This window comes from Streptomyces sp. SID12501, assembly GCF_010550245.1.
GTDB lineage: Bacteria > Actinomycetota > Actinomycetes > Streptomycetales > Streptomycetaceae > Streptomyces.
Map to the genome: position 1 here is coordinate 226,822 of NZ_JAAGLU010000009.1, position 56,517 is coordinate 283,338.

The 56,517-nt window shown below is 70.1% G+C and carries 51 protein-coding genes, 1 tRNA gene and 1 pseudogene (1 of these 53 only partly in view); 27 read left to right on the top strand and 26 right to left on the bottom strand.

What is annotated here, in order from left to right:
- Positions 1-181, bottom strand: partial view of a steroid 3-ketoacyl-CoA thiolase gene (locus tag G3I71_RS13275; RefSeq protein ID WP_164314254.1) — the start only. The gene continues 989 nt to the left of window position 1, outside the view; 181 of the gene's 1,170 nt are visible here — the first part of the coding sequence; it begins with the start codon at positions 179-181; its stop codon lies beyond the left edge, outside the window.
- A 268-nt stretch (positions 182-449) separates the two neighbouring features.
- Here G3I71_RS13275 and G3I71_RS13280 point away from each other — a divergent pair, with 268 nt between their 5' ends.
- The 4 genes from G3I71_RS13280 (at position 450) to G3I71_RS13295 (ending at position 5,548) form a co-directional block, all read left to right on the top strand.
- Complete coding sequence (locus G3I71_RS13280) at positions 450-1,688, top strand: cytochrome P450 (protein WP_164314256.1); 1,239 nt, start codon at positions 450-452, stop codon at positions 1,686-1,688.
- Positions 1,689-1,889: 201 nt separating this feature from the next.
- Positions 1,890-2,780 carry a squalene/phytoene synthase family protein gene (locus G3I71_RS13285; protein WP_164314258.1) on the top strand — a complete coding sequence of 297 codons (891 nt, stop codon included), beginning with the start codon at positions 1,890-1,892 and terminating at the stop codon, positions 2,778-2,780.
- A gap of 165 nt (positions 2,781-2,945) precedes the next feature.
- A complete protein-coding gene (locus tag G3I71_RS13290; RefSeq protein ID WP_164314260.1) occupies positions 2,946-3,419 on the top strand; it encodes a hypothetical protein in 474 nt (157 codons plus the stop codon).
- Positions 3,416-5,548, top strand: a complete 2,133-nt coding sequence (locus G3I71_RS13295; RefSeq protein ID WP_164314033.1) for a hypothetical protein — start codon at positions 3,416-3,418, stop codon at positions 5,546-5,548. The genes G3I71_RS13290 and G3I71_RS13295 overlap by 4 nt, the downstream gene beginning before the upstream one ends.
- A 22-nt stretch (positions 5,549-5,570) precedes the next feature.
- On the opposite strand, the gene G3I71_RS13300 is transcribed toward G3I71_RS13295, so the two are convergent.
- Positions 5,571-7,628, bottom strand: a complete 2,058-nt coding sequence (locus G3I71_RS13300) for a bifunctional glycosyltransferase 87/phosphatase PAP2 family protein (protein ID WP_164314262.1) — start codon at positions 7,626-7,628, stop codon at positions 5,571-5,573.
- Positions 7,629-7,948: 320 nt separating this feature from the next.
- Between G3I71_RS13300 and G3I71_RS13305 the strand changes: the two genes are divergently transcribed.
- Together G3I71_RS13305 and G3I71_RS13310 are read left to right on the top strand one after the other, a co-directional pair.
- Positions 7,949-8,830, top strand: a complete 882-nt coding sequence (locus G3I71_RS13305) for a metallophosphoesterase (RefSeq protein WP_164314264.1) — start codon at positions 7,949-7,951, stop codon at positions 8,828-8,830.
- 85 nt (positions 8,831-8,915) lie between these two features.
- Positions 8,916-9,587, top strand: a complete 672-nt coding sequence (locus G3I71_RS13310; RefSeq protein ID WP_164314266.1) for an O-methyltransferase — start codon at positions 8,916-8,918, stop codon at positions 9,585-9,587.
- A gap of 51 nt (positions 9,588-9,638) precedes the next feature.
- Here G3I71_RS13310 and G3I71_RS13315 read toward each other — a convergent pair whose 3' ends face one another.
- Positions 9,639-10,031, bottom strand: a complete 393-nt coding sequence (locus G3I71_RS13315; RefSeq protein ID WP_164314267.1) for an FHA domain-containing protein — start codon at positions 10,029-10,031, stop codon at positions 9,639-9,641.
- Between the two features lie 156 nt (positions 10,032-10,187).
- On the opposite strand from G3I71_RS13315, the gene G3I71_RS13320 reads away from it, so the two are divergent.
- Positions 10,188-10,601 (top strand): DUF1992 domain-containing protein, encoded by a 414-nt coding sequence (locus G3I71_RS13320; protein WP_164314269.1) that lies wholly within the window; start codon positions 10,188-10,190, stop codon positions 10,599-10,601.
- Between the two features lie 37 nt (positions 10,602-10,638).
- Here G3I71_RS13320 and G3I71_RS51090 read toward each other — a convergent pair whose 3' ends face one another.
- Together G3I71_RS51090 and G3I71_RS13330 are read right to left on the bottom strand one after the other, a co-directional pair.
- Positions 10,639-11,511 (bottom strand): hypothetical protein, encoded by an 873-nt coding sequence (locus tag G3I71_RS51090; protein ID WP_239149127.1) that lies wholly within the window; start codon positions 11,509-11,511, stop codon positions 10,639-10,641.
- A 5-nt stretch (positions 11,512-11,516) separates the two neighbouring features.
- The gene (locus G3I71_RS13330; RefSeq protein ID WP_239149128.1) at positions 11,517-12,116 is read right to left on the bottom strand and encodes a hypothetical protein; all 600 of its coding nucleotides are present in this window, start codon (positions 12,114-12,116) and stop codon (positions 11,517-11,519) included.
- 175 nt (positions 12,117-12,291) lie between these two features.
- Here G3I71_RS13330 and G3I71_RS13335 point away from each other — a divergent pair, with 175 nt between their 5' ends.
- Positions 12,292-12,843 (top strand): GNAT family N-acetyltransferase, encoded by a 552-nt coding sequence (locus G3I71_RS13335; protein ID WP_203730093.1) that lies wholly within the window; start codon positions 12,292-12,294, stop codon positions 12,841-12,843.
- On the opposite strand, the gene G3I71_RS13340 is transcribed toward G3I71_RS13335, so the two are convergent.
- Positions 12,836-14,893, bottom strand: a complete 2,058-nt coding sequence (locus tag G3I71_RS13340; protein WP_164314275.1) for an MDR family MFS transporter — start codon at positions 14,891-14,893, stop codon at positions 12,836-12,838. The two genes, G3I71_RS13335 and G3I71_RS13340, sit on opposite strands and share 8 nt — an antisense overlap.
- Before the next feature lie 198 nt (positions 14,894-15,091).
- On the opposite strand from G3I71_RS13340, the gene G3I71_RS13345 reads away from it, so the two are divergent.
- Complete coding sequence (locus tag G3I71_RS13345; protein ID WP_164314277.1) at positions 15,092-16,066, top strand: peptidoglycan-binding protein; 975 nt, start codon at positions 15,092-15,094, stop codon at positions 16,064-16,066.
- Positions 16,067-16,162: 96 nt separating this feature from the next.
- On the opposite strand, the gene G3I71_RS13350 is transcribed toward G3I71_RS13345, so the two are convergent.
- Together G3I71_RS13350 and G3I71_RS13355 are read right to left on the bottom strand one after the other, a co-directional pair.
- On the bottom strand, positions 16,163-16,858 hold the full coding sequence (locus G3I71_RS13350) for an HAD family hydrolase (RefSeq protein ID WP_164314416.1): 696 nt from the start codon (positions 16,856-16,858) through the stop codon (positions 16,163-16,165).
- Between the two features lie 176 nt (positions 16,859-17,034).
- Complete coding sequence (locus G3I71_RS13355; protein ID WP_164314278.1) at positions 17,035-17,622, bottom strand: TMEM165/GDT1 family protein; 588 nt, start codon at positions 17,620-17,622, stop codon at positions 17,035-17,037.
- 366 nt (positions 17,623-17,988) lie between these two features.
- Here G3I71_RS13355 and G3I71_RS13360 point away from each other — a divergent pair, with 366 nt between their 5' ends.
- From G3I71_RS13360 to G3I71_RS13385, 6 genes and pseudogenes are all read left to right on the top strand, one after another.
- Complete coding sequence (locus tag G3I71_RS13360; RefSeq protein WP_164314280.1) at positions 17,989-18,633, top strand: HNH endonuclease family protein; 645 nt, start codon at positions 17,989-17,991, stop codon at positions 18,631-18,633.
- Between the two features lie 124 nt (positions 18,634-18,757).
- Positions 18,758-20,440 (top strand): alkaline phosphatase D family protein, encoded by a 1,683-nt coding sequence (locus G3I71_RS13365; protein ID WP_164314282.1) that lies wholly within the window; start codon positions 18,758-18,760, stop codon positions 20,438-20,440.
- Between the two features lie 37 nt (positions 20,441-20,477).
- Positions 20,478-20,741: pseudogene (locus G3I71_RS51095) on the top strand (FAD-binding protein); the annotation flags it as partial.
- Between the two features lie 109 nt (positions 20,742-20,850).
- Positions 20,851-21,291, top strand: coding sequence for a DoxX family protein (locus tag G3I71_RS13375; RefSeq protein ID WP_164314284.1), 441 nt, complete (start codon positions 20,851-20,853; stop codon positions 21,289-21,291).
- 233 nt (positions 21,292-21,524) lie between these two features.
- On the top strand, positions 21,525-22,151 hold the full coding sequence (locus G3I71_RS13380) for a VTT domain-containing protein (RefSeq protein ID WP_164314285.1): 627 nt from the start codon (positions 21,525-21,527) through the stop codon (positions 22,149-22,151).
- Between the two features lie 341 nt (positions 22,152-22,492).
- Entirely contained in the window at positions 22,493-24,478 is a 1,986-nt protein-coding gene (locus G3I71_RS13385; protein WP_164314287.1) for an RICIN domain-containing protein, read from the top strand.
- 94 nt (positions 24,479-24,572) lie between these two features.
- Here the strand turns inward: G3I71_RS13385 and G3I71_RS13390 are convergent, their stop codons facing one another.
- Positions 24,573-24,824, bottom strand: coding sequence for a DUF2277 domain-containing protein (locus G3I71_RS13390; RefSeq protein ID WP_164314289.1), 252 nt, complete (start codon positions 24,822-24,824; stop codon positions 24,573-24,575).
- A 139-nt stretch (positions 24,825-24,963) separates the two neighbouring features.
- Between G3I71_RS13390 and G3I71_RS13395 the strand changes: the two genes are divergently transcribed.
- Together G3I71_RS13395 and G3I71_RS13400 are read left to right on the top strand one after the other, a co-directional pair.
- On the top strand, positions 24,964-25,908 hold the full coding sequence (locus tag G3I71_RS13395) for a ketopantoate reductase family protein (RefSeq protein WP_164314291.1): 945 nt from the start codon (positions 24,964-24,966) through the stop codon (positions 25,906-25,908).
- 121 nt (positions 25,909-26,029) lie between these two features.
- Entirely contained in the window at positions 26,030-26,371 is a 342-nt protein-coding gene (locus tag G3I71_RS13400; RefSeq protein ID WP_164314293.1) for a hypothetical protein, read from the top strand.
- 18 nt (positions 26,372-26,389) lie between these two features.
- Here G3I71_RS13400 and G3I71_RS13405 read toward each other — a convergent pair whose 3' ends face one another.
- Both G3I71_RS13405 and G3I71_RS13410 read right to left on the bottom strand, forming a co-directional pair.
- Positions 26,390-27,976 carry a serine/threonine-protein kinase gene (locus G3I71_RS13405; protein WP_164314295.1) on the bottom strand — a complete coding sequence of 529 codons (1,587 nt, stop codon included), beginning with the start codon at positions 27,974-27,976 and terminating at the stop codon, positions 26,390-26,392.
- 159 nt (positions 27,977-28,135) lie between these two features.
- Positions 28,136-28,210 (bottom strand) — tRNA-Val (locus G3I71_RS13410).
- Between the two features lie 222 nt (positions 28,211-28,432).
- On the opposite strand from G3I71_RS13410, the gene G3I71_RS13415 reads away from it, so the two are divergent.
- Positions 28,433-29,212, top strand: a complete 780-nt coding sequence (locus tag G3I71_RS13415) for a DUF4097 family beta strand repeat-containing protein (RefSeq protein WP_164314297.1) — start codon at positions 28,433-28,435, stop codon at positions 29,210-29,212.
- 142 nt (positions 29,213-29,354) lie between these two features.
- Entirely contained in the window at positions 29,355-30,797 is a 1,443-nt protein-coding gene (locus G3I71_RS13420) for a hypothetical protein (protein WP_164314299.1), read from the top strand.
- 86 nt (positions 30,798-30,883) lie between these two features.
- Here the strand turns inward: G3I71_RS13420 and G3I71_RS13425 are convergent, their stop codons facing one another.
- The 3 genes from G3I71_RS13425 to G3I71_RS13435 form a co-directional block, all read right to left on the bottom strand.
- Positions 30,884-32,083: an amidase domain-containing protein gene (locus tag G3I71_RS13425; RefSeq protein ID WP_164314301.1), complete on the bottom strand. Its 1,200-nt coding sequence runs from the start codon at positions 32,081-32,083 to the stop codon at positions 30,884-30,886.
- A 130-nt stretch (positions 32,084-32,213) separates the two neighbouring features.
- Entirely contained in the window at positions 32,214-33,509 is a 1,296-nt protein-coding gene (locus tag G3I71_RS13430; protein ID WP_164314303.1) for a hypothetical protein, read from the bottom strand.
- A gap of 46 nt (positions 33,510-33,555) precedes the next feature.
- Positions 33,556-35,736 carry a transglycosylase domain-containing protein gene (locus tag G3I71_RS13435; RefSeq protein WP_239149129.1) on the bottom strand — a complete coding sequence of 727 codons (2,181 nt, stop codon included), beginning with the start codon at positions 35,734-35,736 and terminating at the stop codon, positions 33,556-33,558.
- A 121-nt stretch (positions 35,737-35,857) separates the two neighbouring features.
- Here G3I71_RS13435 and G3I71_RS13440 point away from each other — a divergent pair, with 121 nt between their 5' ends.
- Both G3I71_RS13440 and G3I71_RS13445 read left to right on the top strand, forming a co-directional pair.
- On the top strand, positions 35,858-36,076 hold the full coding sequence (locus G3I71_RS13440; protein ID WP_164314307.1) for a zinc ribbon domain-containing protein: 219 nt from the start codon (positions 35,858-35,860) through the stop codon (positions 36,074-36,076).
- Between the two features lie 70 nt (positions 36,077-36,146).
- A complete protein-coding gene (locus G3I71_RS13445; RefSeq protein WP_164314310.1) occupies positions 36,147-36,875 on the top strand; it encodes a DedA family protein in 729 nt (242 codons plus the stop codon).
- On the opposite strand, the gene G3I71_RS13450 is transcribed toward G3I71_RS13445, so the two are convergent.
- The 3 genes from G3I71_RS13450 to G3I71_RS13460 form a co-directional block, all read right to left on the bottom strand.
- On the bottom strand, positions 36,766-37,617 hold the full coding sequence (locus tag G3I71_RS13450) for an HAD family hydrolase (protein ID WP_164314312.1): 852 nt from the start codon (positions 37,615-37,617) through the stop codon (positions 36,766-36,768). The genes G3I71_RS13445 and G3I71_RS13450 overlap by 110 nt on opposite strands.
- Positions 37,614-40,073: a phosphoribosyltransferase gene (locus G3I71_RS13455; RefSeq protein WP_164314314.1), complete on the bottom strand. Its 2,460-nt coding sequence runs from the start codon at positions 40,071-40,073 to the stop codon at positions 37,614-37,616. Before G3I71_RS13455 ends, G3I71_RS13450 begins: the two co-directional genes overlap by 4 nt.
- Positions 40,074-40,189: 116 nt before the next feature.
- Positions 40,190-41,362, bottom strand: a complete 1,173-nt coding sequence (locus tag G3I71_RS13460; RefSeq protein WP_164314316.1) for an HpcH/HpaI aldolase/citrate lyase family protein — start codon at positions 41,360-41,362, stop codon at positions 40,190-40,192.
- Positions 41,363-41,557: 195 nt separating this feature from the next.
- Between G3I71_RS13460 and G3I71_RS13465 the strand changes: the two genes are divergently transcribed.
- A complete protein-coding gene (locus G3I71_RS13465) occupies positions 41,558-42,337 on the top strand; it encodes a TerD family protein (protein WP_164314318.1) in 780 nt (259 codons plus the stop codon).
- Positions 42,338-42,447: 110 nt separating this feature from the next.
- Here the strand turns inward: G3I71_RS13465 and G3I71_RS13470 are convergent, their stop codons facing one another.
- The 6 genes from G3I71_RS13470 to G3I71_RS13495 all read right to left on the bottom strand — a co-directional run bounded on the left by G3I71_RS13470 (position 42,448) and on the right by G3I71_RS13495 (position 46,959).
- Positions 42,448-43,185 carry a Tellurium resistance gene (locus tag G3I71_RS13470; protein WP_164314320.1) on the bottom strand — a complete coding sequence of 246 codons (738 nt, stop codon included), beginning with the start codon at positions 43,183-43,185 and terminating at the stop codon, positions 42,448-42,450.
- Positions 43,186-43,317: 132 nt separating this feature from the next.
- Complete coding sequence (locus tag G3I71_RS13475; protein WP_164314322.1) at positions 43,318-44,466, bottom strand: DUF475 domain-containing protein; 1,149 nt, start codon at positions 44,464-44,466, stop codon at positions 43,318-43,320.
- A 50-nt stretch (positions 44,467-44,516) separates the two neighbouring features.
- Positions 44,517-45,092, bottom strand: coding sequence for a TerD family protein (locus tag G3I71_RS13480; protein ID WP_164314324.1), 576 nt, complete (start codon positions 45,090-45,092; stop codon positions 44,517-44,519).
- Positions 45,093-45,193: 101 nt separating this feature from the next.
- Positions 45,194-45,769: a TerD family protein gene (locus G3I71_RS13485; protein WP_164314326.1), complete on the bottom strand. Its 576-nt coding sequence runs from the start codon at positions 45,767-45,769 to the stop codon at positions 45,194-45,196.
- A 122-nt stretch (positions 45,770-45,891) separates the two neighbouring features.
- Positions 45,892-46,350 (bottom strand): peroxiredoxin, encoded by a 459-nt coding sequence (locus tag G3I71_RS13490; RefSeq protein ID WP_164314328.1) that lies wholly within the window; start codon positions 46,348-46,350, stop codon positions 45,892-45,894.
- Between the two features lie 171 nt (positions 46,351-46,521).
- Positions 46,522-46,959 carry a DUF3052 domain-containing protein gene (locus G3I71_RS13495; protein WP_343242951.1) on the bottom strand — a complete coding sequence of 146 codons (438 nt, stop codon included), beginning with the start codon at positions 46,957-46,959 and terminating at the stop codon, positions 46,522-46,524.
- Between the two features lie 467 nt (positions 46,960-47,426).
- Between G3I71_RS13495 and aceE the strand changes: the two genes are divergently transcribed.
- Both aceE and G3I71_RS13505 read left to right on the top strand, forming a co-directional pair.
- A complete protein-coding gene (gene aceE, locus G3I71_RS13500) occupies positions 47,427-50,159 on the top strand; it encodes a pyruvate dehydrogenase (acetyl-transferring), homodimeric type (RefSeq protein WP_164314330.1) in 2,733 nt (910 codons plus the stop codon).
- Between the two features lie 156 nt (positions 50,160-50,315).
- A complete protein-coding gene (locus G3I71_RS13505) occupies positions 50,316-51,071 on the top strand; it encodes a potassium channel family protein (RefSeq protein ID WP_164314331.1) in 756 nt (251 codons plus the stop codon).
- Between the two features lie 40 nt (positions 51,072-51,111).
- Here G3I71_RS13505 and G3I71_RS13510 read toward each other — a convergent pair whose 3' ends face one another.
- Positions 51,112-51,423, bottom strand: coding sequence for a small hydrophobic protein (locus tag G3I71_RS13510; protein ID WP_164314333.1), 312 nt, complete (start codon positions 51,421-51,423; stop codon positions 51,112-51,114).
- A 712-nt stretch (positions 51,424-52,135) separates the two neighbouring features.
- Between G3I71_RS13510 and G3I71_RS13515 the strand changes: the two genes are divergently transcribed.
- Positions 52,136-53,380: an alpha/beta hydrolase gene (locus G3I71_RS13515; protein WP_164314335.1), complete on the top strand. Its 1,245-nt coding sequence runs from the start codon at positions 52,136-52,138 to the stop codon at positions 53,378-53,380.
- Between the two features lie 67 nt (positions 53,381-53,447).
- On the top strand, positions 53,448-54,296 hold the full coding sequence (locus tag G3I71_RS13520) for a DUF4429 domain-containing protein (RefSeq protein WP_164314337.1): 849 nt from the start codon (positions 53,448-53,450) through the stop codon (positions 54,294-54,296).
- Between the two features lie 128 nt (positions 54,297-54,424).
- Here G3I71_RS13520 and G3I71_RS13525 read toward each other — a convergent pair whose 3' ends face one another.
- Both G3I71_RS13525 and G3I71_RS13530 read right to left on the bottom strand, forming a co-directional pair.
- Positions 54,425-55,459: an aldo/keto reductase gene (locus G3I71_RS13525; protein WP_164314338.1), complete on the bottom strand. Its 1,035-nt coding sequence runs from the start codon at positions 55,457-55,459 to the stop codon at positions 54,425-54,427.
- Positions 55,456-55,968: a MerR family transcriptional regulator gene (locus G3I71_RS13530; protein WP_203730099.1), complete on the bottom strand. Its 513-nt coding sequence runs from the start codon at positions 55,966-55,968 to the stop codon at positions 55,456-55,458. The genes G3I71_RS13525 and G3I71_RS13530 overlap by 4 nt, the downstream gene beginning before the upstream one ends.
- 95 nt (positions 55,969-56,063) lie before the next feature.
- Here G3I71_RS13530 and G3I71_RS13535 point away from each other — a divergent pair, with 95 nt between their 5' ends.
- Entirely contained in the window at positions 56,064-56,513 is a 450-nt protein-coding gene (locus tag G3I71_RS13535) for a GNAT family N-acetyltransferase (protein ID WP_164314341.1), read from the top strand.
- Positions 56,514-56,517 lie beyond the last annotated feature (4 nt).

Here is a 56,517-nt window from a genome sequence, read left to right on the forward strand (position 1 = left end):
CGGCCTGGGTGACCGCGCCGCCGACGATCTGCTCGACGCAGTCGGCGGGGATGCCGGTGCGGCCCAGAAGTTCGCGGTAGGTCTCGCCCAGGAGGTAGGCGGGGTGCAGGTTGGCGAGGGCGCCGCCGCGCCTGCCGATGGGGGTGCGTACGGCTTCGACGATCACGGGTTCCGCGGCCATGATGGGGAGTTCCTCTCCTCAGGTCACCCGCGCGGCGCGGGCGTCCCGGCCACCCGCCACGCAGAACTAGTACGCGTTCTAGTTCTGCTTGCAGTCTGCTGACGGCCTGTCCGACACCGCAACCCCCTTGCAGCGCCCGATAGCACAAGAGGTGCCCGGAATTGATGGCGTCGCACCCCTTGCCTCTTCTGGAACCCGTTACTACCTTCGCGACACCCACCCATTCCTGATGGTCCGTCAGATACCGGTCAGATGACGGGAGTTTCCGATGGCGTCCTGTCCCGCGCTGCCTGAAGGGTTCGACTTCACCGACCCCGACCTGCTCCAACACCGCGTACCTCTCCCGGAGTTCGCCGAGCTGCGCGCCACCGAGCCGGTCCACTGGGTGCCCCAGCACCCCGGCATCGCGGGCTTCGCCGACGAGGGCTACTGGGCCGTCACCCGGCACGCGGACGTCAAGTACGTGTCCACGCACCCGGAGCTGTTCTCGTCCACCACCAACACGGCGATCATCCGCTTCAACGAGCACATCGAGCGCGACGCGATCGACGCCCAGCGGCTGTTCATGCTCAACATGGACCCGCCCGAGCACACCCGGGTCCGCCAGATCGTGCAGCGCGGCTTCACCCCGCGCTCGATCCGCGGTCTGGAGGACAACCTGCGCAGCCGCGCGCTCGCCATCGCTGCGAACGCCGCCGCCCGCAGCGGCTCCTTCGACTTCGTCACGGAGGTCGCCTGCGAACTGCCCCTCCAGGCCATCGCGGAGCTGATCGGCATCCCCCAGGAGGACCGCCTCAGGATCTTCGAATGGTCCAACAGGATGATCTCGTACGACGATCCGGAGTTCGCGATCACCGCGGAGGTCGGCCAGCAGTCGGCGATGGAACTCATCGCGTACGCCATGAACATGTCCGCCGAGCGCAAGCAGTGCCCGGCGAAGGACATCGTCACCACGCTGGTGGCCGCGACGGACGAGGGCAACCTCGCCTCGGACGAGTTCGGCTTCTTCGTGCTGATGCTGGCCGTCGCGGGCAACGAGACGACCCGCAACGCCATCACCCACGGCATGCACGCCTTCCTCACCCATCCCGAGCAGTGGGAGCTGTACAAGCGCGAACGCCCGGAAACCACCGCCGAGGAGATCGTGCGCTTCGCCACCCCCATCATGTCCTTCCAGCGAACGGCCACCCAGGACACGGAGCTGGGCGGCCAGAAGATCAAAGAGGGCGACCGCGTCGGCATGTTCTACTCCTCCGCCAACCGCGACCCCGAGGTCTTCGAGTCCCCGGACGTGTTCGACATCACCCGCGACCCCAATCCGCACCTCGGCTTCGGCGGCGGAGGCCCACACTTCTGCCTCGGCAAGTCCCTGGCCGTCATGGAGATCAACCTGATCTTCAACGCCCTCGCCGACGCCATGCCCGGCCTCACCCTGGTCGGAGACCCGCGCCGACTGCGCTCGGCCTGGGTCAACGGCGTCAAGGAGCTCCAGGTGAGCGCGGGCTAGCCACAGCCACGCGAGAAGGCCGCGAGACTCGGGCCGGCGGCCTCCCGGCGTCGCCGGCCCGTCCCGACGTGAGGCAGGGGCACATCCCACGCCCCGCCCCTGCCTCCGCCCACCGCCGGTCGTAGACTGCGAAGGCAAACGCAACTACGACGGTGAGGCGTGCCGGTGCGATCCTGGCAACGTTGTCTGGACGCGGCGGGAGTGACCAGCGGCAGTGACCGCGCCGCCTACCTGAAGGCAAAGCAGTTCATGCTGAGCCGGGAACCCGCCGGCCATGTGGCCGTACGGCTGCTGATGCCCGCCCGTCTCCAGCCTCACATCCTGGCCGGATACGCGTTCGCGTCGTTCACGGACGACCTGTGCGACCGGGGCACGGTGGCGGAGCGGACGCACCGCTACGAGGGCTGGGCCGAGCAGGTGCGCACAGCACTGGACACCGGAACCGCCCGGCACCCCCTGCTGCGGGCCTTCCTGCACACCGCCGAGGCACGTGAACTGCCGCGCTCCTGGGTGGACTCGTATCTCCTCGGGGCCGAAATCGACCTGGACTTCGGCGGGTTCACCATCGAGGACGACTACCAGGCCTACATCGACAAGCTCACCTGGCCGTTCCTCATGATCACCTCGGGGCTGTCGATGCCGGGCGGCGGCAGCAGTGCCTACGCGGACAGCTGCCGGCTGCTCGCCGACGCCTGCCAGCGCACCGACTTCCTCACCGACCTGGCCGAGGACCTGCGCGACGGACGCCTCTACCTCCCCACCGACGACCTGGAAAAACACGGTGTCGTACGGGCCGACCTGGAGCGCGGCCGGGACCTCCCCGGCGTCCGTTCCCTGCTCTCCGCCACGGCGGCGACGGCCCACGCCACGCTCCACGAGGCCACCCGGATCGTCGCCGAACTCCCGGCGGAACAGCGCACGTTGACCCGCTTCGTGATCCTCCTGCACGACCACCGCCTGCGCCGGGCAGCCGCCATGGGCGCCGCGGTCACCCGCCGCCCCGTCCGCGACAACCCGGTCGCCTGTCTGCGCCTGCTGGCCCGCTCACACCGCCCGGACCTCAGCCTGCCCGCGCTACGCGCCGGTTCCTAGTACAGCCACCGCCCACCAGCCACCGCCCACCGAACGCCGACTCCGGGCAGCCGCGCCGACCGAACCGCAGGACATCGCGAAGGGGTCCGCCGGCGGACGGGTGGTTCGGGTGCCGGGCGGGAAATAAGGTCTCGTCATCGACTTGAGGCGAGGGAGCGACCGGGGATGCTGGCAGAGGCGATGATCGCGGCTGCCGCCGCGGCGGGCACGACGGTTGTACAGAGCGCGAGTTCGGACCTTTGGACCGCGTTCCGGGACCGGTGCGCCCGGCTCGTCGGCCGCGGTGATCCCGCGCGGGAGAACGACGCGCTTGAGCGGCTCGACCAGACCGCCGCCGTACTGGACGCCGCCGGCGATGACGAGGCCGGGCGGGTCCGGGAGCTTCAAGTCGGCCTCTGGCAGGGGCGGTTCGAGTCGCTGCTGGAGAGCCTGGAGCAGCCCGAACGCGAACGCTTCGCCGCCGAACTCCGCGCGCTGGCCGAGGAGTCGACGGCGAAGCAGGCAGGCCGGGGCGTGCTGTCCGGCAACACCTTCCGCGGCCCCACGGCGGTCCAGGTCGGCGACCACAACCACCAGGACGTCCACTTCGGACCCACCGGACCCACCGGACCCACCAGATCTGTCGGACCCACCGGATGACCGACACCGGCCCGGACGGACCGACCGAAATACCCGACAAGCCGGACAGCCCAATGGAGTTGAGGGAATCAGGGGAGTTGAAGGGCAACACCTTCCACGGCCCCACCGCCCTCCAGGTCGGCACCGGCAACACCATGAACGTCCGCTACGACGTCACCGCGCCGTCCCCCCTCGACGCGGCGGCCGACGAACTGGCCACCGTCGTACGCCGCCAGTGGGAGCGGGAGGCCGGACTCCGCCGGCTCCTGGACCCCGCCCCGCTGCCCGTCCGCTGGCAGCTGAGCGACCGCAGGATGACCGGCCGGGTCACCGGCGCCACCGCCGAGGGCGCCCGCGCCCGCTTCGCCCCGCTGCCGGGGCTCGTCCCCGCCACCCGCGACGGGCTGCGCCGGGGCGGCGGTCCGGGCGAACTGCACGCCGCCTACGGCGGGTTGGCCTCCGGGCGGCTCCTCCTCGTCGGCCCGCCCGCGGCCGGCAAGACGGCCGCCGCCGTGCTCCTGCTCCTCGACGCGCTCCGGTACCGCGCGAACACCGCCTCGGCCGACCTACGCCGTCTCGTCCCCGTGCCGGTGATGCTGTCGCTGCACGGCTGGGACCCGGCCGCCGAGAGCCCGGCCGACTGGGCGGCGGGCCGACTGTCCCGCGAGTACACCCTGTTCCGAGGCCGGAACGGCCGCGCCCGCGCGCTCGAACTGCTGGAGTCCGGCCGCATCGCGCTGTTCCTGGACACCCTGGACGAGGTCGGCGGCAAGCTGCGTACGGCCATGATGAGCGCGCTGGAGTCCGCCGACTTCCGCCTCGTGCTCGTGTCCCGCTCGAAGGAAGCCGTTCTCGCCTCCAGGCGGGCCCGGCTGAGCGGTGCCGTGGCGCTGGAGATCCTCCCCGTGCGCCCCGCCGACGCCGCCGCGTATCTCCTCGGCCCGCTCCCCGAACCGCCCCCGCCCGCGTGGGAGTTACTCGCCCGCACGCTCCTGGACGCACCCGACAGCGCCGTCGCCGGAGCCCTCTCCGGCCCTCTCGCCGTCGGCCTCCTCCGGGACGTCTACGGCGACGCCGACCCGGTCGACGAACTCCTCGACCCCGTCCGCTTCCCCACCCCGCGTGCCGTCGAGGACCATCTCCTCGACCACGCCGTCACCGCCGCGTACACCGCCCGGCCGGGACGGCCGCGCCCCCGGCACTCCCCCGAGGCTGCCGACCGGGCACTGCGTCACCTGGCGGTCCGCCTCACCGAGCAGGGCACGCGCGACCTGCTCTGGTGGCACATCCCCAGCTGGGCGGACCGCCGGCCCCGGGCGGTCGCCGTCGGAGCCGTCGTCGGTCTGCTGTACGGCGTGAGCTGCTTCCTCCTGGTCTGGCGGCTCTCCGGTCCCGTGTGGGCGGGCGTGCTGGGGCCCGGTTCCGCGATCGGTGCCGGGTACGCGGCCGGGCGGCTCAGCCTCCGCAGCGGCGACCCGCAGCCGTTGCCGAGCGCCGGATGGCGGGACATCTTCAGCCGGTCGGCCGTCCGGACGGGCGTGGTCCAGTGGCTGCTGACGGCGGTCGGCGTCTGGCTGATCTTCGGGACCGGGCTGCTGACGGACGCCGATCTCCCCGCCTGGCTCTGCTTCGTCTCCACGACTCCGGCCGGCTTCGGCACGACCCTGGTCTACGGCCGAGGCTACGAACTCGTCGCCGGAACCTTCATCGGCAACGGCTCGGGGCGCTGGTTCGACGGGGTCAGGGAGGAGCACTCCAACCCGCCCGTGGCGGACAGCCGGTCCATCGGTCCCCGGGACGTATGGCTGCACCACATCAGGCTGCGGCTCTTCCTCGGTCTCCTCGTCGGCCTCGCGGTCGCCCTGCTCATCGTGCCCGCCGCGACCTGGCAGCACGGTTTCTGGACCGGCGCCCCGCTCGGCCTCGGCGCCGGCCTGTGGGCCGGCCTCACGGCAGGTCCGGTGACCAACCTGGGAGTCGCCACGGCCATGACCGCCGTACAGCTCTCCGCCGCCGAGGGCACCCCCGTACGCCTGATGTCCTTCCTGGAGGACGCCCGCCGCCGCAACCTGCTGCGGGCGACGGGCCCGGTGTACCAGTTCCGCCACGCCAGGCTCCAGGAACGACTGGCCCGGCCGCGCTCCCGGTGACCATGCCGAGGCCGGCGGCCGGTCAGGTGCGGCTTTTCGCCGCCCAGGCCGGCCGCGGCCGGCCATCGTCATCGTCCGCCGCTGCCGCCACGACCGTACGGGCACGCGGCCCCATGAACACGTACGACAGTCCGAACCCGGCGAGGACCACCGCCGCCCCGCCCGCCGCGTCCAGCACCCAGTGGTTGCCGGTCGCGACGATCGCGGAGACGGTGAAGAACGGATGCAGCATCCCCAGCGCCTTCATCCACCACTTCGGGGCGACGATCGCGATGACGAGCCCGCACCACAGGGACCACCCGAAGTGCAGCGAGGGCATCGCCGCGTACTGGTTGGTCAGGGCCGTGAGCGTGCCGTAGTCCGGCTTGGAGAAGTCCTGGACGCCGTGCACGGTGTCGATGATGCCGAGGCCCGGCATCAGACGCGGCGGGGCCAGCGGGTAGAGCCAGAAGCCGACGAGGGCGAGCAGGGTGGCGAAGCCGAGGGAGGCGCGGGCCCAGCGGTAGTCGACCGGGCGGCGCCAGTAGAGGACGCCGAGAACGGTCAGGGGCACGAAGAAGTGGAACGACGTGTAGTAGAAGTCGAAGAAGTCCCGCATCCAGCCGATCTTCACGACCGTGTGGTTGACCCAGTGCTCGATGTCGATGTGCAGGAACTTCTCGATGTCGTGGATCTGGTGGCCGTGCGCCTCGGCGGTGGTCCGGCCACCCGTGGTCGTCCCGCCGGTCGCGGCCAGCCGGACCTTCTGGTAGGCGGCGTACGTGACCCGGATCAGCAGCAGTTCGAGGAGCAGGTTCGGGCGGGTGAGCACCCGGCGCAGGAAGGGGAGGAGAGGGACCCGGCCGAAGCGGGCGGGGACCGGCGCCGCGAAGTCCGTCGGTACCGGTGAGCGGTAGTGCTCGGAGGTCCGGGACAGGAACGGTACGACGGTGGCGGCGGCGATCGCGGCGAGCAGCACGATGTTGTCGCGGACCGGGTAGAGGGCGCCCATGTTCGGGATGACCATCTTGGCGGGCAGCGTCATCACGATGATGACGGCGACCGGCCACATGTAGCGGTCGGAGGCACGCTTGCCGACCCGGCCGACGACCGCGAGCAGCACCCACAGCAGCTGGTGCTGCCAGGTCGTGGGCGACACGGCGACGGCGGCGCAGCCGGTGATCGCGACCGCCAGCAGCAGCTGGCCGTCCTGGGCGTAGCGCACCGCCCGGCGCAGGCCGAGGGCGGCGACGCCCGCGCCGAGCACCAGGAACAGGGTGATCTCGACGGGCCCCTCGAAGCCCAGCCGCAGCAGGGCGCCGTGCAGGGACTGGTTGGCGAGGTCGTCGGCGGCGACGGCGAGCCCGACCCCGCCCATGTGGTGGACCCAGTAGGTGTACGAGTCGTCCGCCATCGCGACCCACGCGAGCGCGGTGCAGGCGGCGAAGGTGATCCCGGCGGAGACGGCGGCCCGGCGGCGGCCGGTGAACCAGAGCAGCGGCGCGAACAGCAGCACGGTGGGCTGGAGGGCCGCGGCGAGGCCGATCAGGACGCCGGCGGCCCGTTCCTCGCGTGCGACGAAGCAGCCGAGCAGGACCAGCAGGACGGGGATGATGCTGGTCTGGCCGAGGTAGAGGGTGTTGCGTACGGGCAGCGACAGCATCAGCAGGCTGATCGCGACGGGCGCGGCGAGCAGCGAGGTGCGGCGGCTCACGGGCGCGGGCAGGGCGCGGGCGGCGACCACGCCGAGCGCGACGACCAGCAGCAGCGTGCCGAAGGTCCAGCCCCAGCCGAGGGCCTGCTCGGCGGCCCGGGTGAGCGGTTTGAGGACGAGTCCGCCGAAGGGCGTGCCGGTGAACTGCGTCGAGTCGTAGAGCGAGCCCTTCACATGCAGGACGCCGTCGGGCCCGACCCAGGTCTCCAGGTCGATCAGCCGGTCCGCCTTCGGGGTGCCGAGGACGACGGCCACCTGTCTGACCGCGAGGACGGCGACGACGAGCCAGAGCGCCACACGGGCCAGCCTCAGCCGCGCCTGCGCCGTCCCGGCGGCGCCCACTCCGTAGGCACCTCCTGCTCCACCACCGTGCTCTGCGTTCGCCACGCCTCGCAGGCCTCCTGCCTGATCTGCCCTGTACGCACCATGGGCACTATTTGTCCGACACGTATCATCCTGTACGAATCCCCCGAGGATCGCACCGCCCCTGATGTGGGACGCGAGCAACCCCCGCTTCACCTGAGGGACCCCGGCCATTCGCCCGGCCATTCGTGCGGTCGACCATAGTCGGCCCGAGGTACGGTCCCGTCCCCAGGCCGCGACGCGGACCGCACAGAAGCGGGAAACCGGCCGCTTTCAGGCCGGATCGGACAATGTCCGCCCGAAGGCGGCCATGGCCGGTCGGGGCCCGGAGTACCGTCGCCGGAATGCGGATACTCCATCTCTCCGACACCCACATCAACCACGCCGGCGCACCCAACCGCCACGGCGTCGACACCACCGGGTCACTGCGCGGGATGCTCGCCGCCGTCCGGCATCTCACGGGCCTGGGAGCCGTCGTCGTCAGCGGGGACCTCGCGGACAGCGGGGCGCCCGAGGAGTACGCGATCGTACGGGACCTCGTGGGCGCGTTCGCCCGGGAGCGGGGCATCCCGGTGTTCTGCACCACCGGCAACCACGACGAGCGCGGCGCCTTCGCGAAGGCACTGGGCAGCGGCCACCTGGACCCGGCGGGCGAAGACCGAGCCGAGTCCCGGTTCACTTCCGCTGAAGGTGAGTTGGCGGCATCGAGCATGGTCGACGGACATCGGATCGTCACGCTCGACTCGCTCGTCCCGGGCAAGGTGTACGGATATCTCGGCGCCGACCAACTGGACTGGCTGCGCGAGCTGTTGCACACCCCGGCGCCGCACGGCACAACGGTCGTGCTGCACCATCCGCCGGTCACCCTCGACAACGCGCTCCAGCGGGCACTGGGGCTGGGCAACCCGGCGGACCTGGCCGACGCGGTCCGCGGCAGCGACGTACGGCTCATCCTGTGCGGCCACTTCCACCTCCAGATCATGGGGTATCTGGAGTCGGTGCCGGTGTGGGTGACGCCGGGAGTGTTCAACCGGATCGACCTGACCGGCCCGGCGGGCACGGAACGGGCGGTGCGCGGGGCCTCGGCCACGCTCGTCGACCTGGGCTCGCCGCACGGCCCGCTGTTCCACACGCTGCACTCCCCCGATCCCCGGGCAGGCGAGACGGTCTACGAGATCGACGCGGCGCGGATCACCGACGTCGTCGCCCGTGAGGGCTACAAATAGCCGCGCCACAACCCGCGGGGCCGCGAAAGACTCGGCACGCGCTTCGCACCTCACATCCCGGTCACGAACGGAAGGTACGGCTCACATGAGCGAGTCCCAGCGCTGGGAAGACGTCGACGACTACTTCACCGGCCTCCTGGCCCCGGCCGACGAGGCCCTGGAGGCGGCCCTGCGCGACAGCGACGCGGAGGGACTGCCGCACATCAACGTCGCCCCGAACCAGGGCAAGCTGCTCCAGCTCCTCGCCCAGATCCAGGGCGCCCGCCGCATCCTGGAGATCGGCACGCTCGGCGGCTACAGCACCATCTGGCTGGCCCGCGCGCTCCCGGCCGACGGCCGGCTGATCACCCTGGAGTACGACGCGAAGCACGCCGACGTCGCCCGCCGCAACCTCGCCCGGGCCGGCCTCGACGGCATCACCGAGGTGCGGACGGGCCCCGCCCTGGAGACGCTGCCCAAGCTGGCCGACGAGAACCCCGGTCCGTTCGACCTGGTCTTCATCGACGCCGACAAGGCCAACAACCCGCACTACGTGGAGTGGGCCCTGCGGCTGACCACCACGGGCAGCCTGATCATCGTCGACAACGTGGTGCGCGGCGGCGCGGTGACCGACGCGGACTCCACCGACCCGAGCATCCGGGGCACCCGCGCCGCCCTCCGCCTCATCGCCGAGCACCCGAGGCTGAGCGGCACGGCGGTGCAGACGGTCGGCAGCAAGGGGTACGACGGCTTCGCGCTGGCGAGGGTCGTGGCATAGCGGCCGGAGTTCCTCCCCGGGGCCCCTCCCCCGGGCCTCCGCCCTCGGACCTCAACCCTCGTGGTAGAAGCCCACGTTGACGCTGCGCGGCCCGGTGCGGTCCTGGACGATGATCTCGCCGGAGCCGCCCCGGGGCAGCGGCACGCTTCCTCCGTACGGCACGGTCTGGGCGTACTCGCCGACCACCAGCCGGACTTCGGAGGACGGGTCGGGCTGGGAGCCCTGCAGCCAGGAGAGGTGCCAGGTGCTGTCGGGGCCGCACAGGAACTCCAGGTGGACCCGTGAGACGAACAGCCAGTCGTCGGGGGTCACGAGACGGCACACCGCCTTGTCCCGGCCCACCCGCATGATGGCCCCCGGTTCGCTGGGCGCCTCGGCCATGAGCATGCCGGCCGTGGCGCCGGCGTCCGTCCCGGAGACGGTGGCCATGGTGAGTTCGAGCACGTGCGCTCCTTCTGAACAGTCACCGAGGGTGACCCGACCGGTCCTCGCGGAACAGTCGTTGCTGAACAGTCCCTGTACGGCAGCCATGTTGCCGTACGACGCCGCATGATAAATCGTCCGATCGTCGGGTTGGGCGAAGTCCGGCACAATGGACAGATGACCGAACGGAAGCCACCCGGTGTGAGTTTCGAGTCCTGGGTCGACCGGCAGATCCGCGAGGCGGAGGCGCGCGGGGAGTTCGCCGGGCTGCCCGGTGCGGGCAAGCCGCTGTCCGACGGTCCTGACACGTCGTACGACGAACTGTGGTGGATCAAGCAGAAGATGGCCCGCGAGGGGCTGTCGGTCCTGCCGCCGACGCTGGCCCTGCGCAAGGAGGCGGAGGACGCGCTGGCGGCGGCGCGCAGGGCCCCCTCCGAGGGGGCGGTCCGCCGGATCGTGACGGAGATCAACGTCAAGATCCGCGACATGATGTTCAAGCCGCCGCCCGGCCCCCCGCTGGGTCTCAAGCCGTACGACATCGACGAGGTCGTACGGGAGTGGCGGGAGGCGCGGGCGGATCAGGCGGAGTAGCCGGGTGGTGCACAGGCCTCAGCGGTGTGCCGGGGCCTCAGCTGCGCAGCAGCCGGTCCGCCAGTTCGCGGTAGTCCCGCAGGGCGAGACGGAGCCGCTCGGTTTCGCCGCCGGTGTCGTTGGCACCGGCGGACTGCAGGGTCGCGCGCACGGTGCGGCGGCTGCGCGCCACCGCCTCCGTGAAGCGCTCGGTGATCTCCTCCAGTACGCGGTCGGCCTCCTCGACGGACTCCTGGGGGCCGTCCACGAACCCGGTGACGGCGTGCTGGAGCCGTAGCGTGAGCTTGTCCCGCTCGTCCTGCGCGAGCAGGGCGACCCCGTGCGACGACTGCCCCTCGTGGGAACGGGTGGGGGCGGGAGCGGAGCCGGGCGGCCGGACGGCGGCACCGTCGACCGGGTTCCTGCTGTCGGACCTCTCGGCGACCGACCGTTCACCGGCCGGCTTCCTGACGTCGGACCGTTCGGTGGCCGACCTCTCGGTGGCCGACCGATCGCCGGTCTGCCTGTCGCCGGACAGCCCCTCGCGGCCCGCCCTCTCGCCGGTCAGCCTGCCACCGTTCGACTTCTCGGCGGCGGACCGCTCGCCGGTCAGCCTTTCGCCGGTCGCACTCGTGGTGCCCGACTTCCCGGCAGCCGACCTGTCGCCGGGCATGCCTTCACCGGTCAGCCCCTCGCCGGCCGCGCTCGTGGTGCCCGACCTCTCGGCGGCCGACCGTTCACCGACCTGCCTCTCGGCGCCCGCCCTCTCGCCGACGGCCCTCTCGGTGCCGGACCTGTCGGCGCCCGACCTGTCGCCGGTCGCCTTCTCGCCGGTCGCCCGCTCGGCGGCCGACCTCTCCGCGGCCAACTTCTCCGGATCCAGCCTCGTGGTGTCCGGCTTCGTCGTGTCCCGGTTGCTGTTGTCCGTCATGTCCGTCAACTTCCCTTCAGCTGAAGCTTGTTGAGTCGCGACTTCGACTTCTGCCGGGGCCGCTCCCCTTCGTCGACCAGGTCGTCGAAGAAGGCGCGGGCCTCGATCATCGCCGTGCGCATCTCCTCCGTGTCGGCCCGTTCCTCGTGGGCCGCGCTGTGCACGCGCCGGTAGCCGTGCACATGCTCGGCGTGGTGCACCGAGAGCGCGGCGAACTGCTCCTCGTACTCGCCGCCGACGGGGAAGCCACGGGCACCGGCCAGCTCACTGAGGAGCAGGTCGGCATCGGCGACCGCCTGGTGCGGCGACTCGACGAACTGTTCCTGGGCGGCCGCCCAGCGGGCCGTGAACCGTTCGCGCTCGGCGGGCTCCAGCGGCTGTTCCCGCAGCTCACCATGGCGTTGGAGGCGCTCGGCGAGCTCGTGGTCGGCTGCCTTGGTGTCGCCGTCGTGACGGGCGAGGACCCGGTCGTACTCGGGTCCGAAGTGCCGTTTCAGGTTGCGTGGGCCGTGCGCTCCGGCGGCCCGCCGGTTCAGGGCGACCGCGCCTGTGACGACGGCCGCGACAATGAGCAGGATCAGAACGATGAGCACTCCTGTGGACATGAACGCCTTCCGGGTTTCTCGACCGACTTGTCGACCGACCCGACCGACGGTCCGAACAGGGCGGTCACAGTCCCGAGTTGCCCGGAAGTCGCTCCCCAAACAGGCTGGTGCGGGACTCGCAGGTCACGCATATTCGGTTGCGCACCCGCCGGGGCCGCTCCGGAGAATGCCGGTCATGACCTGGACCATCACCCCGGAACCCTTCGACTCCCCTGTCGCCGCCGCACTCTGGCGGGCGTACTACACGGAGGTCAGCGACCGCTGGTACCTCCTGCACCAGGGCCGGCGTACGGACCCCGGTGAGCTGGAACGCGGGGTCACGGCCGAATCCGGTGCCGAACTGGCCCCGCCGGACGGACAGTTGCTCGTCGCCCGGTACGACGGCGAGCCGGCCGGCAGCGCGGGCGTACGACTCCTGGACGCCACGACCGGTGAGCTGAAGCGGGTCTTCCTGCGCGAGGGGATGCGGGGCAGGGGCGGCGCCGCGCTCCTCGTGGCCGCGGCGGAGGGGGCGGCACGGGCCCTCGGCGCCCGGCACCTGGTCCTCGACACCCGCTCCGACCTGGCCGAGGCACGCGCCCTGTACGCACGCCTGGGCTACTCGGAGACCGCGCCCTACAACGACAACCCGTACGCCGAACACTGGTTCCGCAAGAGTCTGGACGACGACCAGGAGAGGGACGGTCAGGAGCGAGACGATCAGGAGAGGCCGGACCGCGTCAACTGAACCTGTCCGCCGAGCCGTTGTACGGCTGTTCCGCGTCCGAGCCGCACAGCTCCTCGTTCAGCAGTTTCACCAGCTGGACCAGGTCGGTGGGCCGGTCCGGGCCCCACCAGTCGCCCAGCAGCTCGGCCAGGGACTCCTCACGGGCCTGTGCCAGCCGTTCGGCGGCCTCACGGCCCTCGTCGGTGAGGATCATGTCGAGGCCCTCGCGTACGACGAGCCGCCGTTCCTCGACCTGTCGGGCGGCCTTGATGATCACGGCCGGCGGTACGAGGCTCCGCTCGGCCAGCACCGCGGGCTCCGCCCACCCGTACCGCCGGATGCGCAGCAGCAGCCAGCTCGCCGCCGGGTACAGGTCGAGGCCGGCCCGTGCGGTGATCGTCCGGTAGATCTCGCGGCGCCCCTCGCGGGTGCCGAGCACGGACAGCGCGCGGCACACCTCGTCGTACGACGACCGCTGGACCGGGTTGCTGGCCAGGGTCTCCGTGACGTCGGGCGCGGTCACCGAGCCGCGCAGCCGGTCCTCGCGCAGGAACCAGGCGAGGACGAAGCCGAGAACGGCGACGGGAGCGGCGTACAGGAAGACGTCGGTGATGGCGGACGCGTAGGCGTGCAGCGCGGGCGGGCGGAGGGCCTCGGGGAGGGCGGCGATGCCGCGCGGGTCGGACTCCAGCGCGTCCGCCGAGACCCCGGCGGGCAGTTGTACGCCCCGGAAGGCGTCCGTGAGCTTGTCGCCGAGGCGGCCGGCGAAGACCGTACCGAAGACTGCCACGCCGAAGGAGGCGCCGATGGAGCGGAAGAAGGTGGCGCCGGAGGTGGCGACGCCCAGATCCTCGTACGAGACCGCGTTCTGCACGATCAGCACCAGGACCTGCATGACCAGGCCGAGGCCCACGCCGAAGACGAGGAAGTAGGCGCTCATCTCGCCGGTGGAGCTGTGCTCGTCGAGCCGGTGGAGCAGGAGGAGGCCGAGGGCGGTGACGCCGGTGCCCGCGACGGGGAACACCTTCCAGCGGCCCGTGCGGCTGACGATCTGGCCGGAGGCGGTGGAGGCGAGGAGCAGGCCGAACACCATGGGCAGCATGTGCACGCCCGACATGGTCGGCGAGACGCCATGGACGACCTGGAGGAACGTCGGCAGATAGGTCATCGCGCCGAACATGGCGAAGCCGACGATGAAACTGATGACGGCGGTGAGGGTGAAGGTGCGCAGCCTGAACAGCTTGAGCGGGAGGACGGGTTCGGCCGCCCGCCGCTCGGCGAGGACGAAGGCGACAGCGAGTACGACGCCGAGTACCGCGAGGCCCACGATCCGTGCCGAGCCCCAGCCCCAGGAGGCGCCGAGGGAGGTCACGAGGATCAGGCAGGTGGCGACGGAGGCGATGAGCAGGGTGCCCAGGTAGTCGATGACGTGCCGTGCGGACCGGCGCGGGATGCGCAGGACGGTCGCGATCACGGCGAGGGCGACGGCGCCGACGGGGAGGTTGACGTAGAACACCCAGCGCCAGCTGAGGTGTTCGGTGAAGAGCCCGCCGAGCAGTGGCCCGAGCACACTGGTCGCGCCGAAGACGGCACCGAACAGGCCCTGGTAGCGGCCCCGTTCACGCGGCGGGACCAGATCGCCCACGATCGCCATCGACAGCACCATCAGCCCGCCGCCGCCGAGCCCCTGCAACGCCCGGAATCCGATCAGCTGGGGCATGTTCTGCGCCATTCCGCACAGCGCGGAGCCGATCAGGAAGATCACGATCGCGGCCTGGAACAGGCGCTTGCGGCCGTACTGGTCGCCGAGTTTGCCCCAGAGGGGAGTCGCGGCCGTCGACGCGAGCAGATAGGCGGTGACCACCCACGACAGGTGATCCATTCCGCCGAGATCACTGACGATGGTCGGCAGCGCGGTCGACACGATGGTCTGGTCGAGGGCGGCGAGCAGCATGCCGAGCAGCAGGGCACCGATGGAGACGAGGACGTTCCCGGGCACGTGTTCGGGCCCAGGAGCCGCCGGTCGCCCGTCAGCGACATCTCCCGTCCTGCCGTGCGCTTCCCCGGCCATGAAGTCCTCCTGTGAAGTCCCCCTGTGACTCTTGTGACACCCCCATCGTGGTCGGTGTGACCGGTTATGGCCTGTCGAATCCTCACGAGATTCGATGGAAGCCCGGATTCCGGGTGCTTCCGGGAGAAGGTGTGAAGAGGCTTTGGATAACCTCTGAGATTCGTACGGGGGTTCGTACGCGAAAGGAACCGACGCGCAGTGAACGATCCGAAGGGGCACGTGTGTCCGGAGTGCGGCGCGCCCAGGGGAGCCGACAACACGCCCTCCTGCGCCTGCGCCGAACGCGCCGCCGACGCCCACCTCGAAGCACGCACGGCGGAGGCCGCGGCGGCGGAGGACTTCGACCCCCTGCGCATACGCCCGTACGTGGAACTGACTCCGGACAATCACGCGTCGCCGGAACATCCGGTCCCTGACCAGGCAGCGGCCGAGACCACGATGCCGATACCGGCGGTCCAGGTACCCGGCTGGGGGGCCGACGAGGCCGCGACCACCGCGATACCGGCCGTACGGCACCCCTCGGACAACCCCGCCCGCCCGGCCGATGACGAGCTGCCGAGCGTTTCGGGCCGCCGCCCGCGGGTCCTGCTCCTCGGTGCCGCCGGAGCGGTCGTCGTCCTACTGGCGGCGGGCGGACTCGCGGGCGGGATGTTCACGTACGACAAGCCGGACCGGAACAACACGGCCGCCCAGGAGGTCCGGGAGAGTGTGCCGGCGGCGACGACCAGCGCGGCGTCCCCGACTCCGTCCGGCAGTCCTACGCCGTCGGCGTCGACGTCACCCACCCCCACCCCCATCCCGTCCCGCAGCGCGATCCGGACCCTCTCGCCCACGCGGACGGCCCCCTCCGCGACCCCGTCCAGGTCGGCCACCCCGACCCAGGCACCGGCGACCGCCCAGGCCACCGGCACGATCACCTCGGCTCCCGGCGGCGACGAAAAGGAGACCGCCCCCGTCCTGCGACCCGGCGACCACGGCGCCGAGGTTCTCGAACTCCAGCTGCGGCTGCAGCAGTTGGCCATCTACCTCAACGACACCGACGGCGTCTACGACGACAACGTCGAGACCGCGGTGACCAAGTACCAGACGACGCGGGGCATCGCCGCGGAGGAACCGGGCGTGTACGACCGGACAACGCGGGAGCGGTTGGAGTCGGAGACGACGGAACCGTAGGGCCGCGCAGGCTTGGGGGGCGCCCGGCGTTCGCGTGAACGTCACTGGGGGCTGCCGCCCCCAGACCCCCACTTCGGCCCTGAAGGGGCCTCGTCCTCAGTCGCCGGACGGGCCGGAAACGCCGCCCGCCCCGAAACTCAGCCGCAACTCCCCACCCTCCACACGTTCGACCCGCACCCCCACCAGATCCGGCACCAGCACATCCGGCCGGTGGTAATGGGCCCGCGGTCCAACCCCCACCACGCGCATCCCCGCCGCACGCCCCGCCGAGATCCCGGCCCCGGAGTCCTCGAAGACGACACAGTCGGCGGGGTCGACCCCCAACTCGGCAGCGCCCTTCAGGAACCCCTCGGGATCCGGCTTGCTCGCGCCGACGGACTCCGCGGTGACGCGAACGTCGGGCAGCCCCAGCCCCGCCGCACCCATCCGCGCGGTCGACAGCGCGACGTCGGCGGAGGTCACCAGCGCGTGCGGAAGCCCCTGCAGGGACGCCAGGAACTCGAAGGCACCCGGTATCGCGACGACACCGTCCAGGTCGGCCGTCTCCTCCGCGAGCAACCGCGCGTTGTCGGCGTGGTTCTGCTCCATCGGCCGGCCAGGCAGCAGCACCGCCATGGAGGCGTACCCCTGCCGTCCATGCACCACTTTCATGACCTCGTCGCCGTCCAGCCCGTGCCGGTCCGCCCAGCGTCGCCAGACGCGCTCGACGACGGCATCCGAGTTGACAAGGGTGCCGTCCATGTCGAGGAGAAGGGCGCGGGCGGTGAGCACGGTGGTGGCCGTCATCGGCAGGCTCCAAGGAACAGGTACAGGGCCAAGGCGGCCCCGCCCGCCGGTCAGGGAAAACGGGCGGGAGCCACTTTGTTCCTACACGGTACAAAAGAAACCGTGCCTCCCGCTACCGCCTTGACCGATCGTTCACCGCCCGGCCACTTCCAGGGCGGCCCCGCACGCCACCCACCTGCCGCCTACCCGGTCACCGCCTCCCAGAGACTCCACGCCCCGAGCCCCAGCATCAGCACCGCCGCGACCCTGGTGATCAGCTCCAGCGGCACCCGCTTCATCAGCGCCCGGCCCCCCACGATCCCCAGCCCCGCAACCGCCCACAGCGCGAGCACCGCGCCGAGGCCGACCGAGAGCGGATCGTCGTAGCGGGCGGCGAGGTTGGCCGTCATGATCTGCGTGAGATCGCCGAACTCGGCGACCAGGACGATCATGAAACCGGCCCCGGACACCTTCCAGAAGGACTGGTCCTCGGGCCGCCGCACCTCCCCGTCGGCATCGGCCGCCCCCTTCTGCAGCAGCAGCACGGCGGCCCCGCCCAGGAAGAGCACACCGGTCAGCGCGTGGAGGAGCTGCTGCGGCAGCAGCGTGAGGACGCTGCCCGCCGCGACGGCCAGCGCGACATGGACGGCGAAGGCGGCGGCGACGCCCGCGAAGACGTACGAGGCGCGATAACGGGTGCCGAGGACGAGCCCGGCGAGGGCGGTCTTGTCCGGGAGTTCGGCCAGGAAGACGACGCCGAAGACGAGCGCCGTGACACTGAAGCTGATCAAGGTTCCTCAATCGGTCGGGGCTGCCCCACCGAGAGTGCGATGACTTCACGCCTACCGCGCTGCGACACCTCGGCACGGCAGCACACGTAACACGCATGTGCTGCTCTGCCGAAGGTCTCGCCGGCCGGTCCGCACAGCCTGTGCGGAACCTGCCTCCGGGCGCCGGCCCAGACGAGCTGAGCGGTATGTCGACGGTCCGGCGAAGAGCTACTCCCCTTCTGCACCGTCCACGATAACCGACCCCGAAGGGTTGTTATGTCATGCCCACGTCACTAACTTCTTACCAACCGCACATCTCACGGCAATCAAGCGACGCGACGATTCACTCGCTCGCGCTCAACACCCCCATCCCCCGAGGGAGTTCGCATGCCGAAGTTCTACGCGCGTCGACGGCTCAGCATACTCGCGGCGCTCACCGGACTCATAGCCTCGGTCGGACTTTTCAACGGTCCGACCGCCTCCGCCGCTCTCCCCACCCCGGTCAGCGCCGCCACCGCCCGCACCTACCTCGCCTCGCTCACCGTGGCGACCGAGGACCGTACCGGCTACGACCGCGACCTGTTCCCGCACTGGATCACCATCTCCGGCACCTGTAACACCCGAGAGACGGTCCTGAAGCGGGACGGTACGAACGTCGTCACCAGCTCCGCCTGCGCCGCCACCAGCGGCAGCTGGTACTCCGTCTACGAGGGCGCCACCTGGACCGCCGCCTCCGACCTCGACATCGACCACCTCGTCCCGCTCGCCGAGGCCTGGGACTCGGGCGCCAGCGGCTGGACCACCGCCCAGCGCCAGGCGTTCGCCAACGACCTCACCCGGCCCCAGCTCATCGCCGTCACGGACAACGTGAACCAGTCGAAGAGCGACCAGGACCCGGCCGAGTGGATGCCCCCGCTCACCTCGTACGCCTGCACGTACGTCCGCGCCTGGGTCCAGGTGAAGTACTACTACGACCTCTCGATCGACTCCGCCGAGAAGACCAAGCTGAGCTCGGTCCTCAGCGGCTGCTGATTAACTGCACCATGCACAGAACCTCCCCGCCCTCCGATGTCGTTCCGTACCGTACGGGGCGACGTCGGAGGGCGAGCCGAAGAGGCTCGCCCCACCATGGAAATGGAAAGGGTCGGGAGATCACGTGGCGAAACTTCGCCTGGGACCGCTGCTGAGGTACGCCGACAGTTCGTCCGCGACCGTCTGGGTCGAGGCGAGCCGTCCCTGCACCGCCGAGGCGCGCTGCGCGGACGGTGCCGGCGGTGGGACCCGCACCTTCCAGGTCGCGGGGCACCACTACGCTCTGATCCCGGTGACCGGCCTCACCCCGGGCACGACGACTCCGTACGAGGTACTGCTGGACGGCGTCCGCGTGTGGCCGCTGCCCGACTCGTCCTTCCCGCCCTCCGTCATCCGCACCCCCGAGGAGGACGCGGGCGAGGGAACGGGCGAAGGAGCGAGTGAAGGAGGGGGCGACGCCTTCCGGGTCGCCTTCGGGTCCTGCCGCTGGGCGGCGCCGGCCGCCGACGAAAAGGACCCGGTGGGCGCGGACGCCCTGGACACCCTGGCGGCGCGTATCGCGGCCGACCCCACGGCCGAACGCCCGGACGTCCTCGTCCTGTTGGGCGACCAGGTGTACGCCGACGAGGTGTCCGACGCGACCCGCGACTGGCTGGCCGGACGCCGCGACCTGTCCGAACCGCCGGGCGCCGAGGTCGCGGACTACGAGGAGTACACCCACCTCTACTACGAGTCCTGGCTCGACCCCGAGGTCCGCTGGCTCCTCTCCACCGTCCCCAGCTGCATGATCTTCGACGACCACGACGTCATCGACGACTGGAACACCAGCGCCGCCTGGCTGGCCGACATGCGGGAGACCCCCTGGTGGCGGGAGCGGCTGCTGAGCGGCCTGATGTCGTACTGGGTGCACCAGCACCTGGGCAACCTCGCCCCGGCCGAGCTCGCCGCCGACCCGCTGTACGCGGCCGTACGCGAGAGTGCCGACGGTACGGACGCCGTGCGCGCCTTCGCCTCCCGGGCGGACGCCGACCCGGCCTCGGTCCGCTGGAGCTACCGGCGTGACTTCGGCCGTATACGTCTACTGATGGTGGACAGCAGGGCGGCCCGGGTCCTCGACGAGGACCAGCGCGCGATGCTGGACCCGGGCGAGGAGGCCTGGGTGCGGGAACAGGCGCTGGCCGACCCCGGCAGTTACGACCACCTCCTCATCGGCACCTCGCTCCCCTGGCTGCTGCCGCACCTCGTGCACGACGCCGAGGCGTGGGACGAGGCCCTGTGCCGGGGCGAACGGGGCGCGCGCTGGGCCCGGTTCGGGGAGAAGCTTCGCCGCGGGGCCGACCTCGAACACTGGGCGGCCTTCTCCACCTCGTTCACCGCCCTGGCCGACCTGATCGCGGAGGCCGGCTCGGGCCCCGGCGCGCCGGCGACGGTGCTGGTCCTGTCGGGGGACGTCCACCACGCGTACGCGGCCGAGCCCACCTGGCCGGAGGCCGACCGCCCGGACGCCCGCGTCTTCCAGCTGACCTGCTCCCCCGTCCACAACGCCATCCCCCGCTACATCAAGGTCGGCTTCCGCCTGGGCTGGAGCGGCCTGGGCCGCGCCCTGGGGCGCAGCCTCGCCCGGCACGGCCGGGTCCCGCGGCCACCGGTCACCTGGCGCAAGACGGACGGCGGCCCCTGGTTCGGCAACATGCTGATGACCCTGACCCTGCACGGCCGTTCGGCCCGGCTGCGACTGGAGCGGACCCAGGGTCAGAAGAACGGCGCCCGGCTGGAGACCGTCATGGAGTCGAAGCTGAGCGGGTGAGGCATCCCACACCGGCGGCGAGCCTCGTCGGTGCTTCCTGATGACTCGTCAAGGACGGTCACAAGCAAGGAGGTTGGCGTTCGGTGTGCCCACGGAGGGCGTGCACTGGGTGACGGCCGCCGGGGCCCGCCCTGGCGTGGATTCGGTCACGCTTTCGGACGCGGATGCGGTCGCACGGGCGGTGCTGCGGATGCCCCCAACAGCCGCTCCACGTGCGGAAATCGGCGAACCGGAACGGCAGGCGGAGGCCCATCGGGAGGCAGAGCAGTGGCCAAATGTTGAACTTGCAAGCGTCGATTAGGCGCCCCTACGGTGGATTACCCGCTCGGTTCCGCCCCCCGGACCGCTCCGTCCGCAGTTCTCGAAAGATTTCGAACGGAACGGTCCCGACCGAAGGAGACATCCCCCACATGTCCGCTCGCCTCAACAACGCTCAGCCCTACGCCATCGGCCTCTTCAGGATCGTGGTCGGCCTGCTCTTCGCCTGCCACGGCGCCCGTTCGCTCTTCGGCGTCCTCGGCGGCGAGGAGACCGTCGCGGCCGGCACCTGGCCCGGCTGGTACGCGGCAGTCATCGAGCTGGTCGGCGGCACCCTGGTCCTGCTGGGCCTCGGTACCCGCGCCGCCTCGTTCATCGCCTCGGGTGCGATGGCGTACGCGTACTTCGACGTCCACCAGCCGAGCGCCCTCATGCCGATCCAGAACCAGGGCGAACTGGCCGCCGCCTTCTGCTGGGCGTTCTTCCTGCTCGTCTTCACCGGCTCCGGCGCCTTCGGCCTCGACCGGTTCCTCGCGAAGCGCTCGTCGGGCGCGACGAAGGGGTCGCGGGAGAAGACCCCGGTAGCCGCCTGATCCGGCCGATCCAGCTGATCCATCGCTCGTTCGTACGCCGGTGCCCATCCTCGAATCCCGTGGATGGGCACCGGCGTACGTCAGGGTGAACATCGTGTGCCGAACACATGCGCCCCAGTGGATCTCCTGTCAGACCCCCCGCGTACGCTGTATGGCTGTCACACGCCGCCCGCCGCTCCCCCGCGAGGTAGCGGCACGGATCGGGCCGACGGGGGAGTTTCGGGGAGTCTGCGGTGCTTGAGAGTGTGGGGTCCCTGACCGGGACCCCGTGGATCTACGCCCTGGTGGGTGTGTCCGTCCTGTTCGACGTCCTGGTGCCGGTACTGCCGAGCGGCGTCCTGGTCATCACGGCCGCCACGGCAGCCGCCGCCGGTTCGGGCGCGGCCACCGGGCAGGTACCGCAGCAGGTCCCCGACATCCTCGCGCTCACCCTGTGCGCGGCCACGGCATCGGTCCTCGGCGACCTGGTGGCGTACCGGCTGGCCTGGCACGGCGGGGCCCGTCTGGACCGCGCGATCGCCCGCTCCCGGCGCCTGACCAGTGCGCAGGAACGTCTCGGCCAGGCCCTCGCGCACAGCGGCGGCATCCTGGTCGTCGTCGCCCGCTTCGCCCCGGCCGGCCGCTCGGTCGTCTCCCTCGGCGCGGGCGCCGCCCACCGCCGGGTCGGCGAGTTCCTCCCCTGGTCCATCGTGGCCGGCCTCGCCTGGGCCGCGTACAGCGTCGCCCTCGGCTACTTCGGCGGCCAGTGGCTGGGCGCGACCTGGCTGGCAACGGGCGTATCCGTGGCCGCCCTCTTCGGAGCGGGCGCGGGCGCGGCCTTCCTGATGCGCCGACCCAGGGTGACGGGCGCACCCGGATAGGCGGTGCCGTCCGCACGGGCACCTATTGACGGGCGCCGCGGAGACGCGCCCCTATGGGGGCGCGGGGCTGTGTCATTTTGCGGCTCCGCCGCGGGGCGCGACAAGCCACGACGGCGCCGCACCCGCCACCACGCGGGACCCCCGCGAGCCCATAGGCACCCTCACTCCCCAATCCCCGCCTGAAATCACCCGGTTGGGAAAACCCTTTCTGTCCCACCCGTTGACTTAACCCTCCCGTCGCTCTAATTTCAGCCCGCCCCCTCGTTCGGTTCGCCGATCGTGGTTCGAAATATCGACCAACTCTCCGGGAATCGCAACGCCGCGCCCCGGAAAGGAGCCGCATGTACCCCCCGCCGCGCTCATCCCTCTTCAGACGCACAGCGATACGCGCCCTCGCCCTGGCCACCGCGGCGACCGCCGCCCTCCTCTTCGCCCAGCCGCAGGCCGAAGAGGCCACCGCCCTCGGCGACACCGCCCCCGTCGCCGCCTCCACACGCCAGATACCGGTCCCCACCGCCCCCATGGGCTGGGCGTCCTGGAACAGCTTCGCGGCGGTCATCGACTACAGCGTGATCAAGGGCCAGGTCGACGCGTTCGTCGCCTCCGGGCTGCCCAAGGCGGGCTACAAGTACATCAACATCGACGAGGGCTGGTGGCAGGGCACCCGGGACAGTGCCGGCAACATCACGGTCGACCAGGCCGAGTGGCCCGGCGGCATGAAGGCCATCGCCGACTACATCCACAGCAAGGGCCTCAAGGCCGGCATCTACACCGACGCCGGCAAGGACGGCTGCGGCTACTACTACCCGACGGGCCGCCCCGCCGCCCCGGGCAGCGGCAGCGAGGGCCACTACGCGCAGGACATGCTCCAGTTCTCCACCTGGGGCTTCGACTTCGTCAAGGTCGACTGGTGCGGCGGTGACGTCGAAGGCCTCGACGCGGCGACCACGTACAAGTCGATCAGCGACGCGGTGGCGACCGCGTCCGCGACCACCGGGCGCCCGCTCACCCTCTCCATCTGCAACTGGGGCTACCAGAACACCTGGAACTGGGCCCCCGGCCTCGCTCCCCTGTTCCGGACCAGCACCGACATCGTCTACTGGGGCAACAACCCCTCGATGACGAACATGCTGTCCAACTACGACCAGGGCCTGCACCCCACCGCCCAGCACACCGGCTACTACAACGACCCGGACATGCTGATGGTCGGCATGACCGGCCTCACCGCCGCCCAGAACCGCACCCACATGGCCCTGTGGGCCATCTCCGGCGCCCCGCTGCTGGCCGGCAACAACCTCTCGACGATGACCGCCGAGTCCGCCGCGATCCTCAAGAACCCCGAGGTCGTCGCCGTGGACCAGGACCCGCGCGGCCTCCAGGGCGTCAAGGTCGCCGAGGACACCACGGGCGCACAGGTGTACGGGAAGGTGCTGGCCGGCACCGGCAAGCGTGCCGCCGTGCTCCTCAACCGCACCTCCTCCGCCCAGAACATCACCGTCCGCTGGGCCGACCTCGGTCTGACGAGCGCGTCCGCGACCGTCCGTGACCTGTGGAGCCGCACCAACATCGGCTCGTACGCCACCGGTTACACCGCCAGCGTCCCGGCCGGCGGCTCGGTCCTGCTGACGGTCACCGGCGGCACGGAGGCGGCGAGCAGCGCGTACGAGCCCGACTCCGCCGCCACCTACACCGGCGTGAGCGCGGCGAACACGGGTGTCGCGGTCGCCGACTTCACGTACACGAACAACACGAGCACCGCCCGGACGGCGACCCTCAAGGTCAACGGCCAGACGGCGACCACGGTGTCGTTCCCGCCGACCGGCTCGACCCCGGGCACGATCTCCGTCCAGGTCGCCCTGTCCAAGGGCACCGCCAACACTCTCGCCGTCACCAACGGCCCGACTCTGGGCACGCTGACCGTCCAGCCGGTCCCCGGCACGAACGGCAACCTGATCGTCGGCAAGCAGTCCGGGCGCTGCGTGGACCTCTTCAACAGCACGATCACCAACGGCACCCAGGCCGAGCTGTGGGACTGCAACGGCGGCTCCAACCAGGCGTGGACGTACACCTCCCGCAAGGAACTCGTGGTGTACGGCAACAAGTGCCTGGACGCCTACGACAGCGGCAAGACCAACGGCACGAAGGTCGTCATCTGGGACTGCCACGGCGGCAACAACCAGAAGTGGAACATCAACACCGACGGCACGATCACCAACGTCAACGCGGGCATCTGCCTGGACGCGTACGGCGCGGCCACGGCCAACGGTACCCAGCTGGTGCTGTGGGCCTGCGGCACGGGCGACAACCAGAAGTGGACGGTCGGTTAGAGGTTCGGTGGCCTCGGTTCACCGGCCCAAGGGCTCGGTGACTCAGAGGCTCAGCCAATAACCTCCCAGCCCAGCCCAGCCCGGCGCGCGTTCCTCAGGACGCGTGCCGGGCTGTCGTCGTACCACCGCCCCCACCCCCGCCACGCACCTCGATGCCGGCGAGCAGTTCGGCCGTGGCCGCCGCGATGACGTCGACGGCGTGTTCGAAAACCTCGCGGTTGTGGGCGGCCGGTGCCCGGAAGCCGGAGACCTTGCGGACGTACTGAAGGGCGGCGGCCCTGACCTCGTCCTCGGTGGCCTCTTCGGGGAGTACGGGCGGGCGGAGGGTCTTGATGCTGCGGCACATACCTCCAGTCTCGCGCGTACCCGGCGATCCGCGCCGCCCGCATGCTGAACGGGGAGTGCCCTACGTCCGTACCGGCTGCGATCATGGTCAGCGAAGCGGCCACCTGTCAGGGGCCGACCGATGAGAGGTTCGATCAGCCATGCAGACGGACACACCCGCAGGCGTACGCCAGGACACGCTCACCTTCGCCGTTCTCGGCCCCGGAGGCATCGGTGGCCTCCTCGCCGCCCTGCTCTCCCGCGCCGGTCACCGCGTGCTCTGCCTGGCCGGGGACGACACCGCGCGGACACTGCGCGAGGGCGGAATCCACGTCCGCAGCGGCCGGTTCGGCGAGTTCACGGCGAAGGTGGACACGGCGACCGAGCTGCCGGAGGCATCGGGCCCCCTCGGTGGAGTCGACGCCGTTCTCGTAGCCGTCAAGCACACGAACCTCGACGCGGCCCTGGAGCGCGTCCCGGCGAGGGCGCTGGGCGACGCCCTGGTCGTACCGTTCCTGAACGGCGTCGAGCACCCGGCCGCACTGCGCGCCCGCTACGGCGACGACCGCGTCGCCCCGGCCGTGATCCGCGTCGAGTCGACCCGCACGGCACCCGGCGTGATCGAACACGCGAGCCCCTTCGCGGAGATCGACCTGGCCGGCGACCCCGTACCGCGCGAGCGTCTCGACGCGCTGGCCGCCGCCTTCACGGCCGCCGGACCGGCCACCCGGGCCCTGCCCGACGAGGCGGCGGTGCTGTGGGCGAAGATGTCGTTCCTCGCCCCCTTCGCCCTGCTGACCACCCTGCACGGACTCCCGCTGGGCGACGTCCGCACCCGCCACCGCGACGAACTGACCGCCCTGGTCGAGGAGACGGCGGCGGTGAGCCTGGCCTGCGGCGGCCCGGCGGACCCCGCCCAGGCCCTGACCCGCTACGACACCTTCCCCCCGGCCACCCGGTCGTCGATGCAGCGCGACGCCGAGGCGGGCCGCCCGCTGGAACTGGACGCGATCGGCGGAGCCCTGCTGCGCGCGGCCGAACGGCACGGTGTGGACGTACCGGTGGCCACGCGGGTGGTGCGGGAGCTGGCAGCCGGGGGCCGCTGACCGCCCTCCGATGACCGCCTTCCACCGGCCATCCCGGCCCGTTCACTCGTTCGCGTGAAGACAGGGAGGAAGTCCCCGGAGGAACTCGCTTCTCAAAATCGAACAGGCGTACCATTACCGCGTGGCGACGACCTATGACTTCCCGAGTGACCTCCTGGCCGGTCAGGAGGAGCTGCATCAGGTCCGGGCCGAGCTGTCCGTCCTCCTGAAGCGGCTCCCCTGGTCGGTCGAGCCGCTGGACGGTTTCAGTGACACCGGCGGCTGGCGCAAGGTGGAGCGCCCCGCGTCGCCGGGCTGGTCGGCCGACGAACAGGCCGAGGTGGAGAAGCTGCGGCGGCGGGAGCACGAGCTCGCGGTGTTCGTGAGCGGCCACCGCTTCTGGGCCGAGGTCACGGGAGCGGACCGGGTGGACGCGCGCACGCGGCTCAAGCACGCGCACGAAGGCACAGAGGACGAGGCCTGAGGCCTGCGCGGCCCGGACTCAGGACGGCGGGGTGGAGGTTGCCGTCGACGTGGAGGTGGAGGTGGAGGTGGTGCGGAAACCTTCCCGCACCCGGTCGAAGACCGGCCGGTAGGTGTCCCACGTCTCCTCGGGCGCCGAGACATAGATGTCGTACTCCCGGCCGCCCTCCTGCCCGAAACCGAGCTCGATGGCGTGGAAGTCACGCGCCCGGCCCGTGAAGGTGAACTCCCAGACGGCGGCCTTCTGGCCGCGGTACGTCGTCCGCTGCAGATAGAGCTTGCGGTACTTGTCCCCGGGATAGTTGACCTTCGTGTTCGCCTCGATCTCCTTGAAGTGCGCCAGGGGATCGCCCGCGGGGTCCACCATGCCGATGGTGAGGCCGGCCAGCCCGGTCCCGTCGACGTAGACGACCCCGTCGGACTTCCGCTTGTCCAGCTTCCAGCCGTCCGGCACCGGGAAGGCGACACCGAGCGCCTTCTCCGTGACCAGGTGGTAGCCGTCGGGGACGGGCGAGGGCGCGTAGGCCGTCGGGGTGGGGCTCGTCGCCGAACCGGCGCTCTGCGTGTCCTCGCCGGACGAGTTCACGTAGTAGAGGCCGCCCGCGGTGCCCCCGGCGACCAGGATCACCGCGACCGCGCTCCAGAGGACGGTACGGCGCCCACGCCCGCCGCGTTCCTGTACAGGAGCCGCCTTCCTGGTGCCGGTCCTCCTCCGGGTACCCCCTGTACCGTCCGTCGCGGGTCCCGGCGTCGGCAGCGGAACGGACGCCGTCCACGCGCGCGGCACCGTGTCCTCGGTCACCGCCCGCAGCGCCAGTTCCGTCTCCTCGGCCGAGGGCCGCTCGGCCGGGTCCTTGGCCAGCAGGGCCGCGATCAGCGGCTCCAGCGGGCCGGCCTGCTTCATCGGCTCCAGGGGCGCCGTGACGATGGAGTACGCCGTCTCCACCGGCGTGAGCCTGCGGAACGGCGGCTGCCCCTCCACCGCCTGGTAGAGGGTCGCGCCGAGCGCCCAGAGATCGGAGGCGGGGCCGGGGGTGTCGCCCTGGATGCGCTCCGGCGCCATGAAGTCGATGGAGCCGACGATCTCGCCGGTCCGGGTGAGGGTGCTGGTACCGGTCGCCGTGGCGATGCCGAAGTCGGTGAGGACGACCCGGCCGCCCTCGCCGAGCAGGACGTTGCCCGGCTTGACGTCACGGTGCAGTACGCCGGCCTCGTGAGCGGCCCGCAGCGCGCCGACCATGCCCCGGCCGACGCGGGCGGCCTCCTCGGGAGAAACGGTTCCGCCGCTCTTGAGCAGGGCGCCCAGTGTGGTGGAGGGCACGTACTCCATGACGATGCACGGCAGCCCGTCGTCCTCGACGACGTCATGGACGACGACCACGTTCGGGTGCGCGATCCGGGCCGCGCTCTGCGCCTCGCGGCGGGTGCGCTCGTACATCAGGGGAAGTTCGTCGTCGGCGAACCGCGAGTCCTCGTGCAGACGCTTGAGCGCGACCCGGCGGTTGAGCATCTCGTCGGCGGCCAGCCAGACCGTGCCCATACCGCCACGGCCGATCTGCTCGGTCAGCCGATACCGCCCGGCAATCAGCCGTCCCTCGTCCGACACGTCCGACCTCTCTGCTCCCACCCGGCACTGCCACTCACGATATCCGGCACGAACACGGGGCCGATCCGAAGGCCGCGTTCACCACGCTTCGCCACACGAAACGGCCCCCCGGCGAAACCGCCGGGGGGCCACTCGTCACCTGGATCCTGCTATTTGCCCTGGTGGGCGCGGACGGTTTCGAACCGCCGACATCCGCCTTGTAAGGGCGGCGCTCTACCACTGAGCTACGCGCCCAGGACGAGTCGTCAGCCTACATTGCCCGGGGCACTGCCTCGCAAACCAGTATCCGCCCCGGAGATCACCGGCTCCGGATTCGGGGGTTTTCCCCCGTACAGATCGGGGAGCGACCCGGATGCCCCGCCGGGCGGCGGCTCCGTACGGTCGAAGAGTGTCGCAGGGCCGGCTCAACCGATCGCCGATCACCGGTCCCGTGTTCGCCTCAGGGGGAGTAGGACCATGGCCCGTTCAGCATTTCCGCGCACCCGTGTCATCGCCGTCGTCGGCGCGGTGGTCGCGCTCGTCGCCACCGCGTCGGCCTGCTCCTCCGCGGGGGACGACAAGGATCCGGAGCACCGTTCCTTCGCCCTGCAGGGGCGCACGCTCACCGTCGACTCGAACGAGTCCGGGCTCGACATCGTCGCCGCCGACTCCGGCAAGTCGGGCCGGATCGAGGTCACCCGCTGGTTCCAGGGCTCCGTCACCATGGGCAAGGACCCCAAGGTGACCTGGTCCATGGAGGACGACCGGCTCGAACTCCGGGTGAAGTGCTCGGGCGTGGTCGCCGACTGCTCGGCCAAGCACCGGATCGAGGTGCCTCGCGGTGTCTCCGTCGTCGTGCGGAACGGGGACGGGAAGGTCACCGCGCGCGGCTTCGACCAGGCCCTCGACATACGCTCCGAGGACGGCTCCGTCACCGTCGAGAACTCCACCGGCCCGCTGAAGCTCTACACCGACGACGGTTCGATCCACGCCCTCGGTGTGCGCTCCCAGCAGGTGCGGGCGCACTCCCAGGACGGCTCGGTGCGGCTCGAACTCGCCTCCGTGCCGGACCTGGTCGAGTCGAGCAGCGACGACGGCTCGCTCACGATCGAGCTGCCCCGGGAGACATACCGCGTGACGGCGGACTCGGACGACGGCTCCGTGAAGGTGTCCGTGCCGCGCGCCGACCGCAGTACGCATGTGGTGTCGGCGAAGACGCAGGACGGGAGCATACGGGTGCGGGTCGCCGGGGAGTGAGCCTCGTGGTGGCCCGGTGCGCACTCGGTTCGCGGCTGATCGTGACTGGGTACGCGCAGCGCGAACCGACCGGGCCGTGTGTTCGTCCTCTACCGGTGGGAGAATGAACCGGGCAGGGCAGATCACAGCACGGGAGAGGGAAGTGACGGCGACTACTTCTGAGCCGTACACGCCGATTGCGCCGCGCGCGCACCAGCCACCTCGCCGTTCGCCGCACCGCCCACCCGAGGCCTCTCGCAAGGCCTCTCTCACCGGCGTGCGCTCCGCGGCGCGGGACGCGCTGACGCTCGTACTGCTCCCGTTGCCGCTGCTCCTCGCCCTGCCCGCCGCCTTCGCCGGTGGCGGTACACGGCGGTGGTTCGGTGGGCGGGCCGAGAGCCAGCGTGCCGAGGCGCAGGCCGCGAAGGACGCCGCCGCCGCTGCCTTCTACGAACTGGACACCGCCCAGCGGGATCTGCGGATCTCGATAGAGACCATCAAGGCCGTCGACGACACCCCCGCCGCCCGGCGCGCGGTCTCCGACTTCGAGGGGCTCGGGCGCCGGATCGACGAGGCCAGCGGCCAGTACATCACCGCCATCGACGCCCACGATCTCGACCGCGACGATCTGGAGGCCTCGGCCGCCACCCACGCCCGGTCCGAGCTGACCCGGGCCAAGGAGGAGCTGGGGCGGGTCAAGCAGGACCTGGACCGCTTCGCGGACGGGCTCGGGCCGCTGCTCGGCAAGGCCGAGACCCAGTTGGCCCGGCTCGCGCCCTCCGTGGAGCGCGCCCGGCAGTCGCTGCTGGCCGCGTCGAACGCCCTGGACGCGGTACGGGGGTCGGGGCTGCGGGCGGACGACCTGGCCGCCCGGCTCGCCGCCCTCGGGCCGGAGCTGACCCGGCTCAACCAGGGCGCGGGACAGCACGGTGTGCCGGAGACGCTGGAGCGGGCCGACCGGGTCGCGCGCGAGGCGGAGGCGGTGCGGGCGGAGGCGGCGCGGCTGCCCGAGCGGGCTGCGGAGATCGATCACCGGCTGGTGTCGCTGCGTACTCGCGCCGAGGCGCTGACCACCCGGTCCGGGCAGGTGGAGCCGCTGCTGAGCGAGCTGCGCAGACGGTTCTCGGCGGCGTGCTGGCAGGACCTCCAGCACGTACCGGAACAGGCGACGGACCATGTGCGGCAGGCCGAGGCCAAGCTCAAGGAGGCACAGGCCGCTCGGGACGCCCAGCGCTGGCCGGACGCGACAGCGCTGCTGTCGACGGTGCGGGCGCTGCTGAACACCACCGACGAGGCGGTGTCGGCGGCCGGGGACCGGCTGCGGCGGCTGAACGCCGTACAGAAGGACCCTCGGGGCGAGATCGACCGGACGCGCTTCGCGATCCGGGACGCGCAGCGGCTGGCCATGTCGGGGCGCAACACCCCGGACCCGCGGGACGCCCGCCCGCTGGACGAGTCGGTGGCCCGGCTGGACCGCGCGATCGCCGGGCTGGAGGGCCGCCATCCCGACTACTGGCACTTCCTGACGGAGGCGGAGGCGGTACGGCACACGGTGGCCGGCGTGGTCAGCCGTATCCGCGAGGAGCGCGGGACGACCGCCCACTGAGCGCGCATCCCTCCTGGCGTACATCTCTCCTGCGGAGGCCCGCCGCCCGGCCCGGGAAAGGGCCGGAGCGGTGGGACCGGGGTGAATCAGGTGCGGTAGGCGTAGTAGTAGGCGTTCGGGTTCGACGCGATGATGCTCGCCACCGACCTGCGGTAGGTGTTGGCGGAGTGGTACGTCAGGTACGGCACGCCCTGCGCGCTGCGGTACGTGACGAACATCGTGTGGTCCTTGGACCCGTCCTTGTCGAAGTCCATCTGGAGCACGTCGCCGACGTCGAGCTGGTAGACGTACGCGAGGCTGGTGGTGCGCTTCGAGTTCTGGGCGAACCAGGACCACTCGTTGACGCCGACGAAGGAATCCGACTGGATGTCGGCGTTGCCGAACCACTTGGTGTAGTCGTAGACATAGCCGGGGGCGTGCTTCCAGCCGCCGGCCTTCAGGGACTGGCTGGCGAAGTTGGTGCAGTCGCCGCCGGCGCTGTGCCCGTTGAAGTTCGGGTAGGCCTTGTTGTAGGTGCTCCAGTACTTCTCCGCGTACGTGGCCATGGCCTTGTAGTCGTAGGCGCCGGTGGTGAGGTTCTTGGCCTTGGCCGGTGCCGTGCGGGTGGTGGCCGCGCGGGGCGCGTTGGGGGTGGTGCCGGCGGCGACCCGGGACGTGCCTGCCCTGGACACGACGGACGGCTCGGCCGGCTGGTTCACCGCGAGGTCGGCGGCGGCGTCGGTGTTCCGGATGCCCGTCAGCTGCCAGTGGCCGCGCGCGTCGGCGGTGAACGTCAGCGCGTGGTGGGCCTGGAAGCCGGTGGTCCCCGGCTCGTCGCCGCGGACCTTCTGGTACGTCAGGGTCGTGGTCTCGGTGACCGCGACCTCGGCCTTGGTGCCCCGCAGGCGGGTGCTGTTCAGGGTGACGACGGTGTTGGCCTTGCTGTACTTCTCGCCGAGCGCCGAGAGGCGGTCCTTGCGCCTGTCCAGCGAGGTCAGTGCGGCGTTCTCGCTGCGGGCCAGTGCGGCGGACAGCTTGACGTCACCGGAGAAGACGTTGGTCAGCGGCTTCTTCCGGTTGCCCTGCGCGCCGTCGACGAGCGCGTCCGTGCGGTCGGTGAGGACCGCGTCGGCCAGGCGCTGGAAGGTGGCCCTGGTCTGCTGGTCCACGATCGGGGCGGCGGAGCGCGCGGTCGCCGCGCTCGCGCTCGCGACCGGCAGCAGCGCCGCTCCCGCGGCGACCGAGGCAGCCGCCGCGACGACTATGGCGGCGCGGCTGCGCGTACGGCCCATGTTCCTTGACTTCACGAATGTTTCCCCTCTTGCCCCGGCGATGGGGGATGCCGGGTTGTGGAATTTTTGCATGCCATGTGGAGCTCCCGTGAACGGGGATACCCTTTGCAGGCAAGGGAGTTGACGGACCGTCACATACCGGCTGTCACTTCACGACCGTCGACCAGTCCGGCGACTGCGCCGGGTCCAGGCCGCGCAGCCGCTCCAGCGTCGCGGGGGTCTGCACGTCGAGCCAGTCGGCGAGTTCCTTGAAAGAGACGCACTTGACGTCCTTCTTCGTGCACATGGTCGCCATGACCTCGTCGACGGCCTTCATGTAGATGCCGCCGTTCCAGTTCTCGAAGTGGTTGCCGATGAACAGCGGGGCGCGGCTGCCGTAGTACACCCGGTCGAAGCCGGCCATGTAGGAGGCGACGGTCTCCTGCTGCCACTTCGGGTAGTTGACCGCGGCCCCGTCGGTCTCGCCCTCGGACTGGTTGTAGAGGAAGTTGAAGTCCATGGACAGGCCCTGGTAGTCGCCGCCCTCGTACGGGAGCATCTGCAGCGGGAAGTCCCAGATGCCGTCCTTCTTCTTCGGCCAGATCTGGAAGTCGCCCGCGGAACTCGCGTCGTAGCGCCAGCCGTAGCTCTCGGCGGCCTTCAGCAGGTTCTTCTGGCCCTCCAGACAGGGGGCGCGCCCGCCGGTGACCTCCTTCTTGATGTCGAACGGCAGCGGGGCGAGGTCGGTGTAGCCGGTGTTGGTCTTCCACTTCTGCACGAAGGAGAAGAACTGGTCGATCTCGCTCTTCCACTCGGCGACGCTCCAGTCGCCGCCGCCCTTCTCACCGCAGAAGTGGCCATTGAAGTGGGTACCGATCTCGTTGCCCTCCCGCCACGCCTTGCCGAGCTCCTCAAGCGTGGTGCGGATGTGCTCGTCGGTCGCGTAGCTGATCGCGGCCGACCCCACGGGGTGCTGCGGGGGCTTGTAGAGGTTCGCCTTGCTCTTGGGCAGCAGATAGATGCCCGTGAGGAAGAACGTCATGTGGGCGTCGTACCGCGCGGCCAACTCCCGGTAGTGCTCGAAGAGTTCGTCGTCGCCCGCCAGTGCGCCGTCCCAGGAGAAGACGACGAACTGTGGCGGTTTCTCACCGGGCTTGAGCGGCACCGGCTTCAACCGGCCCTGCTGCGGGCCGGTGTACGAGGTGGAACCGTCCCCCAGGACCTTGGTTATGCCGTCCCACTTCGGTTCGTCGGTCGCCTGCGCGGAGGCTTTCGCGGTTCCCCCGGACCGCACGGAGGCTGTCGGCGCGGTGTGGTCGGTGCGGCCCAGCATCAGGTATCCGGCGGTCAGGGACGCCATGGTCAGGGACGCGACGACGAGGTACGCCGCGAGCCGCGGGCGGCGGCTGACGGGCGGAGGCGTTGCCGGGGCCTTGCGACGGCGGCCCGACGCTTGTCTCATGTGCTGCTCATTTCGAGGGGGGGTGGGTTCCTGCACCGTCCGGTGGTCAGCCGAGCGGGCTCATGGCACCCGACCAGATGCCGTACGGAACGCTGTCGTCGTCGGTGCCGGCAAGGCCCTTCAACGGCAGCGGTTCGAGGCTCTTGGCCAGGTCGATGCGGTAGACGACGACAGCCGTGGACACGAACTTGTTCGTGCCGACGAACCAGGAGGCGGTGTCGCCCGGGGTGGTCCCCGCCTTGCCGGCCACCTTCCCGTCGGCGGACGCGGCCGCGACGGGGTGGGCGGTGCTGAAGGCGTCGGTGAGCGCCGAGGTGACCTCCTCGGCCACGTCGGCGCCGATCGCGCGGGTCGGGGTGGGGGTGTCCAGGGCGATGCCGGCTCCGTTGCGGGTGATCCTGCGCACCGAGTAGGGCTCGGTGCGCCTGCCGCCGGCGATGAACGTGGTGTAGCCGCCGGCCATGCGGATCGCGCTGGGCGTGGAGGTGCCCGTCGAGAGGGCCGGCACCTGCGCCCCGATGCTGGCGGGCAGCAGTCCGGCGGCCTCCGCGGTCGCGCGGACGTTGTCCAGGCCGGTGTCCATGCCGAGCTGCATGAACGGCGTGTTCACCGACAGCTCCAGCGCCCGGTGCAGGGAGATCTGCCCGTAGGACAGGTCACCGTCGTTGCTGGCGGCCACCTTCTTGCCGCTGCGGTCCCAGTAGGGCCCCTCGGGCGTGGTCACCGGCACGTCGTCGTTGCCGTCGTACAAGGTCTCCCCCGTGACACGTGTCGCCTCGTCGTCGCGGCTCTCGTGGACGCCGTGCTCCAGGCCGGCGGCGTAGACGAACGGCAGGAAGGCCGAACCGGCGGGGACGGTGGTGGAGTTGGACTCGTTGTAACCCTGCGTACGGTGGTCGGGGCCGCCGTAGACGGCGAGGATCCGGCCGTCGGCGGTCACCGAGGCGGCGCCGTAGTGTGCGGTCTTCGCGGCCTTCGGATCGTCCTTCAGCGCCTGCTTACGGGCTTTGGCCACGGCGTCGGCGAGCTTGCGCTCCCGGTTGCGGTCGAACGTCGTGTAGACCTGGTAGCCGCCGAGGTCGAAGTCCTTGTCGGAGATCCCCCCGGCCTTCTTGGCGTACTGCGAGGCCACTTCCACCAGGTAGTCGGTCTGCTCACCGGTGTCGTACAGCGGGTTGCTCTTCAGCGGCTCGGGGAACTTCGTGTACGTGGCCCGCTCGGCCTTCGTCAGCCTGCCGATGTCGACCATCCGGTCGAGGGTCCAGGACCAGCGCTCCACGGCGCGGGCACGGTTGGCGCTGCTCAGGGTCGGGTCGTACAGGCCGGCGCCCTTGAGGAGGGAGGCGAGGAACGCGCCCTCGCCTGCGTCGAGTTCGCTGACGTCCTTGCCGTAGTAGGCCTGGGCGGCACGCTGGATGCCGTAGCAGCCGCGACCGAACCAACTGGTGTTGAGGTAGCCCTCGAGGATGTCGTCCTTGCTCATCCGATTGTCGAGCTTGAGGGAGATCATCGCCTCGGTGAACTTGCGGCTGATCGTCTGGTTCTGGTTGAGATAGACGTTTTTGACATATTGCTGGGTGATGGTGGATCCACCCTGGGTGTCACCCTGGCCGACGGTACGGAAAAGGGCGCGACTGATGCCCTTGAGCGAAATGCCGGAATCGCTGTAGAAACTCGCATTCTCGGCGGCGAGCACCGCCCAGCGGACGTCCTCCGGTATCTCCTTCAGCGGCATCGCCTGCCGCTGCACCCAGCCGGTACGGGCCATGGGCGTCCCGTCGGCCCAGAAGTACACGTTGTCCTGCTGGGTGGCGTACGTGTTGAGGTTGTCCGGGATGTCGGTGGCCGCGTAGGCGATGCTCAGGAGCAGGCAGGTCAGCCCCACGGACGTCAGTACGCCCCCCAGCCACTGGCGCCAGGAGGGTATCCAGCGCCGCCAGTCGGCACGGCCTGGCCTCGGATACTTCGGCGCATGGGACGTGACGAGGGCCCATATTCGGGCACGGAGCAGGGGAAGGGATATTCGGCGGGCTTTACGAGCCAATCGGGCTTTACGCCTGTTTCCCGACCCGACTTCTCCCGTTAAGGGAGATTCTTTCCCGTCGCCGGGAATGTCCAGGTCCGATATGCGCAAATACAGAGTGACGTCCGATTCATCCGGCTCCTGGGTCACGACACACCCTCCGCACTCCGTGCAAATCCTTGATTCCCCGACCTCACGGCTCATCGCGGCATAGACAAATTACCAGCGAGCTTCGCAACTTCTCCACATAGGGAATGAACAGAAAGGATCACCATCGAAACCGTCGGGCTCCGCGCGGCGAGCAATTGGGGACTAATCTGTCCGCATGCCTCGCTACGAGTACCGCTGCCGCACGTGCGGCGACACCTTCGAACTCAGCCGCCCGATGGCCGAGTCGGCCGCCCCGGCGGACTGCCCCGCCGGTCATGACGACACCGTGAAGCTCCTGTCGACGGTCGCCGTCGGCGGCTCGGCGTCCGCACCGGCGTCGGCGCCGCGCGGTGGCGGCGGGGGCGGCTGCTGCGGCGGGGGCTGCTGCGGCTGAGGGCCCGCGCGGCGGGGCGGTTAGGCGGCCCTTCAGGCTGGGTTCAGGTTCGGTTTCCTAGCGTGGCCGTATGACAGCCACGACGGCCGCACCCCAGTGGGTCACCGACCTCATGGACACGATGGGCGCCCCAGGCGCGGGCCTCGCCATCGCGCTGGAGAACCTCTTCCCGCCACTGCCGAGCGAGGTGATCCTGCCGCTCGCCGGTTTCGCGGCGAGCACCGGGCAGATGAGCCTGCTCGCCGCGCTGCTCTGGACCACGGCCGGCTCGGTCGTCGGCGCGCTCGCCCTGTACGGGGTCGGCGCGCTGCTCGGCCGTGACCGCACCGTCGCCCTCGCCGGCCGGCTGCCACTGGTCAAGGTGACGGACATCGAGAAGACCGAGGCCTGGTTCCTGCGGCACGGCACGAAGGCGGTGTTCTTCGGGCGGATGATCCCCGTCTTCCGCAGCCTGATCTCCGTACCGGCCGGCGTCGAACGCATGCCCCTGCCCGTGTTCCTCGGCCTCACCACCCTCGGCAGCGCCCTGTGGAACACCGCCTTCGTGTGCGCGGGCTATCTGCTGGGCGACAACTGGGCCGAGGTCTCGACCGTCGTCTCCGCGTACTCGAAGGTGGTGCTCGCCGGGGCGGCTCTGGCGGTGGTCGCCTTCGTCGCCGTACGGGTCGTACGGCGACGGGCGCGGGCCGCTAGCGGGTCCCCGGAATGCCCCGAGTCCCCCGGGCCTCCCTTGTCTCGCGCAGGAGCTCCCGAAGGATCCTCTCCCCCGCCGCGACCCCCCGCTCGGGAAGTGCGCTGACTGTCTCGGCGCTCCACTCCGTCTCCGCCAGCTCACCGTGGCCGGGGCGCCAGCCCCGGTCGGCGGCCAGGAGAAGGTCGGCGTCGAGGAGCGAGTCACCGGCGGCCAGAGTGAGCGTCGCGCCGGTGCGGCGGGCGACCTCACGCATGGCCGCGCTCTTGGTGAGCGGCTTCGGCACCGCGTAGATCTTGCGGCCCTGGAGGGAGACCGTCCAGCCGCGGACCTCGGCCCAGACCGCCAGTTCCTTCACCCACTCCTCGGGCAGCAGTTCGCGCTCGACGACGAGGTAGGCGAAGAAGTCCTCGGCGATACGGTGCTTGCGCACCCAGAGCGGGTCGGCGGTGGCCGCGAGATGGTCCCGGACCTCGTCCAGGGACGCGCACTCGTCCGCGAGCCGTGCCTGCACCCGATCGTGCCAGTCCTGGTCGGCGACACCGTCGACGAGGATGTGACCGCCGTTCGCACAGATCGCGTACTTCGGTGCCGGGCCCGGCAGGTTGATGCGCAGGTACTGCTTACGGGTCCGGGTGGTCGTCGGCACGAAGACGGCGGCGTCACCGAGTTCGGTGAGCAGACCGGCGGCCACTTCCGTCATGTACGACAGCGGCCGGGCCTCGTGCACCTCGACACAGAGCAGCCGGGGCGCGCGGGCGTCCGGCATGGTCAGCGCGAGGGCCGCGGCGGAGTAGATGAGCGTACGGTCGAGATCGCTGGCGACGAGCACGGGACTCGAGGGACTCATACCGACACCGCCTTGCCGTCGGCGCCGGTCGCGCCCCGCGTGTACTTGGGGTGGATCAATCCCACGCAGGTGTACGGGAGTTCGGCCACCTCCTCGACGGGTACGCCCCGCTGCTCGGCGAGCAGGCGTACGTGGTCGAGGTCGGCGCCCGCTCCGGCGCGGGCCAGGATCTTCCAGGGGACGCGGCGCAGCAGCACCCGGGTGGTCTCGCCGACGCCGGGCTTGACGAGGTTCACGTCGTGGATCTCGTACTCCTCGCTGATCCGCTCAACTGCCGCCCAGCCCTCCCAGGTCGGTGACCGGTCGGCGGCCAACAACTCTTTCACCGTGGTGTCGACGGCGTCCGCGACCTCCGGGAAGCGGGCGGCGACGGCGTCGAGGAAGTCCACCGAGACGTCGGCGCCGGCGAGTTCACGGTAGAACTTGGCGCCGTGGAAGTCGTTCGGGCCGACCAGGTCGGCGCGCAGGACGGTTCGTGAAATCAGGCCCGACACCGTGGAGTTGAGGCAGGCGGAGGGGATGAGGAAGTCCTCGCGGGTGCCGTACGTACGGACGCAGGAGCCCGGGTCGGCCAGGACCGCGATCTCCGGGTCGAAGCCGGTGATGCCGTCGGAGTCCTCGAACTCCTCGATGGCGTCGGCGAGTTCGCGGGTGATGGCACCCTTGCCGGTCCAGCCGTCGACGAACACGACATCGGCGGGGTCGTGGTGCGCGGCCAGCCAGCGCAGCGCGTTGGCGTCGATGCCCCGGCCCCGGACGATCGACACGGCGTAGTGGGGCAGTTCGAGCCCGTGGCGGTGCTTGGCCCAGCGGCGCATCAGCGCGCCGACCGGCGTTCCGGCGCGGGCCAGTGACACGAGCACCGGACGCGGTGAGCGCTCGGCCAGCACCAACTCCGTTACGGCGCCCACGGCTTGGGCGATACGGGCGGCGGAGGTGTCGAGCGCGGCGCGGAACAGCTCCTGGTACTGGTCGCTGGGCTGGTACTCGACCGGCAGCGACTCGGCGTAGTGGGCGCCGCCCGCCTGGATCGCCTCCTCGCGCTCCTCGGTGGGCGCCTCCAGGCTGACGTCCGAGAGATCCCGCAGCAGCCAGCCGACCTCGTCCGGTGGATACGAGGAGAACGCGGGACCGCGGAGGGGCTCGGGCAGCATGCGGGGCCTTTCGGGTACGTGCGGACGTGCGGGTACGTACGACGGGACGACGGCGAGCACGACGTTCGGCGTGTGCGCGGCGAGCGTGGCCAACAGGCCGTCGGGGGCGTGCAGTTCGGGCGTGTCTGCGGTGGAGTCCACGACCGCGACGACGGCGTCGAAGCCGGCGCCGGCCACGTTGTGGACGTAGCGCTCGCCGGGCCCGTCGGCCGGGTCGTCGTGGGCCGGGAAGACGAGGCGGCTACGGATCGCGTACCCCGGGTCGTCCACGGCGAGGACAGGCGAACGGGTGGTCGTCGAGGAACGGACCTCGGCGCCCTCCAGCACCTGCTCCAACTCGCGGGCGAGGCGCAGCGGGGCGTACATCAGCTCCTCGAAGCCGAGCACGAGAACGCGACCGCGCCGGGCCGTGTCGGGCAGCGCGTCGGCGACCCGGGCGGCCATGGCGGGCAGGGCGCCCTCCATCCGTATTCGGTGCCCGGGCGTGAAGCCGTGCCGCCCGCCGTCGGGCAGCTTGGCGGGCCAGCGCAGCTCGACCCGGGACACCTGCCCCTCGGCAACCGGCCGAACCGGCGGTACGGCACCCTCGTACCGCTCGACGAGCTCCTGACCCTTCGCCAGCACGCCCTCCGGCAGGCGAATCGTTCCGTCGGCCGTGGTGACCAGGTCGACGCGGGCGCCGATCTCGTCGGCGAACGCGTCCAGGCGGCCTGCGTCGGCGGCGGAGCGCATGTCGACGAGGGCGACTATGACGTACCGCTCGCGCGGGTAGCGCTCGTGCAGGGCGCGGATGGTGTTGAGGACGGTGTTGCCGGTGGAGAACTCGTCGTCGACGAGGACCAGCGGGCCGGGGCCGGCCAGCAGCGCGGGGTTCTCCGGGAGGAGGAGGTGGGAGGTGGCGTGCGAGTGGGACTCCTCGAAGCCGCCCGCCCGGTCGACGCCGTCGACCGGGCGCCGGGTGGAGTGGAGGTAGGGCGCGAGGCCCACGCCGTCGGCGACGCAGTGGCCGAGCCCGGTGGCCGTCTCGGCGTACCCGAGGACGACGGCGCGCCGGGACTCGTCGGCGCCGAGCAGCTCGCGGACGCGCTCGCCGAGGGCGAAGCCGTGGCCGTAGACGACGGCGGGCGACTGCGGGACGTGCTTGCCGAGCACGTTCGACACCAGCAGGTGCGCCCGCTTGGGGTTGCGCCGCAGGGCGAGACCGAGCAGCTCGCGCAGGTCGTCGCCGCCGACCAGCTCGACCCCGAGCCGCTCGGCGACCCAGGTGCCGGACCAGACCCCGTTGTGCACAGCGTTGTCCATGAATCCCTATGTGTGTTCGTCGGGGGGTGCCAGGTCCGCCATGTCAGCCGCACAGGCGATCGAAGGCGGATTTCGGTCGGGAACTGGTGGGAAATCGGTCGGGGCCAGGCGGGGGATCAGTCGGGGATACCGGCGGTGAGCAGCTCCACGAAGCCGATGTCCTCGTTGGCGACGCCGAAGACCTCGGCGCGCAGCAGCGTCCGCTCGGCCCAGGCGCGGTGCGGCTTCACCTCGTTCATCTTGTTCGTGTACGCCGACCGCAGGACGCCTCCGCCGCAGCGCTCGGGCCGCAGGATGTCCTGGGCGTCACTGAACTCCTCGTGACTGACCACGGACAGGGTGTGCACGGGCAGCACGTGCGAGGGGTGGATGCAGGTCTTGCCGAGCAGCCCGTTGGCCTGGTCGAGGCTGATCTCGCGGAGCAGCCCGTCCATGGCGTGCTCGATGAGCGTCTCACGCAGTTCCTCGGCCTGGCCGTCCAGGAAGGGGCTGCGGCGCAGCTGCGGCTTGAACATGCGCTCCTGGACCCGGAAGTACTCCCAGACGGGCCCGGTGACGGTGAACCCGGTGCCATCGGCCCTCCCCATCATGTTGACGACGTCGGCGATGACGGAGGCGACGACGTGGACGTCGTACGCGGTCATGTCCGGGGCTCTGCGCAGCCCGTACGAGGAGCAGAAGTCGGTGACGCCGAGGCGCAGGGCGAGGACGCGGTCGCGGTACTTGTCGACGGCGCGGGAGATGCCCTCCAGGGTCTCTACGCGCGTCTCCCGGTACATCAGCTCGGGGGATTCGAGCACCGGCATACCGAACAGACGGTGGCCGCTCGCGGCCTCGGCGTCGGCGAGTGCCTCCAGGAACGGCATCCCGCGTTCCTCGGTGAACTTCGGCATCACGAACCCGGAGAGCAGCCTGACGGTGGGCCCGAGGCGCTGTACGAGGTCGGGGATCTGTTCGGGCGTACGGACCCGGATGAACAGCAGCGGCAGCCCGGTGGCGGCGTCGGGGCGCTCGGCGAGCACGCCGAACTCCCGCACCAGGTTCTCCTCGGCGTCCTCGACCTCCGAGTCATCGATCGAGTCCTCCAGGCACAGCACCATCGAGACGACACCGCGGGCGACCTGCTTGACGATGGCGTCGGCGAGGCGCGGTCGGGTGGCCGGGCTGTACAGGGTGGCCCCCAGGGCCGTGGCGAGCAGCCGGGCCGGGGAGTCGGCGGTGAACTCGCACGGCTCCTGGTGGAACAGGCGCTGCCGTACCTCAGGCGCGATGTGCCCGAAATGACGCATGAAATTCCCCCGTGGCGGCTGGACGGCCGGTCGAGTGGTGATCGATTGTCGGTCGAGTGTTGAAGGGTGGCCGGTAATAGTACGTAGGGATCCATGTCAGGGGTTCCCACTGAGAATGAAGTTCAGGTAACGCGGACACGCAGAATCGATGCCCCCGCGTTGTCGTGACCAGGACCGAGAAGGCAGGATGACCGCATGACGCACGCCATGCTGAAGGGGTCGAACATCCCTCTCGAAGCCACGACGGTGCGGGCCGTGCTGCGCTGGACGCCCGGGCAGGGGGTTCCGGATGTCGACGCCTCGGCGCTGCTCCTCGGCCCCGACGGTCGTGTGCGCTCCGACGAGGACTTCGTCTTCTACAACCAGCCCCGCCACCCCTCGGGCAAGGTCTGGCGCCTCGGCAAGAAACGGGTGGCCGAGGGCCTGACCGACACGATCCAGACGGATCTGACCGGTGTCGAGTCAGGAGTCGGACAGATTCTGCTGATCGCCTCGGCGGACGGCGTGCCCTTCGACCGCGTACGGTCCCTGCGCATCGTGCTGTACGACGGTGCCGTCGCGGACGGGGAGCCGCTGGCGTACTTCGACGTCAAACCGGAGACGGGCGAGGAAACGGCGCTGATCTGCGGCGAGCTGTACCGGCGTGGGGAGGGCTGGAAGTTCCGCGCCCTGGGCGAGGGCTACTCGAACGGCCTGGAGGGCCTGGCGACGGACTTCGGTATCTCGGTGGAGGACCCGCCGGCCGGGGAACCGTTCCCGGACACCACGAACGCCCCGCCCACGGACACCTCGGCGGTCACCACGGTCCAACATCCGCCCACTCTCCCTCCCCAACCGACCTACGGCTACCCGCAGCCGACCAGCCCGAACGCGAACCAACCGGCGTACGGGTACCCCCAACCGGTCGGAGCATCCCCGAACCCGTCCCCGGACTTCCACCTGCCACCGCAGGGGCCCCAATTCATCGGACGGTAGGACAGGCGCCCCTAAGGGGCGCGGGGAACTGCGCGATCAACCACACACAGCCCGCACCCGCCACCGAGCAGGGCCCCCGGGCTCTTACGCGCCCCCGCCCAGACCAAGCGTCAGCGCTCAGCTTTGGTCTTGTAGCCCCTGCCCCACTGCAGTCCCCACCCGTACAACCGGTCGAGCTCCGCCTGGAACCCGTAGACGAACTTCACTTCCCGCCGGACGATCAACTCGTTCTTCACGTTCTCGATCAGCACCACCGCACATGACCGGGCCTGTGAGTGCCGCTCGTCGAGGCCTATCTCGATGCGCGGCCCGTTACTGGGGTAGAGCGTCACGATCGCGTGGGTCCGGTCGAACGCCGGCGTCTGGTCGTAGATGTACACGAACACCAGCAGCCGCTTGATCTCGTCCCGGTGATCGAGATTGACGTACGCCGTCTCCCCGGACGCCGACCCGAACCGGTCGTCACCGCTGAGCTTGACGTACGGCGGCGCGTTCGTGTCGCCGAGGAACCCGCCCAGCGGCTGTACGACGCCCTTCGTGCCGTCGGCCAGCTCGTACAGGATGCCCAGGTCGAGGTCGACGTTCACCATGCTCTGGGTGTGGCCCTTGACCTCCTCGGGCCGCAGGGCCTGGAAGGGGTGTCGCCACAGGCTCTGCCGCTTGGGGCCGCCGATGTCCGACGTGCGCATCCGCCAGGACAGATTGATGCGCAGGTGGCCCGTCGCGGCGCCCTGCTTGGTCAGCGACACCCGCTGATGCCGCTTGGTCAGCTCGATGGAGTTGCTCGCCGCGCTGCCCGCGTCGAAGTCCGTCGTACGGCCGTGCCACAGGTCGTCCCAGAAACTCATCCCGCCCCCACCCGTCCAGCCCCCGCACATTCGTCCACGCCGTCGGCCCACCGCCCGCAAAGCCGCGGGGCGGCCGACGAGGACGATTCCTCGTAGCCGCCCCGCTCAGAGCGTTCCTCACACGGGAGGTTGTCACACCCCGGACGAGACCTCAGTCTTCTCGTCCGAGCCCACCGCTTTTCCCTCTGCCGCTGCCAGTTTGGTGTTGCGGCGCACGGAGGACCAGAAGGACCAGGCGATCAGGACGACACCCACCAGGCCGGTGATGACCTCGTGGATCTGGTACTGGATGGTGATGAGCAGGATGCCGGCGAGGGCGCCGATCGCGTAGTGCGCGCCGTGCTCCAGGTAGACGTAGTCGTCGAGGGTGCCCTGGCGGACCAGGTAGACCGTGAGCGACCGGACGTACATGGCGCCGATACCGAGGCCCAGGGCCATCAGCACGATGTCGTTCGTGACGGCGAAGGCGCCGATCACGCCGTCGAAGGAGAAGGACGCGTCCAGCACTTCGAGGTAGAGGAACATGAAGAAGGCGGCCTGGCCTGCGAGAACGATGGCCGGCCTCTTCTTGCCGGTGCGCTCGGCCTCTTCGTCGGCCTCGTGCTCGCGCTCCTCCTCTTCCTCGAGTTTGTCCTCGAAGTAGCCGGAGAGTCCGCCGACGATCATGTACGTGATCAGACCGGCGATGCCCGAGATGAGTACCGTCTGCGCCTTGTCGACGTGGGCGCCACCGTGCTGGTGGGCGTTGGTCGCGAAGGTCATCGCGGAGACCATGAGCACGATCAGGGCGATGCAGACCGACAGCATGTCGACCTTGCCGAGCTTGGCGAGCGGGCGTTCCAGCCAGCCGAGCCACTTGATGTCACGGTCCTCGAAGATGAAGTCGAGGAAGATCATCAACAGGAACATGCCACCGAAGGCGGCGATCGCCGGGTGGGCGTCGGTGACCAGCTGCTGGTACTGGTCCTTGTTGTTGAGCGCGAGGTCGACGGCGTCGATCGGGCCGATCTTGGCGCTGATGGCCACGATCACGACGGGGAAGACGAGCCGCATACCGAAGACGGCGATGAGGACACCGACGGTGAGGAAGATCTTCTGCCAGAAGGCACTCATCTTCTTCAGGATTCCGGCGTTGACCACCGCGTTGTCGAAGGACAGCGAGATCTCGAGGATGGAGAGGATCGCCACGATCCCGAAGCCGGTCCACCCCCCGTAGAGGACGGCCGCGACCAGGCCGAGCGCGGTGACCGCGAACGACCAGCCGAAGGTTTTCAGAATCACTGGCTACCCAATCGTGTGTTTACGGGTCTCCCCCGCTGCCGTACCCGGCTTTACGAAACGTTGACTCCGAAGTCTAGAGCGATGCCCTTCAGACCCGACGCGTACCCCTGTCCAACTGCACGGAACTTCCACTCGCCCTGATACCGGTACAACTCCCCGAAGATCATGGCGGTCTCCGTCGACGCGTCCTCGCTCAGGTCGTAACGCGCCAGTTCCTGGCCGTCGGCCTGGTTGACGACCCGGATGAAGGCGTTGCCGACCTGGCCGAAGGTCTGGCCGCGGTTGTCCGCGTCGTGGATCGAGACCGGAAAGATGATTTTGTCGCAGGCGGCCGGCACCTTGGGGAGATCGACGATCAGCGACTCGTCGTCGCCCTCGCCCTCACCGGTGAGGTTGTCGCCGGTGTGCTCGACCGAGCCGTCGGGGCTGGTGAGCTGGTTGTAGAAGATGAACCACTCGTCGCCGAGCACCCGTCCACCGCCGCACAGCAGAGCGCTGGCGTCGAGGTCGAAGGGCGCGCCGGTGGTGGAACGCGCGTCCCAGCCGAGCCCGACCAACACCTGGGTGAGGTTCGGTGCGGCTTTGGAGAGGGAGACATTGCCCCCCTTGGCAAGCGTGACGCCCATAGTGCTGGTCCTCCCCGAGGTCATGCGAACAGATGTACCGAGCACGTCCGGCGCCGCACCGAGAGTGCGACGCCGGACGACGGAGCCGGAGGGAATCCGGCTCAGACGTTCACGCCGAAGTCCTGCGCGATGCCGCGCAGGCCGGACGCGTATCCCTGGCCGATGGCGCGGAACTTCCACTCCGTGCCGTGCCGGTACAGCTCGCCGAAGACCATGGCGGTCTCCGTCGAGGCGTCCTCGGAGAGGTCGTAGCGTGCAAGCTCCGCCTCGCCGGCCTGGTTCACCACGCGGATGTACGCGTTGCGCACCTGGCCGAAGGACTGCTGACGGGTCTCGGCGTCGTAGATCGAGACCGGGAACACGATCTTGTCGATGTCGGCCGGGACCGCCGCGAGGTTGACCTTGATCTGCTCGTCGTCCCCGTCGCCCTCACCGGTGGTGTTGTCACCGGTGTGCTCGACGGAGCCGTCCGGGCTCTTGAGGTTGTTGAAGAACACGAAGTTGGCGTCGGAACTGACCTTGCCGTCCGTGTTCGTCAGGATCGCGCTGGCGTCGAGGTCGAAGTCGGTGCCGGTGGTGGAACGCGCGTCCCACCCCAGACCCACGATGACCGCGGTGAGACCCGGGGCCTCCTTGGTCAGCGATACGTTGCCGCCCTTGCTGAGGCTGACTCCCACGAGTCCTCCATTGGTGTCTCGTCTGCGTCCAGGGGCGGTGTGCCCCGTCGTGCGCCGGTATCGGATCAACGTGTCGATCCTAGTAACGGGTTCCCGCCCCACGCAGGGCCGGAACCGAAGAGTTACAGGGTGTCGAGGGCCTTCACGTACTCGTTCAGGTCACGCGCGTCCGGCAGGCCGTTGACGACGGTCCACCGCACGACACCCTCCTTGTCGACGATGAAGGTCCCGCGCACCGCACAACCCTTGCCCTCGTCGAAGACGCCGTACGCGCGCGAAGTGTTGCCGTGCGGCCAGAAGTCGGAGAGCAGGGGGTACTCGAAGCCCTCCTGCTCGCCGAAGACGCGCAGGGTGTGGATGGAGTCGTTGGAGACGGCGAGAACCTGGGTGTCCCGGTCGGAGAACCTCGGCAGGTTGTCCCGCAGGTCGCAGAGTTCACCCGTGCACACACCGGTGAAGGCGAAGGGATAGAAGAGCAGCACCACGTTCTTGGCGCCCCGGAAGGCCGAGAGCCGCACGGTGGCGCCGTGGTTGTCCTTGAGCTCGAAGTCCGGGGCCTTGTCGCCGACCTCGATCGCCATGATCCTGCATCCCTTCGGTGGGCTGTTCGGGTGAGAACACCCTAGTGAGCACCGACCGCGGGGGCGGTGACAGGCCGCGGTACTTCCGAGGACGAGGCACTTTCAGGGCCGAAGCGGGGGTCCGGGGGCGGCAGCCCCCAGCAGACGGCCCGCTTCGGCCACGGTCACTGTCTACTTCTTCGACTTGGCTGTCTTGGGCGTCGCCAGACGACTCCCACTCCAGTCCTTGCCCACGCTGACGCTCTTCGTCGCCGACAGACCCGCCGTCGTCGCGGCTTCAGAGATGTCGCTCGGCTCCACGTAGCCGTCACGGCCCGTCTTGGGCGTGAGGAGCAGGATCGCGCCGCCTTCTTCGATGTACGCGGTGGCATCCACCAGCGAATCGGTCAGGTCGCCGTCGTCGTCGCGGAACCAGAGCACCACGGCATCTGCGACGTCGTCGTACTCCTCGTCAACGAGATCGCTGCCGATGACTTCCTCAATGGCCTCGCGGAGCTCCTGGTCGACGTCGTCGTCGTAGCCGATCTCCTGGACCACCTGCTCGGGCTGGAACCCCAGCCTTGCGGCAGGGTTAGTCCGCTCCTCCGCGTGGTCCGCGGTCGCGCTCACGGGTTGCCTCCTGATCATGTTTCGAGAATTGTCCAGCAACGCGCGTGCGCGAAGCATTGGCCGTAGTCCACACGGGCGGGGCGGATCGCGCAAGTACCCGGCCGTCGAGACCGCCGAAACGGTGACGATCCTGGCGGTGTCGCCGCAACTTCAGACAGCGACTTCCGGGAACCAGTGACGCACACCACACCATTCTGCCCGCTTTGCGGTTTTGCTGCTCCCGAGTGGCTCCCGAACCTCTCACACATGCGTACGAGATCCGAATCGCTTTACGGAACACGTCACGGACTGGGCGTATCGTTGCGATTTGGCTGCGGACACCCCGCCCGGCGATCTTCACCGGGACTACTTCTGAGTAGAGGTGACGTACCCGGTCTCGGGGTACACGATGGGGCCAGTGCATTCGCAGCCCCAGGGCACGTTCATGGCGTGCCCCGGATCAAGCCCTCCGAGAGCGAAGGAACAGCGTGGCTTCCGGATCAGATCGCAACCCGATCATCATTGGCGGCCTTCCGAGTCAGGTTCCTGACTTCGATCCCGAAGAAACCCAGGAATGGCTCGACTCGCTCGATGCCGCCGTTGACGAGCGCGGCCGGGAGCGGGCCCGCTATCTGATGCTGCGGCTGATCGAGCGAGCCCGCGAGAAGCGCGTCGCCGTGCCCGAGATGCGGAGCACGGACTACGTCAACACGATCGCGACGAAGGACGAGCCCTTCTTCCCCGGCAACGAGGAGATCGAGCGCCGCATCCTCAACGCGACCCGCTGGAACGCGGCCGTGATGGTCTCGCGCGCCCAGCGGCCCGGGATCGGCGTCGGCGGCCACATCGCGACCTTCGCCTCCTCCGCCTCCCTCTACGACGTGGGCTTCAACCACTTCTTCCGGGGCAAGGACGAGGGCGACGGCGGCGACCAGATCTTCTTCCAGGGCCATGCCTCCCCCGGTATCTACGCCCGCGCGTTCCTTCTCGACCGGCTCAGCGAGCAGCAGCTCGACGCGTTCCGCCAGGAGAAGTCGAAGGCGCCGTACGGGCTGTCCTCGTACCCGCACCCGCGGCTGATGCCGGACTTCTGGGAGTTCCCGACCGTCTCGATGGGCCTCGGCCCGCTCGGCGCGATCTTCCAGGCGCGGATGAACCGCTACATGGAGGCGCGCGGGATCGCCGACACCTCCAAGTCGCACGTGTGGGCGTTCCTCGGTGACGGCGAGATGGACGAGCCGGAGTCGCTCGGCCAGCTGTCGATCGCCGCGCGCGAGGGCCTCGACAACCTGACCTTCGTCGTCAACTGCAACCTCCAGCGGCTCGACGGCCCGGTGCGCGGCAACGGCAAGATCATCCAGGAGCTGGAGTCCCAGTTCCGGGGCGCCGGCTGGAACGTCGTCAAGCTGGTGTGGGACCGGAGCTGGGACCCGCTGCTCGCGCAGGACCGGGACGGCGTGCTCGTCAACAAGATGAACACGACCCCCGACGGTCAGTTCCAGACGTACGCCACCGAGACCGGCGAGTACATCCGCGACCACTTCTTCGGGGACGACACCCGGCTGCGCGCGATGGTCGAGAACATGACCGACGACCAGGTCCTGCACCTGGGCCGTGGTGGCCACGACCACAAGAAGATCTTCGCGGCGTTCGCGGCGGCCAAGGCGCACAAGGGCCAGCCGACCGTCATCCTCGCCAAGACGGTCAAGGGCTGGACACTCGGACCCAACTTCGAGGGCCGCAACGCCACGCACCAGATGAAGAAGCTGACGGCTACCGACCTCAAGGGCTTCCGCGACCGGCTCCATCTGCCGATCTCCGACAAGGAGCTGGAGGGCGGCGCGCCACCGTACTTCCACCCGGGCCGGGACTCGGAGGAGATCCAGTACATGCACGACCGCCGCAACTCGCTCGGCGGTTACGTCCCGACCCGCGTCGTCCGCGCCAAGCCGCTGACCCTGCCGCCGGAGAAGACGTACGCGAGTGTGAAGAAGGGTTCGGGTCAGCAGTCGATCGCCACGACCATGGCGTTCGTGCGGCTGCTCAAGGACCTTATGCGGGACAAGGAGATCGGCAGGCGTTTCGTGCTGATCGCGCCGGACGAGTACCGCACGTTCGGCATGGACTCGTTCTTCCCGAGCGCGAAGATCTACAACCCGCTCGGCCAGCAGTACGAGTCGGTCGACCGGGAGCTGCTGCTCGCGTACAAGGAGTCGCCGACCGGCCAGATGCTGCACGACGGCATCTCCGAGGCGGGCTGCACCGCCTCGCTGATCGCGGCGGGTTCGGCGTACGCCACGCACGGCGAACCGTTGATCCCCGTCTACGTCTTCTACTCGATGTTCGGTTTCCAGCGCACCGGCGACCAGTTCTGGCAGATGGCCGACCAGTTGGCGCGCGGTTTCGTGCTGGGTGCGACCGCCGGCCGTACGACTCTGACCGGTGAGGGTCTGCAGCACGCCGACGGCCACTCGCAGCTGCTCGCCTCGACGAACCCGGGCTGTGTGGCGTACGACCCGGCGTACTCGTACGAGATCGCGTACATCGTGCAGGACGGTCTGCGCCGGATGTACGGGCCCGACAGTGAGGACGTCTTCTACTACCTCACCGTCTACAACGAGCCGATCCAGCACCCGGCCGAGCCCGAGAACGTCGACGTCGACGGCATCCTCAAGGGCATCCACCGGGTGGGCGAGGCGACTTCGGGCACCATCCCGGCCCAGGTCATCGCGTCCGGTGTCGCGGTGCCGTGGGCGCTGGAGGCTCAGCGGATCCTCGCCGAGGACTGGAACGTACGGGCGGACGTCTGGTCGGCGACCTCCTGGAACGAGCTGCGGCGCGAGGCGGTCGCGGTGGAGCAGCACAACCTGCTGCACCCGGAGGAGGAGCAGCGCGTCCCGTACGTGACGCGGAAGCTCGGCTCGGCCGAGGGACCGTTCGTGGCCGTGTCCGACTGGATGCGTTCGGTTCCGGACCAGATCTCGCGGTGGGTCCCGGGGACGTACCAGTCACTGGGCGCGGACGGCTTCGGCTTCGCGGACACGCGGGGCGCGGCGCGGCGGTTCTTCCACATCGACCCGCAGTCGATCGCGGTGGCGGTGCTGACCGAGCTGGCCAAGGAGGGCAAGGTGGACCGCTCGCTGCTGAAGCAGGCGATCGACCGGTACCAGCTGCTCGACGTGGCGTCGGCGGACCCGGGCGCGGCGGGCGGAGACGCGTAGCGCTCCGCGCAGCGCTTGGTCGTTCGTCCGCGGGTCCGTTGTGGCTGGTCGCGCAGTTCCCCGCGCCCCTGTAGGGGCGCCCCTGTAGGAGCGCCCCTCTGGGGCGTCCTACAGGGGCGCCCCACATGGCGCTTGCGGGCCCTTACGATGCGGAGCATGAAGGAACCGTCGGCACAGGCCCGTTGGGAGCGGCATACGCAGCGGCCCCTGATGGGGCTCGCTGTCGTGTTCACCGTCGCCTACGCGGTGCCGATCATCGACAGCCCCGCCAGCCGCTCCGTCTCGGTCGCGTGCACGGTCGCGGAGTGGACGGTGTGGGGCGCGTTCGCGGTCGACTATCTCGTCCGGATCGCTCTCGCCGACCGGCGCCGGGAGTACGTACGACGGCACTGGCTGGACCTGTTCGCCGTGCTGCTGCCGCTGCTCCAACCGCTGCGGCTGCTGCGGGTCGTCTCCACGCTGATGCTGGTGGGCCGACGGGCCCAGATGGCGTCCCAGGTCCGGCTGACGACGTACGTCGGCGGGGCCGTGGTGGGGCTGCTGATGTTCGGTTCGCTGGCCGTGCTGTCGGTGGAACGCGCGTCACCGGAAGGGAACATCCGAACGCTGGATGACGCGCTGTGGTGGTCGTTCACGACGATGACGACAGTGGGGTACGGGGACCACGCGCCGACGACCGGAGTGGGCCGGATGCTCGCGGTCGGGCTGATGCTGTCCGGGATCGCGCTGCTCGGTCTCGTCACCGCGAACATCGCCGCCTGGTTCATCTCCCGGTTCGAGATGGACGACGTGGAGGAGAGGCGCCAGACGGCGGCGATCGCGGCACTGACGGACGAGGTGAGGGCGCTGCGGGCCGAGGTGGCCGCACTGGCCGTCACGAGGGAGCGGGTGAGCGAGGAGCAGCCCCGTTAGTCAGGGGTCCCGCGTCAGAGGTCCCTCATCACGCCGGCGGTCAGAAGAGGCCGGTCGTCGGGCCTGTGGCGCTCGCCAGCCAGATGATGGCCAGGAGGGTGTCGATCGCACCCAGGACCACGGCCACCAGGGGCGGTATCGGGTGCGGGCCCTTCCAGGTCCGGCCCATCGCCAGCCAGCCGCAGATGACGGCCACCGGGCCCAGGACGATGCCGAGGACGAAGAAGCCCACGACGGCGCAGATGAGTCCGATGATTCCCAGCGTCGTGCTGTCCGGGGTGGTCCGCTGCCAACTCCTGCCGCGTGCGCCGGAGTTCCTGCTGGTGGAGTTCTGCCGTCCGAAGGCCGCCATGTCTCATCAACTCCCTGGAACTTCTCGGTGGTTCGGGGTCGATGAGGCGAGTACCCCCGCAGCGGGGTTCTAGCCGTCCCGCTCTTCGGCGGGCCCGCCGGCGCGCTGTCCCCCTCCGGCAGCGCGCCGCGGCCCGGCCGTCCTCCCACGTCGTACGAACCACGTCGTACGAACCATGTCGTGCAGACCATGTCGTGCGGAGGACTTGACTAACTGTGACCTGTCCCGTGGGCCGAAGGGGAGGAATCTTTAGCGGAGTCACCCTGATGAGGGAACTCTCGCCCTCGGACCGTAGATATATGCGCGATATATGCGCCTCAGATGTGCGCCGCCACCGGACGGGCCGGGCTCATGCCCGAGTGAACGTGTCGTGGGCGACCCCGCGAAGTCGTTGTCGACTTTGGAGGCCGTGCCCGCCAAGGACTCGCAGCGCGCGCTCTTCGAGGCCGTGGAGTCCGTCGTACCGGCGGAGTTGCAGATGCGTATGCACTACCCGGCCGAGCAGACGAGAGCGTGGCGGCGATGCGCGAGCCGACCGGCGCTCACCTCGACGCGACGGGTCCGGCGCCGGCCGGGAACTGGCGTACGGAACGGCCGTGACGCCCCGTACCGGCGTGCGCACGGAGCGACTTACCCAGCGCCGGTTATCGAAACGTGATCCCCGTCACTCGGTTAACGCGAGACCCTCTCGTTCTCCTAGTGTGTCCTTTCAGTGACTTCCTTCGACACCTCCCCGCAACTGAACGTCTGGCGCGCACTGCTCGCGCTGGCCGTGGTGTTCGTGATGCTCGCGACGACCGGCTGGACCGCGGTCCGCAGTCATCGCACGCCGTCGCCGCTCCAGGCGTCGCTCTCCGCGTGGGAGCACGGACGGATCGGCGGCCACGCGCTGCCCGACCCGGACGAGACGCCCGCCCGGCTGGCCCGGTTCTTCGCGTCGCTCACCGACCGCCAGCGCGACCGGCTCGTCCGGCGCTATCCGCTGGCGCTCGGCAACATGAACGGCGCGCCCGTCGTACTGCGCTACCGCGCCAACCGCGTCGCGCTGCACACGGCACGTGAGACCGAGCGGGCGCTTATGCACGACGACCGGCTGTCGGCCGTCGGGCAGAACGCGGCGGGGCGGCGCATGCACCGTTACGACGCGCTGCTGGAGAACGGCCGCCAGATCCTCGCCTTCGACCCGGAGGCCTCGGGCCGTGTCGCCGAGGTCTTCGGCGACCTCGACAGGGCGCAGCGCGTCTCGGTCGTGGTCCCCGGCGTGGACACCGACGTCCTCACCTTCCAGCGCACCAACCGCAGGTACTCGGCGCCCGTCGGCATGGCCTCGGCGCTGTACCGCGCGGAGCGGGAGACGAGCCCCACGACACGTACCGCCGTGATCGCCTGGGCCGACTACACCGCGCCCAGCGGAGTCGGCATGGACGCGGCGACGGCGATGCGCGCCAACTCCGGGGCTCTGCGGCTGAACGCGCTGGTACGCGCACTGCCCGGCCGGGCTCAGGTCGCCCTGTACTGCCACAGCTACGGCTCGGTGGTGTGCGGCGTCGCCGCGCACGCGCTGCCGCGGCGGGTGACCGACATCGCGGTGGCCGGCAGTCCCGGCATGCGGGTCGAGAACGCCGCGGGGCTGCGCACCGACGCCCGGGTGTGGGCGATGCGGGACGCCGACGACTGGATCCAGGACGTGCCGTACCTGGAGGTCGGCGGCCTCGGACACGGCGCCGATCCGGTGTCGCCGGGGTTCGGCGCACGCGTGCTGTCCGCGCGGGGCGCGAAGGGGCACGGCGGCTATTTCGAGCCGGGTACGGAGAGTCTGCACAACTTCGCGGAGATCGGCGTCGGCGCGTATGGCGCCGTGCGGTGCGCTCGGCGGGATCAGAACGATCAGCGAAACCGCAAGGATGACGTGTGTCTGAAGGGTTTGTCCGACAGGGCTATGGCCGGACGCGCGTAGAGGACGCAGAATTCACGGTGTGCCTGGGGAGGGGACTATGAAGCTCGCGCCGCATACGATGAGCCGCATGGGTGACGTACTGGCCGGATTTCATGCCGCCTGGGAGTTCGAGTCCGACTCCGTGCTCATCCGCTTCGAACGGGGCATCCGCACGCCGAAGCTGTTCCAGGCGCTCGGCGAACGCCGTATCCCCCTGGAGGCGATCGCGGGGGTGACACTGACCCCCGGCAAGCGCGGAACGGTTGTCCTGCGCGCCGAACTCCGCCCGGGCGCCGACCCGTTGATGGAGGCGGCCGACGGTCAGCTCAAGGATGCCTGGGATCCGTACCGGCTGGTGCTGCCGGCCGAGCGGGAGACGCTCGCCGAGTACTACGCGGACGAGTTGCGGGCCCAGCTCACCCAACAGGGGCCTGCTGAAAGGTTCCTGGTGGATGCCCCCGAGGTGCCGCGGGCCTTCAAGGCGTACGACGCGAAGGCGTCCTTCGACGGGCGGACCGTTTCCTTCCGGTGGTTCCGGACGGGCGCGTCGTCCGCGAAGTGGAAGGCCGGCGACCAGACGTTTCCGGTCGCCGACCTGATCGGGGTGGAGTGGCGGTCGGCAGAGGTGTTCGAGGGGCATCTGCGACTGCTGAGGCGTACCGATTCTTCTGTCACACCGGTCGACCAGGACCCCGCCTCGGTGATCTTCGGGCTGGGGTACGGGCCTGTGCACGAGTCGTTGCCGTTCGCGGCGGCGGTGTTGGCCGCAGTGCGGCGTTCCTCCGGAGGTTCGGCGGGGGTGGGCGTGAACTCCGGTCGGCGTGATCCCGCGGATGTCGCCGAACGGATCCGGCATCTTGGGGAGTTGCACGAGGCCGGGTTGGTGACGGATGAGGAGTTCTCGGTGAAGAAGGCTGAGTTGTTGGCGGAGTTGTAGCGCCTACGGGGGGGGTGGGTTCCGTGCGTTCGGCGGGTGCGGGGCCGTCGTGGCTTGTCGCGCAGTTCCCCGCGCCCCTGTAAACGGCAGTCCCGCGCCTCTCGGAAGGAACCGTCGCCCCCGCGCCCCTAGGGGGTTTCCCTGCCCGCCGATGTGAAGGTCATGTCGGCGTAGCGGGCCCCCGCGACCTGCGCCGCGATGGGTTCCAGCAGAGCCATGTCCTTCTCGCCCAGCACGATGCGGGTCGCTGCCGTGTTCTCCTCCACCCTTGAGCGCCTGCGGGTGCCGGGGATCGGGACGACCGGGAGGTTGTGGATCGTGCACTGTTGCTGGACCCAGGCCAGGGCGATCTGGCCGACGGAGGCGCCGTGGGCTTCCGCGACCGTCCTGATGGGGGCCAGCAGGGCAGCGTTCGCCGAGGCGTTGGTGCCCGTGAAGCGGGGCTGTGTGCGGCGGTAGTCGTCCGAGGTCAGTTCCTGGTCGGCGTCGGTGAAGGAGCCGGTCAGGAAGCCTCGGCCGAGCGGGGAGTACGGGACCAGGGTGACGCCCAGTTCGCGGGCCACCGGGACCACGCCCGCCTCGATGTCCCGGCTGAACAGGGACCACTCCGACTGCAGGGCGGCGATCGGGTGCACGGCCTGGGCCGCGCGCAGCTCCGGGCCCGTGACCTCGCTCAGGCCCAGCTGCCTGACCTTGCCCTCGCGCACCAGTTCGGCCATGACGCCGACCGACTCCTCGATGGGCACGTTCACATCGCGCCGGTGCATGTAGTAGAGGTCGATGACGTCCAGGTCGAGACGCTTGAGGCTGGCCTCCACGGCCTCACGTATGTAGGGGGCGTCGTTGCGGATGATCCGCCTGGTCGGGTCGCCGGGCGGGATCGCCAGGGCGAACTTCGTCGCGACGACGACCTCGTCGCGGTGGGCCTGGAAGAACGGGGACAGGAAACGTTCGTTCTCCCCGTCGGCGTAGGCGTCGGCCGTGTCGTAGAGGGTCACGCCCAGTTCGAGTGCGCGTTCCAGCGTGGCGCGGGCCTCGTCGGCGTCCGTGGGGCCGTACGCGAAGCTCATGCCCATGCAGCCGAGGCCCTGTACGCCGACCTCGGGGCCGCCGGTGCCCAGCGGGGCCGTGGTGAGCCTGCCTGCGGTGTCGTCGTTCGTCATCGAGCCCTCTCCATCTCACGGACGACGCGGACAAGGCCCGCGTCCTGGTCCGCTTCCGCGTAGAAACTGATCTTCCGGTCGAGTACCGCGAGCGTGTCCTGGAGTTCGGCGATCCGGTCCAGGACGGCCCGGCGGGTCGATTCGAGCAGCTCGAACCGCTCGCCGTACGTGTGGTCGCCCTCGCGCACGAGTTCGGCGTACCGCACCATGTCCGCGACCGGCATACCGGTGAGCCGGAGCTTGCCGACAAGGTCCAGCCAGTCGAGGTCGCGGTTGCTGTAACGGCGCTGGCCGGTGTGCGAACGGTCGATGTGCGGCATCAGCCCGATGCGCTCGTACCAGCGCAGGGTGTGCGCGGTCAGCCCGGTGAAGACGACGACCTCGCTGATCGTGTAGTGGTCCTGTCCGTCCGGGCGCCGGTCGGGCCGCCGCGGCCCCGCACAGCTGTCGGCCGTGGCGGGATCCGTCGTGGTGTCCGTGGTGGGGTCTGTTGTCTCCAGCACCGTCATGACCCCCACGCTAAAACCTTGGAGTGCACTCCAAGCAAGTGGATACCTCGATATTGCGGAGACTTGGCCGGTCCGGGCTCATTACCGTACGGATCATGACTCTCGTACGCCGTGCCACACCCGAGGATGCCGCAGAGCTGCTCCGGCTGCGCCAGGTGATGATCGACTCGATGCCCGGGGCGAACACCGACGCCGACTGGCAGTCCGCGTCCCTGGCCACCGTGACCGGGCGGCTGGCCGATCCGTCCGGCGGCTTCGCCGCGTTCGTCGTCGACCATCCCGAGCGGCCGGGATCACTGGCCGCGCTGGTCGTGGGGACCGTCGAGTACCGGATCGGGCGGGTCGGGTACGTCTTCAGCGTCGCCACCGATCCCGACGCGCGCCGCCGGGGATACGCGCGGGCCTGTATGGAGGCGTTGGTGGACTGGTTCCGGGAGCAGGACGTCGGCCAGATCGACCTCACCGCGTCCCCGGACGCGGAGCCGCTGTACGCGTCGCTGGGCTTCACCCGGCAACCGGACCCCTTCATGCGGCTGCGACTGTGAGCCT

Coding starts and splice junctions, on each gene's coding strand:
- G3I71_RS13455 (WP_164314314.1), bottom strand. CDS start 40,073: ATGGACAACGCTGTGCACAACGGGGTCTGGTCCGGCACCTGGGTCGCC.
- G3I71_RS13535 (WP_164314341.1), top strand. CDS start 56,064: ATGACTCTCGTACGCCGTGCCACACCCGAGGATGCCGCAGAGCTGCTC.
- G3I71_RS13490 (WP_164314328.1), bottom strand. CDS start 46,350: ATGGCGATCGAGGTCGGCGACAAGGCCCCGGACTTCGAGCTCAAGGAC.
- G3I71_RS13460 (WP_164314316.1), bottom strand. CDS start 41,362: ATGCGTCATTTCGGGCACATCGCGCCTGAGGTACGGCAGCGCCTGTTC.
- G3I71_RS13480 (WP_164314324.1), bottom strand. CDS start 45,092: ATGGGCGTCACGCTTGCCAAGGGGGGCAATGTCTCCCTCTCCAAAGCC.
- G3I71_RS13530 (WP_203730099.1), bottom strand. CDS start 55,968: ATGACGGTGCTGGAGACAACAGACCCCACCACGGACACCACGACGGAT.
- G3I71_RS13280 (WP_164314256.1), top strand. CDS start 450: ATGGCGTCCTGTCCCGCGCTGCCTGAAGGGTTCGACTTCACCGACCCC.
- G3I71_RS13375 (WP_164314284.1), top strand. CDS start 20,851: ATGTCCGCTCGCCTCAACAACGCTCAGCCCTACGCCATCGGCCTCTTC.
- G3I71_RS13445 (WP_164314310.1), top strand. CDS start 36,147: ATGACAGCCACGACGGCCGCACCCCAGTGGGTCACCGACCTCATGGAC.
- G3I71_RS13465 (WP_164314318.1), top strand. CDS start 41,558: ATGACGCACGCCATGCTGAAGGGGTCGAACATCCCTCTCGAAGCCACG.
- G3I71_RS13295 (WP_164314033.1), top strand. CDS start 3,416: ATGACCGACACCGGCCCGGACGGACCGACCGAAATACCCGACAAGCCG.
- G3I71_RS13385 (WP_164314287.1), top strand. CDS start 22,493: ATGTACCCCCCGCCGCGCTCATCCCTCTTCAGACGCACAGCGATACGC.
- G3I71_RS13360 (WP_164314280.1), top strand. CDS start 17,989: ATGCCGAAGTTCTACGCGCGTCGACGGCTCAGCATACTCGCGGCGCTC.
- G3I71_RS13520 (WP_164314337.1), top strand. CDS start 53,448: ATGGGTGACGTACTGGCCGGATTTCATGCCGCCTGGGAGTTCGAGTCC.
- G3I71_RS13330 (WP_239149128.1), bottom strand. CDS start 12,116: ATGTCCACAGGAGTGCTCATCGTTCTGATCCTGCTCATTGTCGCGGCC.
- G3I71_RS13390 (WP_164314289.1), bottom strand. CDS start 24,824: ATGTGCCGCAGCATCAAGACCCTCCGCCCGCCCGTACTCCCCGAAGAG.
- G3I71_RS13335 (WP_203730093.1), top strand. CDS start 12,292: ATGACCTGGACCATCACCCCGGAACCCTTCGACTCCCCTGTCGCCGCC.
- G3I71_RS13525 (WP_164314338.1), bottom strand. CDS start 55,459: ATGACGAACGACGACACCGCAGGCAGGCTCACCACGGCCCCGCTGGGC.
- G3I71_RS13510 (WP_164314333.1), bottom strand. CDS start 51,423: ATGGCGGCCTTCGGACGGCAGAACTCCACCAGCAGGAACTCCGGCGCA.
- G3I71_RS13320 (WP_164314269.1), top strand. CDS start 10,188: ATGACCGAACGGAAGCCACCCGGTGTGAGTTTCGAGTCCTGGGTCGAC.
- G3I71_RS13470 (WP_164314320.1), bottom strand. CDS start 43,185: ATGAGTTTCTGGGACGACCTGTGGCACGGCCGTACGACGGACTTCGAC.
- G3I71_RS13505 (WP_164314331.1), top strand. CDS start 50,316: ATGAAGGAACCGTCGGCACAGGCCCGTTGGGAGCGGCATACGCAGCGG.
- G3I71_RS13395 (WP_164314291.1), top strand. CDS start 24,964: ATGCAGACGGACACACCCGCAGGCGTACGCCAGGACACGCTCACCTTC.
- G3I71_RS13340 (WP_164314275.1), bottom strand. CDS start 14,893: ATGGCCGGGGAAGCGCACGGCAGGACGGGAGATGTCGCTGACGGGCGA.
- G3I71_RS13435 (WP_239149129.1), bottom strand. CDS start 35,736: ATGAGCCGTGAGGTCGGGGAATCAAGGATTTGCACGGAGTGCGGAGGG.
- G3I71_RS13430 (WP_164314303.1), bottom strand. CDS start 33,509: ATGAGACAAGCGTCGGGCCGCCGTCGCAAGGCCCCGGCAACGCCTCCG.
- G3I71_RS13415 (WP_164314297.1), top strand. CDS start 28,433: ATGGCCCGTTCAGCATTTCCGCGCACCCGTGTCATCGCCGTCGTCGGC.
- G3I71_RS13310 (WP_164314266.1), top strand. CDS start 8,916: ATGAGCGAGTCCCAGCGCTGGGAAGACGTCGACGACTACTTCACCGGC.
- G3I71_RS51090 (WP_239149127.1), bottom strand. CDS start 11,511: ATGACGGACAACAGCAACCGGGACACGACGAAGCCGGACACCACGAGG.
- G3I71_RS13450 (WP_164314312.1), bottom strand. CDS start 37,617: ATGAGTCCCTCGAGTCCCGTGCTCGTCGCCAGCGATCTCGACCGTACG.
- G3I71_RS13440 (WP_164314307.1), top strand. CDS start 35,858: ATGCCTCGCTACGAGTACCGCTGCCGCACGTGCGGCGACACCTTCGAA.
- G3I71_RS13305 (WP_164314264.1), top strand. CDS start 7,949: ATGCGGATACTCCATCTCTCCGACACCCACATCAACCACGCCGGCGCA.
- G3I71_RS13290 (WP_164314260.1), top strand. CDS start 2,946: ATGCTGGCAGAGGCGATGATCGCGGCTGCCGCCGCGGCGGGCACGACG.